Origin of the sequence: Streptomyces sp. NPDC058052, from assembly GCF_042885515.1 — a bacterium.
In the GTDB taxonomy this organism is placed as follows: Bacteria; Actinomycetota; Actinomycetes; order Streptomycetales; family Streptomycetaceae; genus Streptomyces.
Window position 1 is genome coordinate 1 of sequence record NZ_JBHVRX010000051.1, and the last position, 42,514, is coordinate 42,514.

At 72.9% G+C, this 42,514-nt stretch carries 49 protein-coding genes and 1 pseudogene; 23 read left to right on the forward strand and 27 right to left on the reverse strand.

Going from position 1 to position 42,514, the window contains the following annotated elements:
* Window positions 1–55 precede the first annotated feature (55 nt).
* Window positions 56–718 (forward strand): pyridoxal 5'-phosphate synthase, encoded by a 663-nt coding sequence (locus tag ACFVU3_RS37750; protein WP_390073352.1) that lies wholly within the window; start codon window positions 56–58, stop codon window positions 716–718.
* Window positions 719–750: 32 nt separating this feature from the next.
* A complete protein-coding gene (locus tag ACFVU3_RS37755; protein WP_390073309.1) occupies window positions 751–999 on the forward strand; it encodes an SCO4226 family nickel-binding protein in 249 nt (82 codons plus the stop codon).
* 35 nt (window positions 1,000–1,034) lie between these two features.
* Here ACFVU3_RS37755 and ACFVU3_RS37760 read toward each other — a convergent pair whose 3' ends face one another.
* From ACFVU3_RS37760 to ACFVU3_RS37780, 5 genes are all read right to left on the reverse strand, one after another.
* Window positions 1,035–2,885, reverse strand: coding sequence for an AMP-dependent synthetase/ligase (locus ACFVU3_RS37760; protein WP_390073310.1), 1,851 nt, complete (start codon window positions 2,883–2,885; stop codon window positions 1,035–1,037).
* 145 nt (window positions 2,886–3,030) lie between these two features.
* Window positions 3,031–3,621: a TetR/AcrR family transcriptional regulator gene (locus ACFVU3_RS37765; RefSeq protein ID WP_390073353.1), complete on the reverse strand. Its 591-nt coding sequence runs from the start codon at window positions 3,619–3,621 to the stop codon at window positions 3,031–3,033.
* Between the two features lie 168 nt (window positions 3,622–3,789).
* A complete protein-coding gene (locus tag ACFVU3_RS37770; RefSeq protein WP_390073311.1) occupies window positions 3,790–5,130 on the reverse strand; it encodes a dicarboxylate/amino acid:cation symporter in 1,341 nt (446 codons plus the stop codon).
* Window positions 5,131–5,550: 420 nt separating this feature from the next.
* Complete coding sequence (locus ACFVU3_RS37775) at window positions 5,551–6,315, reverse strand: GntR family transcriptional regulator (RefSeq protein ID WP_390073312.1); 765 nt, start codon at window positions 6,313–6,315, stop codon at window positions 5,551–5,553.
* A gap of 2 nt (window positions 6,316–6,317) precedes the next feature.
* Window positions 6,318–6,863, reverse strand: coding sequence for a GntR family transcriptional regulator (locus tag ACFVU3_RS37780; RefSeq protein WP_390073313.1), 546 nt, complete (start codon window positions 6,861–6,863; stop codon window positions 6,318–6,320).
* Here ACFVU3_RS37780 and ACFVU3_RS37785 point away from each other — a divergent pair.
* Entirely contained in the window at window positions 6,862–7,116 is a 255-nt protein-coding gene (locus ACFVU3_RS37785; RefSeq protein WP_390073314.1) for a hypothetical protein, read from the forward strand. The genes ACFVU3_RS37780 and ACFVU3_RS37785 overlap by 2 nt on opposite strands.
* Here the strand turns inward: ACFVU3_RS37785 and ACFVU3_RS37790 are convergent.
* Window positions 7,113–7,379 (reverse strand): DUF4229 domain-containing protein, encoded by a 267-nt coding sequence (locus tag ACFVU3_RS37790; RefSeq protein ID WP_390073315.1) that lies wholly within the window; start codon window positions 7,377–7,379, stop codon window positions 7,113–7,115. The two genes, ACFVU3_RS37785 and ACFVU3_RS37790, sit on opposite strands and share 4 nt — an antisense overlap.
* A gap of 180 nt (window positions 7,380–7,559) precedes the next feature.
* Here ACFVU3_RS37790 and ACFVU3_RS37795 point away from each other — a divergent pair, with 180 nt between their 5' ends.
* The gene (locus ACFVU3_RS37795; protein WP_390073316.1) at window positions 7,560–8,093 is read left to right on the forward strand and encodes a GNAT family N-acetyltransferase; all 534 of its coding nucleotides are present in this window, start codon (window positions 7,560–7,562) and stop codon (window positions 8,091–8,093) included.
* A gap of 137 nt (window positions 8,094–8,230) precedes the next feature.
* On the opposite strand, the gene mqnE is transcribed toward ACFVU3_RS37795, so the two are convergent.
* Together mqnE and ACFVU3_RS37805 are read right to left on the reverse strand one after the other, a co-directional pair.
* On the reverse strand, window positions 8,231–9,394 hold the full coding sequence (gene mqnE / locus ACFVU3_RS37800) for an aminofutalosine synthase MqnE (RefSeq protein ID WP_390073317.1): 1,164 nt from the start codon (window positions 9,392–9,394) through the stop codon (window positions 8,231–8,233).
* A gap of 52 nt (window positions 9,395–9,446) precedes the next feature.
* Window positions 9,447–9,902, reverse strand: a complete 456-nt coding sequence (locus ACFVU3_RS37805; RefSeq protein ID WP_030495192.1) for an Lrp/AsnC family transcriptional regulator — start codon at window positions 9,900–9,902, stop codon at window positions 9,447–9,449.
* A gap of 124 nt (window positions 9,903–10,026) precedes the next feature.
* Here ACFVU3_RS37805 and ACFVU3_RS37810 point away from each other — a divergent pair, with 124 nt between their 5' ends.
* The gene (locus ACFVU3_RS37810; protein WP_390073356.1) at window positions 10,027–10,152 is read left to right on the forward strand and encodes a hypothetical protein; all 126 of its coding nucleotides are present in this window, start codon (window positions 10,027–10,029) and stop codon (window positions 10,150–10,152) included.
* Here the strand turns inward: ACFVU3_RS37810 and ACFVU3_RS37815 are convergent.
* The 3 genes from ACFVU3_RS37815 to ACFVU3_RS37825 are packed head-to-tail and all read right to left on the reverse strand — an operon-like array spanning window position 10,149 to window position 13,193.
* Window positions 10,149–10,832, reverse strand: coding sequence for a UbiX family flavin prenyltransferase (locus tag ACFVU3_RS37815; protein ID WP_390073318.1), 684 nt, complete (start codon window positions 10,830–10,832; stop codon window positions 10,149–10,151). The genes ACFVU3_RS37810 and ACFVU3_RS37815 overlap by 4 nt on opposite strands.
* Before the next feature lie 10 nt (window positions 10,833–10,842).
* On the reverse strand, window positions 10,843–11,745 hold the full coding sequence (gene mqnP, locus ACFVU3_RS37820; protein WP_390073319.1) for a menaquinone biosynthesis prenyltransferase MqnP: 903 nt from the start codon (window positions 11,743–11,745) through the stop codon (window positions 10,843–10,845).
* Window positions 11,742–13,193: a menaquinone biosynthesis decarboxylase gene (locus ACFVU3_RS37825; protein WP_390073320.1), complete on the reverse strand. Its 1,452-nt coding sequence runs from the start codon at window positions 13,191–13,193 to the stop codon at window positions 11,742–11,744. Before ACFVU3_RS37825 ends, mqnP begins: the two co-directional genes overlap by 4 nt.
* A 90-nt stretch (window positions 13,194–13,283) precedes the next feature.
* Here ACFVU3_RS37825 and ACFVU3_RS37830 point away from each other — a divergent pair, with 90 nt between their 5' ends.
* Together ACFVU3_RS37830 and ACFVU3_RS37835 are read left to right on the forward strand one after the other, a co-directional pair.
* Window positions 13,284–13,667: a PLD nuclease N-terminal domain-containing protein gene (locus ACFVU3_RS37830; RefSeq protein WP_390073321.1), complete on the forward strand. Its 384-nt coding sequence runs from the start codon at window positions 13,284–13,286 to the stop codon at window positions 13,665–13,667.
* Window positions 13,668–13,707: 40 nt separating this feature from the next.
* On the forward strand, window positions 13,708–14,580 hold the full coding sequence (locus ACFVU3_RS37835; protein ID WP_390073322.1) for a LysR family transcriptional regulator: 873 nt from the start codon (window positions 13,708–13,710) through the stop codon (window positions 14,578–14,580).
* On the opposite strand, the gene ACFVU3_RS37840 is transcribed toward ACFVU3_RS37835, so the two are convergent.
* A complete protein-coding gene (locus ACFVU3_RS37840; RefSeq protein ID WP_390073323.1) occupies window positions 14,492–15,412 on the reverse strand; it encodes a DMT family transporter in 921 nt (306 codons plus the stop codon). The two genes, ACFVU3_RS37835 and ACFVU3_RS37840, sit on opposite strands and share 89 nt — an antisense overlap.
* 168 nt (window positions 15,413–15,580) lie before the next feature.
* On the opposite strand from ACFVU3_RS37840, the gene ACFVU3_RS37845 reads away from it, so the two are divergent.
* Window positions 15,581–16,201: a flavodoxin family protein gene (locus ACFVU3_RS37845; protein WP_390073324.1), complete on the forward strand. Its 621-nt coding sequence runs from the start codon at window positions 15,581–15,583 to the stop codon at window positions 16,199–16,201.
* A 29-nt stretch (window positions 16,202–16,230) separates the two neighbouring features.
* Here ACFVU3_RS37845 and ACFVU3_RS37850 read toward each other — a convergent pair whose 3' ends face one another.
* Window positions 16,231–16,584 (reverse strand): hypothetical protein, encoded by a 354-nt coding sequence (locus ACFVU3_RS37850; protein WP_390073325.1) that lies wholly within the window; start codon window positions 16,582–16,584, stop codon window positions 16,231–16,233.
* A complete protein-coding gene (locus tag ACFVU3_RS37855; RefSeq protein WP_390073326.1) occupies window positions 16,581–16,895 on the reverse strand; it encodes a hypothetical protein in 315 nt (104 codons plus the stop codon). Before ACFVU3_RS37855 ends, ACFVU3_RS37850 begins: the two co-directional genes overlap by 4 nt.
* 164 nt (window positions 16,896–17,059) lie before the next feature.
* Here ACFVU3_RS37855 and ACFVU3_RS37860 point away from each other — a divergent pair.
* The 6 genes and pseudogenes from ACFVU3_RS37860 to ACFVU3_RS37885 form a co-directional block, all read left to right on the forward strand.
* A pseudogene (locus ACFVU3_RS37860) lies at window positions 17,060–17,269 on the forward strand (GntR family transcriptional regulator); the annotation flags it as partial.
* Window positions 17,270–17,350: 81 nt separating this feature from the next.
* Window positions 17,351–17,803 carry a nucleoside deaminase gene (locus tag ACFVU3_RS37865; RefSeq protein ID WP_390073354.1) on the forward strand — a complete coding sequence of 151 codons (453 nt, stop codon included), beginning with the start codon at window positions 17,351–17,353 and terminating at the stop codon, window positions 17,801–17,803.
* Window positions 17,796–18,704: an isopenicillin N synthase family dioxygenase gene (locus tag ACFVU3_RS37870; protein WP_390073327.1), complete on the forward strand. Its 909-nt coding sequence runs from the start codon at window positions 17,796–17,798 to the stop codon at window positions 18,702–18,704. The genes ACFVU3_RS37865 and ACFVU3_RS37870 overlap by 8 nt, the downstream gene beginning before the upstream one ends.
* A gap of 86 nt (window positions 18,705–18,790) precedes the next feature.
* Window positions 18,791–20,851: a hypothetical protein gene (locus ACFVU3_RS37875; RefSeq protein WP_390073328.1), complete on the forward strand. Its 2,061-nt coding sequence runs from the start codon at window positions 18,791–18,793 to the stop codon at window positions 20,849–20,851.
* Window positions 20,852–20,855: 4 nt separating this feature from the next.
* The gene (locus ACFVU3_RS37880) at window positions 20,856–22,388 is read left to right on the forward strand and encodes an ABC transporter substrate-binding protein (protein WP_390073329.1); all 1,533 of its coding nucleotides are present in this window, start codon (window positions 20,856–20,858) and stop codon (window positions 22,386–22,388) included.
* Window positions 22,389–22,495: 107 nt separating this feature from the next.
* Window positions 22,496–23,722 (forward strand): aromatic acid exporter family protein, encoded by a 1,227-nt coding sequence (locus ACFVU3_RS37885; RefSeq protein WP_390073330.1) that lies wholly within the window; start codon window positions 22,496–22,498, stop codon window positions 23,720–23,722.
* A gap of 21 nt (window positions 23,723–23,743) precedes the next feature.
* On the opposite strand, the gene ACFVU3_RS37890 is transcribed toward ACFVU3_RS37885, so the two are convergent.
* The 8 genes from ACFVU3_RS37890 to hemL all read right to left on the reverse strand — a co-directional run bounded on the left by ACFVU3_RS37890 (window position 23,744) and on the right by hemL (window position 31,959).
* Window positions 23,744–24,271, reverse strand: a complete 528-nt coding sequence (locus ACFVU3_RS37890; protein WP_390073331.1) for an SRPBCC domain-containing protein — start codon at window positions 24,269–24,271, stop codon at window positions 23,744–23,746.
* A 37-nt stretch (window positions 24,272–24,308) separates the two neighbouring features.
* On the reverse strand, window positions 24,309–25,394 hold the full coding sequence (ccsB, locus tag ACFVU3_RS37895; RefSeq protein ID WP_390073332.1) for a c-type cytochrome biogenesis protein CcsB: 1,086 nt from the start codon (window positions 25,392–25,394) through the stop codon (window positions 24,309–24,311).
* Window positions 25,391–27,076, reverse strand: a complete 1,686-nt coding sequence (locus ACFVU3_RS37900) for a cytochrome c biogenesis protein ResB (protein WP_390073333.1) — start codon at window positions 27,074–27,076, stop codon at window positions 25,391–25,393. Before ACFVU3_RS37900 ends, ccsB begins: the two co-directional genes overlap by 4 nt.
* Window positions 27,076–27,813, reverse strand: coding sequence for a cytochrome c biogenesis CcdA family protein (locus tag ACFVU3_RS37905; RefSeq protein WP_390073334.1), 738 nt, complete (start codon window positions 27,811–27,813; stop codon window positions 27,076–27,078). The genes ACFVU3_RS37900 and ACFVU3_RS37905 overlap by 1 nt, the downstream gene beginning before the upstream one ends.
* A gap of 4 nt (window positions 27,814–27,817) precedes the next feature.
* The gene (locus ACFVU3_RS37910) at window positions 27,818–28,429 is read right to left on the reverse strand and encodes a TlpA family protein disulfide reductase (RefSeq protein WP_390073335.1); all 612 of its coding nucleotides are present in this window, start codon (window positions 28,427–28,429) and stop codon (window positions 27,818–27,820) included.
* A gap of 77 nt (window positions 28,430–28,506) precedes the next feature.
* Window positions 28,507–29,763, reverse strand: a complete 1,257-nt coding sequence (locus ACFVU3_RS37915; RefSeq protein ID WP_390073336.1) for a hypothetical protein — start codon at window positions 29,761–29,763, stop codon at window positions 28,507–28,509.
* A 196-nt stretch (window positions 29,764–29,959) separates the two neighbouring features.
* Window positions 29,960–30,655, reverse strand: coding sequence for a histidine phosphatase family protein (locus ACFVU3_RS37920; RefSeq protein ID WP_390073337.1), 696 nt, complete (start codon window positions 30,653–30,655; stop codon window positions 29,960–29,962).
* Window positions 30,652–31,959, reverse strand: a complete 1,308-nt coding sequence (gene hemL / locus ACFVU3_RS37925; protein WP_390073338.1) for a glutamate-1-semialdehyde 2,1-aminomutase — start codon at window positions 31,957–31,959, stop codon at window positions 30,652–30,654. The genes ACFVU3_RS37920 and hemL overlap by 4 nt, the downstream gene beginning before the upstream one ends.
* Window positions 31,960–32,226: 267 nt before the next feature.
* Between hemL and ACFVU3_RS37930 the strand changes: the two genes are divergently transcribed.
* Together ACFVU3_RS37930 and ACFVU3_RS37935 are read left to right on the forward strand one after the other, a co-directional pair.
* Window positions 32,227–32,826, forward strand: a complete 600-nt coding sequence (locus ACFVU3_RS37930) for a hypothetical protein (RefSeq protein WP_390073339.1) — start codon at window positions 32,227–32,229, stop codon at window positions 32,824–32,826.
* A gap of 183 nt (window positions 32,827–33,009) precedes the next feature.
* Window positions 33,010–33,435: a MerR family transcriptional regulator gene (locus ACFVU3_RS37935; RefSeq protein ID WP_390073355.1), complete on the forward strand. Its 426-nt coding sequence runs from the start codon at window positions 33,010–33,012 to the stop codon at window positions 33,433–33,435.
* A 15-nt stretch (window positions 33,436–33,450) separates the two neighbouring features.
* On the opposite strand, the gene ACFVU3_RS37940 is transcribed toward ACFVU3_RS37935, so the two are convergent.
* Window positions 33,451–34,305: an ABC transporter substrate-binding protein gene (locus tag ACFVU3_RS37940; protein WP_390073340.1), complete on the reverse strand. Its 855-nt coding sequence runs from the start codon at window positions 34,303–34,305 to the stop codon at window positions 33,451–33,453.
* Window positions 34,306–34,570: 265 nt separating this feature from the next.
* On the opposite strand from ACFVU3_RS37940, the gene ACFVU3_RS37945 reads away from it, so the two are divergent.
* On the forward strand, window positions 34,571–34,813 hold the full coding sequence (locus ACFVU3_RS37945; RefSeq protein ID WP_390073341.1) for a hypothetical protein: 243 nt from the start codon (window positions 34,571–34,573) through the stop codon (window positions 34,811–34,813).
* 106 nt (window positions 34,814–34,919) lie between these two features.
* Here ACFVU3_RS37945 and ACFVU3_RS37950 read toward each other — a convergent pair whose 3' ends face one another.
* Window positions 34,920–35,573 carry a TIGR03086 family metal-binding protein gene (locus ACFVU3_RS37950; protein ID WP_390073342.1) on the reverse strand — a complete coding sequence of 218 codons (654 nt, stop codon included), beginning with the start codon at window positions 35,571–35,573 and terminating at the stop codon, window positions 34,920–34,922.
* A 238-nt stretch (window positions 35,574–35,811) separates the two neighbouring features.
* On the opposite strand from ACFVU3_RS37950, the gene ACFVU3_RS37955 reads away from it, so the two are divergent.
* Window positions 35,812–36,681, forward strand: a complete 870-nt coding sequence (locus ACFVU3_RS37955; RefSeq protein ID WP_390073343.1) for a DUF6597 domain-containing transcriptional factor — start codon at window positions 35,812–35,814, stop codon at window positions 36,679–36,681.
* 14 nt (window positions 36,682–36,695) lie between these two features.
* The gene (locus tag ACFVU3_RS37960; protein WP_390073344.1) at window positions 36,696–37,253 is read left to right on the forward strand and encodes a GNAT family N-acetyltransferase; all 558 of its coding nucleotides are present in this window, start codon (window positions 36,696–36,698) and stop codon (window positions 37,251–37,253) included.
* Here the strand turns inward: ACFVU3_RS37960 and ACFVU3_RS37965 are convergent.
* Entirely contained in the window at window positions 37,237–37,677 is a 441-nt protein-coding gene (locus ACFVU3_RS37965) for a GNAT family N-acetyltransferase (protein ID WP_390073345.1), read from the reverse strand. The genes ACFVU3_RS37960 and ACFVU3_RS37965 overlap by 17 nt on opposite strands.
* 89 nt (window positions 37,678–37,766) lie before the next feature.
* Here ACFVU3_RS37965 and ACFVU3_RS37970 point away from each other — a divergent pair, with 89 nt between their 5' ends.
* The gene (locus ACFVU3_RS37970) at window positions 37,767–38,501 is read left to right on the forward strand and encodes a Mut7-C RNAse domain-containing protein (RefSeq protein WP_390073346.1); all 735 of its coding nucleotides are present in this window, start codon (window positions 37,767–37,769) and stop codon (window positions 38,499–38,501) included.
* Between the two features lie 15 nt (window positions 38,502–38,516).
* Here the strand turns inward: ACFVU3_RS37970 and ACFVU3_RS37975 are convergent, their stop codons facing one another.
* Complete coding sequence (locus ACFVU3_RS37975; protein ID WP_390073347.1) at window positions 38,517–39,077, reverse strand: TetR family transcriptional regulator; 561 nt, start codon at window positions 39,075–39,077, stop codon at window positions 38,517–38,519.
* Between the two features lie 101 nt (window positions 39,078–39,178).
* Here ACFVU3_RS37975 and ACFVU3_RS37980 point away from each other — a divergent pair, with 101 nt between their 5' ends.
* On the forward strand, window positions 39,179–40,630 hold the full coding sequence (locus ACFVU3_RS37980; protein WP_390073348.1) for an FAD-dependent oxidoreductase: 1,452 nt from the start codon (window positions 39,179–39,181) through the stop codon (window positions 40,628–40,630).
* Window positions 40,631–40,644: 14 nt separating this feature from the next.
* Here ACFVU3_RS37980 and ACFVU3_RS37985 read toward each other — a convergent pair whose 3' ends face one another.
* Window positions 40,645–41,148, reverse strand: coding sequence for a hypothetical protein (locus ACFVU3_RS37985; RefSeq protein ID WP_390073349.1), 504 nt, complete (start codon window positions 41,146–41,148; stop codon window positions 40,645–40,647).
* Between the two features lie 168 nt (window positions 41,149–41,316).
* Between ACFVU3_RS37985 and ACFVU3_RS37990 the strand changes: the two genes are divergently transcribed.
* On the forward strand, window positions 41,317–41,652 hold the full coding sequence (locus ACFVU3_RS37990) for a YnfA family protein (RefSeq protein WP_390073350.1): 336 nt from the start codon (window positions 41,317–41,319) through the stop codon (window positions 41,650–41,652).
* Window positions 41,653–41,708: 56 nt separating this feature from the next.
* Window positions 41,709–42,464, forward strand: a complete 756-nt coding sequence (locus tag ACFVU3_RS37995) for an SDR family NAD(P)-dependent oxidoreductase (RefSeq protein ID WP_390073351.1) — start codon at window positions 41,709–41,711, stop codon at window positions 42,462–42,464.
* Window positions 42,465–42,514 lie beyond the last annotated feature (50 nt).

Consider the following 42,514-nt stretch of genomic DNA (forward strand, 5'->3'; position numbering starts at 1 on the left):
GGCCCGCCCCGTCCGGGGCGCCCCGCGCCGGGCCCGGCCCGCCTACGCTCGCCGCATGAGCGACTTCCACCACGCCCTGCGGTCCCTGCGCGTCTGGGACACCGCACTGCCCTCCTTCGACCCGGCGACGGCGCCGCCCGAGCCGCTCGCGCTCTTCCACGCGTGGTTCCTCGCGGCGGTGGACGCCGGCCAGACGGAGCCGCACACGCTCTCGCTCGCGACGGCCGGCGAGGACGGGCGGCCGGACGTCCGGACCGTGATGCTGCACGACGCCGACGCGCGCGGCTGGCACTTCGCCTCGCACGCCACCAGCGCCAAGGGCCGCCAGCTCGCCGCCCGCCCGGAGGCCGCGCTCGGCTTCTACTGGCCGGTCCAGGGCCGCCAGGTCCGGGTCCGGGGCCATGTCACCACCGCGAGCCGCGAGGAGGCGTACGCGGACCTGCACGCCCGGACCACCGGCGCCCTCGCCGCCGCGCTCACCGGCCGCCAGAGCGAACCCCTCGCCTCCCCCGAGGCCCTCGTGGAGGCGAGCGACGCGGCCTGGCGCCGGGCCGAGGCCGAGCCGGACGCCGACGCCCCCACCTGGACGCTGTACGTGGTCGAGCCCGCCGAGGTCGAGTTCTTCCAGGGCGACGCCCGCCGCCGCCACCTCCGCCTCCGCTACCGCCGCGACCCCGGCGCCGCCTCCGGCTGGGCCAGGGAGCTGCTCTGGCCCTGAGGGCGCACCATGGAAAGGGAGGTGTGAGAACCATGGCCACCTACATGGACGTGCACCGCGGCATGGTCGGGATCACGGAGGAGCAGCTCCTGGAGGCCCACCGCGCCGACCTCGCCATCGAGAAGGAGGAAGGGGTCCACTTCCGGAAGGCGTGGGCGGACCCCGAGTCCGGCACCGTCTACTGCCTGTCGACGGGCCCCTCCGCCGACGCCGTGCAGCGGATCCACCAGCGGACCGGTCACGCGGCCGACGAGATCCACGAGGTGCCCCTCACGGTGTGAGCGCGGCCCGCGGGGGCGCCCCCCGGGGGGCGCCCCTACTCGTACTCCGTCCCGTACATCTCCTCGACCTCCCGCGCGAAGTCCCGCAGCACCGCGCGCCGTTTGAGCTTCAGCGACGGCGTGAGGTGCCCCGAGGTCTCGGAGAACTCGGTGGTCAGCACGCGGAAGGCGCGGATCGACTCGGCGCGCGAGACCAGCCGGTTGGCGTCGTCGACGGCCTTCTGCACCACCGCGAGCAGTTCCTCGTCGCGGGCCAGCTCCCACAGGGCCAGGTGGTCCTTCTGCCGCATCCGCCGCCAGTGGGTGAGCCCTTCGTGGTCGAGGGTGATCAGCGCGGAGACGTACGGCCGGTTGTCGCCGACCACCATGCACTGGGCGACCAGGGGGTGGGCCCGCAGCCAGTCCTCCAGGGGCGCGGGGGCCACGTTCTTGCCGGCGGAGGTGATGAGGAGGTCCTTCTTGCGGCCGGTGATCGTGAGGTAGCCGTCGTCGTCGAGGGAGCCGATGTCACCGGTGGGGAACCAGCCGTCGTCCGTGTACGGCACGGCGGTGCCGCGCTGCGCGTCCCAGTAGCCGGCGAAGACGTGCGGGCCGCGCAGCCACACCTCCCCGTCGTCCGCGATCCGCACCCCCGTGCCGGGCAGCGGCAGGCCCACGGTGCCGTTGCGGGGCGCGAGCGGCGGGGTGACGGTGGACGCGGCCGTGGTCTCCGTCAGGCCGTACCCCTCGAAGACCTCGACGCCCGCGCCCCGGAAGAACTCCGCGAGGCGCACCCCGAGGGGCGAGCCGCCGCAGACCACGTACCGCACCCGCCCGCCGAGCGCGGCCCGGATCCGCCGGTAGACCAGCGGGTCGTACAGGGCGCGGGCGGCCCGCACGGAGAGCGAGGGCGTCTCGGTCTGCCCGAAGCGGCGGGCGGCGCGGGCGGCCCGGTCGAAGGCGGCGCCCTTCCCTGCCCGTTCGGCGGTGGCCCGGGCCCGGTTGTAGACCTTCTCCATCACGTACGGGATGGCGAGGAGGAACGTCGGCCGGAAGGAGGCCAGGTCGTCGAGGAGGGCGTCGCCCTCGACGGAGGGGGCGTGCCCGACGCGTACCCGGGCCCGGACGCAGCCGACCGCGACCATCCGGCCGAAGACGTGCGAGAGCGGCAGGAAGAGCAGGGTGGACGGCGGCTCGCCGCCCTCGGGGGCGAAGACCGGGTGGAGGAGCTTGACCGCGTTGTCGACCTCGGCGAAGAAGTTGGCGTGGGTGAGGGCGCAGCCCTTCGGCCGGCCGGTGGTGCCGGAGGTGTAGACGAGGGTGGCGAGGGCGTCCGGGGTGAGCAGTCCGCGCCGGGCGGTCACCGTCTCGTCCGGCACCCGTTCCCCCGCCTTCCGCAGCTGGTCGACGGCCCCGGCGTCGAGGACCCACAGGTGGGCGAGGCCGGGCAGCTGGCGGCGTTCCGCGGAGACCGTCCGCCCCTGTCCGGCGTCCTCGACGACGCAGGCGACGGCGCCGGAGTCCTGGAGGATCCAGCGGGTCTGGAAGGCGGAGGAGGTCGGGTAGACGGGGACGGTGACGAGTCCGGCGGCCCAGGCGGCGAAGTCGAGGAGGGTCCACTCGTAGGTCGTCCGGGCCATCAGGGCGAGCCGGTCGCCGGGGCGCAGCCCGTGGGCGATGAGCCCCTTGGCGACGGCGTGCACCTCGGCGGCGAACCGGGCGGCGGTGACGTCCTGCCAGCCGCCCTCGGGGTCCCTGCGGGAGAAGACGGGGGCGTCGGGGTCCTGGCGGGCGTTGTCGTACGGGAGGTCGGCGAGCGAGCCGCGGTCCACCCGGGGCACGAGGGCGGGGGCGGAGACCTCCCGGACGCGGCCGTCGGCGCGGAGGAAGGCGAGGTCGGTCGACACGGGCGGCTCCTCGGTCTGCGCGATGAACGAAAGGTCGTGCGTCGTGGAGCAGAAGTGCGGCCGTGCGGTCGTGCGGTCGTGCGGTCGTGCGGTCGTGCGAAAGGCACAGATTTGACTAGCGGGTAACCTTACTGTGCGGTAAGGCTCAACGGGGAGACCAGCGCTCGTTTTTCATGAGGTTTCCGAGACCGGACCAGGCGAAGTTCATCAGCGTCGCGGCCGCCTCCCGCGCCGTCGCCCCGGGCGTCTCGTTGGCCCAGGTCGCCAGCGACTCCGCCGACCCGACCAGGGCCTGCGCCAGCGCCGCCGCGTCCCGCTCGCCGATGTCGACCGGCCCGTGCGCGGCCCGTGCCGCCTCCCCGATCAGTCCGGTCACGAACGCGGCGATCTCCTCCCGCATCCGCGCCGCCTCGGTCGCGAAGGGCTCCCCCTGGGTGCGCGCGTGCCGGCTGAGCACCGCCCAGGCGTCCGGATGGTCGGCGGCGTGGCCGAAGAACGCCAGCAGTCCCGCCCACAGCCGCTCGTCCGGCGGCACCGACACGTCGGTCACGACCTCGGCGACCGCGGCGAGCAGCGCCTCCGCCTCCCGCCGGATGCACGCGGTGAAGAGCTCCTCCTTGGAGTTCAGGTACAGGTAGACCAGCGGCTTCGACACCCCGGCCAGTTCGGCGATCTCGTCCATCGACGCCGCCTGGTACCCGTGCCGCGCGAAACACGCCACGGCGGCGTCCATCATCTGCCGCTCCCGCACGGCCCGCGGCAGCCTCTTGGTCCCCGCCACGCCTCTCTCCACCCTGCGTCCGCCTTGGTTTCCATGATCACCCGAACGCCCCGCAAAGCCTACGTGCCCCCCGCCCGGACGGGGGCGAGGGGCACGAAGGTGTACGGGGTGTGCGGGACGGGGTCAGGCCGCGGCGGCGACCGCCGTCTTCGGCTCGGCCTCGCGGGAGTCCTCGGGGCCGTCGATCGGGGACGCCGAGGCGTTCTCGTACGCGGTGAGGTCGAGGATCTTCTCGCGGGCGGAGACGATCACCGGGACGAGCGCCTGGCCGGCCACGTTGGTGGCGGTGCGGATCATGTCCAGGATCGGGTCGATCGCCATGAGCAGGCCGACGCCCTCCAGGGGGAGGCCCAGGGTGGAGAGGGTCAGGGTCAGCATGACCGTCGCGCCGGTCAGACCGGCGGTGGCCGCCGAGCCGATGACCGAGACGAAGGCGATGAGCAGGTACTCCTTGATGCCCAGCTGGACGTCGAAGATCTGCGCGATGAAGATCGCGGCGAGCGCCGGGTAGATCGCGGCGCAGCCGTCCATCTTGGTGGTGGCGCCGAACGGGACGGCGAAGGAGGCGTACTCCTTCGGGACGCCGAGGCGCTCGGTGACCTTCTGGGTGACCGGCATGGTGCCGACCGAGGAGCGGGAGACGAAGGCCAGCTGGATCGCGGGCCAGGCGCCCTTGAAGAACTGGAGCGGGTTCACCTTGGCGACGGTCGCGAGCAGCAGCGGGTAGACGCCGAAGAGGACCAGGGCGCAGCCGATGTAGACGTCGGCGGTGAAGGTCGCGTACTTGCCGAGGAGGTCCCAGCCGTAGTTGACGATCGCCTTGCCGATGAGGCCGGCGGTGCCGATCGGGGCGAGGCGGATGACCCACCACAGGGCCTTCTGGAGCAGTTCCAGGATCGACTCGGAGAGGGAGAGGATCGGCTGGGCCTTCTCGCCGAGCTGGAGGGCGGCGATGCCGGCGACGGCGGCCATGAAGACGATCTGGAGGACGTTCAGCTCGGTGAAGGGCGTGATGACGTCCGTCGGGATGATGCCGGTGAGGAAGTCGATCCAGCTGCCCTGGCCCTCGGGGGCCTTGCCGTCGGCCGGGGTGAGGCCGGTGCCGGCGCCGGGGTTGGTGAGCAGGCCGATCGTGATGCCGATGGCGACCGCGACGAGCGAGGTGATCATGAACCAGAGGAGGGTCTGCGCGGCGAGGCGGGCCGCGTTGTTGACCTTCCGGAGGTTGGTGATCGAGACGAGGATCGCGAAGAAGACGAGCGGGGCGACGGCCAGCTTCAGGAGCTGGACGAAGATGCCGCCGACCTGGATCAGGGTCTCCTTCAGCCAGGAGACGTCCTGGCTGCGGGCTATCCAGCCGAGCAGGACGCCGAGCACGAGACCGGCGACGATCTGGGCCCAGAAGGGGACCTTCGGTATCCGGGACGAGGGCTTGGCCTCGGTGGCGGACGCGGACGCGGACACGGACACACTCCACTGGGTTCGTATCGGGGGGAAACCCGAGGGACGGGGACGGGGGGTGCGGCACTCTCACGCGCTGTCGCGCGGGGGGCCGCTGCATGCTGCCGGGGAGGCGCGGGGCCTCAGGACTCGCGGCGACAACAGGCCGCGGACATACAGCGGCAGAGATCGACGTGCAGGCGCGCCACGAGCGGGATGCCCGGGGCGTCGAGGAGGCGCACTGCTGTCGTCATGGCCGATACGTTAACACTTGAACTTTGAGAACCTCAAAGCTGTTCTTTGAGATCGAGAACCGGACACGGGCGACCGAAACGCAGAACACCCCTGGTGGGAGCCGTGAAGCTCACACCAGGGGTGCGTGATCTGTGAGGAACCTTACGCGTTCCTTACGCAACTCCCCCACGCCCGAAGGCCGGAGGGGGACTACGTGACGGGCAGCCGGTAGCGCATCCGGTACCGGTGCGCCGCCTTCGTCATCAGCGTGGCTTCGATCGGCCGCCCGCCGTCCGTGTGGACCACCCGGAAGGCGACGAGGACCGGCATGTCCTTCGGGAGTTCCAGCGCCACGACTTCCTCCTCCGTCGGAATCTCGGACGACAGCTCGTCCACGAACTCACGCGGAGGGAAGCCCATCGCGGCGAGGAGCGCCGGCGTGCCGCCCCGGATCCGCCGCGCCTCCAGCACCGCCGTGCCCTCGACCAGGCTCAGCGGGTAGTACGACCGCACGAGTTCGGTCGGCTCCTCGTCCAGGAGCAGGAGCTGCCTGCGGAGCACGGCCCGCTCGCCACCCTCCATCCGCAGCGCCTCCGCCACTTCCACCGGCGGGACGACGACCTCGACACCGAGGAGCTGGACGCGCCCGGCCTGCCGCCGCTTCGCGGCCTCGGACAGCCACGGATACGTCTCGCCCGGCCCGGCCGGTCTCATGTAGGCGATCGGCTCGACGGAATCCTGCGCGTGCTGCCGCACATACACGCCCTTGCCGGGCAGCCCTTCGAGGAGCCCCTCGGCCTTCAGCATCTGGAGCGCCTTCTGGACGGTCGTGTTGGCCACACCGCCGTACTGCTCCATCAACTCGGCCGTCGAGCCGAGCTTGCTCCCTGGGGAAAGGTCGCCACGGGTGATCCTCCGCCGGAGCTCCGCCGCGATCTTCTGGTGCGGCGACCTGGGGTCCTTGAACTCCTTCACTCTCACACGCTCCGCTCTCCGAGCCGGTACGTGAGGTGCCTGCCGGCCGGCATGGTCATCAGGGCCGCCTCCACCGGGGTCCCGTCGGCGGTCTTCGTCAACCTGAGCAGCCGGAGCACAGCGCTCCCCTCGGCGAGCCCCAGGTGCCCGCACTCCTCCTCGCCGGCCAGGGCGGCGCTCACGTCCTCGACGACCTCGGCACCGGCGTACCCCAGCCCCTTGAGCAGGGTGACAGCCCCACCGGGCACCTTGCGGGGCTCCGCCAGGGGCGTGCCTCCGGCCACGGACAGGGGGAAGTAGGAATCGGCCAGCTCCACAGGCCGGTCGTCCAGCAGGATCAGCCGACGCCTGACCACCACCCGCTCACCGGCGGGCAGCCCCAGCGCCACACGGACGACCTCGGGAGCCTCCACCTCGCCTGCATGGAGCAGCCGCTGACCGCCGCGGCGCCCGCGACGGGCGGCCTCCTCGGTCCACGCGTCGCTCCGGCCGGGCTCACGCGGGGCCAGGTACGGCGCGGTCTCGCTGATCCACGCATCGCCCGACATGCTCTTCCCTCCGGCCGGCTCACTGTTGGAACCCCACCCGCTCCTCCAGCGGACGGTCCGCGACATCGCGAACGGCAGCGAAGGGGTACTGACGGCGGTCACGCGCGAGTGGCACGGGGGGCGACTTCTCCACATCGCCCACCTCCGGCCCGCCGCCGGCGCCACCTGGACCACAGTGGTCGGCAACATCCGCCCCACCCTGCGCCGCAACGCACCCGCCGCCGGGGCGCCGGGGCCTGACGGGACCGCTTAGAGCGCGTCCTCGCGGGTGCGGTTCTCGTGGAGGCGGCCCTTCGCGCGGTCGACCTTCTCGACGATGTCGGCGCTCAGGGTGTCGCGCTGCTTGCGCAGCAGGACGAAGCTCAGCGGGGCCGAGACGACGATCGAGAGGAGGAGGACCCAGAGGAGGTTGGAGTCGCCGAGGCCGCGCGGCAGCGCGCCGACGTAGACGAGACCCCACAGGGCGAGGAAACACCCGGCGAAGATGCCGAGCCGCATCAGCGAGTAGCGGAGCATGACCCACTCTTTCGTTCCGAGGTTCCGAACCTTCCCATTACGGGACGAGCGCCCCCCAGTGAAGCACGGCGCGGCGCGCCCACCGGAGGCGGGGTCGGGGCGGGCGCGGCGGGGGCGGTGCGGGGCAGGGGTGGCCGAAAGCCCTTGAGCCCCAGCCGAGGTAATAGTTACGATGCCATCATGACCCTTACCTTCGAGGCCGACCCGTCGGTCGACCAGGCCCTGACCGACGGCATCCTCGCCCTCTGGGCCGACGTCTCCAACGCGGGCGGGGCCGTCGGCTTCGTCCCGCCCGTCACCCCCGAGGAGATCCGACCCTCCCTCCTCCAGCACCTCGCCGGCATGGCCCAGGGCAGCCACCGGCTCGTCGTCGGCCGGGACGAGGACGGCGAGGTCGCCGCCACCGCGTTCTTCGGCTTCAACAGCCACCGGCTGATGACCCACTGGGTGTGGCTGTACACGGTGATGGTCCACCCGGAGCACCAGGGCAAGGGGTACGGCCGCGACCTGATGGCCGCCGTGGAACACACCGCCCGCACCGCCCCCGGCTTCGAGGCGATCGAGGCCATCCGGCTCGGCGTCCGCGGCGGCACCGGCGCCGACTCCTTCTACGCGAAGGCCGGCTACAAGGAGGTCGGGCGCGTCCCCGGCGCCATCCGCGTGGCCCCCGGCGACGACCGCGACGACATCACCATGCTGCTCCCCCTGACCTGACGCACCTGAAGGCCGGACGGACCGGACGGACCGGACGGACCGGACGGCGGGCACGGAAGAGGCCCGGCGGGGATCCCCCGCCGGGCCTCTTCGTCGTGCGGTGCTCGGACCCGCGCCGGACCCGCGCCGGACCCGCGTCAGACCCGCATCGCCTGCGGCGTCTCGCGCCGGTCCGCGTCCGGACCCGGGTACTCGCGGATGATCTCGTACCGGGTGTTCCGCTCGACCGGCCGGAAGCCGGCGTCGCGGATCAGCTCCAGCAGGTCCTCACGGGTGAGCTTGTTCGGCGTGCCGTAGTTGTCGGCGTCGTGCGTGATCTTGTACTCGACCACCGAGCCGTCCATGTCGTCGGCACCGTGCTGGAGCGCGAGCTGGGCGGTCTGCACGCCGTGCATGACCCAGAAGACCTTGACGTGCGGCACGTTGTCGAAGAGCAGCCGGGAGACCGCGAAGGTCTTCAGGGCCTCGGCGCCGGTCGCCATGGTGGTGCGGGCCTGGAGCTTGTTGCGGACCTTGCCGTCCTGCATGTCCACGAAGTCGTGCTGGTAGCGCAGCGGGATGAAGACCTGGAAACCGCCGGTCTCGTCCTGGAGCTCCCTCAGCCGCAGCACGTGGTCGACGCGGTGGCGCGGCTCCTCGATGTGCCCGTACAGCATCGTCGAGGGGGTCTTCAGGCCCTTCTCGTGGGCGAGGCGGTGGATCCGGGACCAGTCCTCCCAGTGGGTGCGGTGGTCCACGATGTGCTGCCGGACCTCCCAGTCGAAGATCTCGGCGCCGCCGCCGGTCAGCGACTCCAGGCCGGCCTCGATCAGCTCGTCGAGGATCTCGGAGGCCGACAGGCCGGAGATGGTCTCGAAGTGGTGGATCTCGGTGGCGGTGAACGCCTTGAGGGAGACGTTCGGCAGCGCCTTCTTCAGCTCGGAGAGCGAGCGCGGGTAGTACCGCCAGGGCAGGTTGGGGTGGAGCCCGTTGACGATGTGGAGCTCGGTGAGGTTCTCGTTCTCCATCGCCTTGGCGAGACGGACGGCCTCCTCGATGCGCATCGTGTACGCGTCCTTCTCGCCCGGCTTGCGCTGGAAGGAGCAGTAGGCGCAGGAGGCCGTGCAGACGTTGGTCATGTTCAGATGCCGGTTGACATTGAAGTGGACCACGTCGCCGTTCTTGCGGGTCCTGACCTCGTGGGCCAGCCCGCCGAGCCAGGCGAGGTCGTCGGAGTCGTAGAGGGCGATGCCGTCCTCGCGGCTCAGCCGCTCACCGGCGAGCACCTTCTGCTCCAGCTCCCGCTTGAGCCCAGCGTCCATCTCCGGCCGCCTCCCATGTATCCGACGAAATCAGGCTTCACCCACCGTACTCTCAGCCCTCTTCAGGCAGGTCCCCGACCCGGTTCTCCCACTTGGTGGAGAGGACGATCGTGGTGCGGGTGCGGGAGACGCCCTTGGTGCCGGAGAGGCGGCGGATCGTCTTCTCCAGGCCGTCGACGTCACTGGCGCGGACCTTGAGCATGAAGGAGTCGTCGCCGGCGATGAACCAGCAGTCCTCGATCTCGGCGAGGTCCTTCAGACGGCGGGCCACGTCCTCGTGGTCGGCGGCGTCGGAGAGCGAGATGCCGATGAGGGCGGTGACGCCCAGGCCGAGGGAGGCGGCGTCCACGGTGGCGCGGTAGCCGGTGATGACCCCGGCCGCCTCCAGGCGGTTGATGCGGTCGGTGACGGAGGGGCCGGAGAGCCCGACGAGCCGGCCCAGCTCGGCGTACGAGGCGCGGCCGTTCTCGCGCAGGGCCTGGATGAGCTGCCTGTCCACGGCGTCCATAGGTATACGACCTTCCATTGTCCAGCGATACCGCAAGTTTAGGTGTAGAATCTAAGGCATGCAGGGCCACCACCCTGCGAATCTTTCAGCAGATCAAAGACGATCTTTCAGGAGTGAGAACACCGTGTACACGATCGAGATGGCCTACGCCCGTATGCGCGAGCTGCAGGACCTGGCCAACCGCTCGCGTGCCCACCAGCCCACCGCCGCCTCGAAGCGGGCCTCGAAGAAGGCCGCGAAGAAGCGCTAACCGGCACGGGGAACCCCCGGAGCTCCTCCTCCGAGTTCCCCCCGCCACCGGCGGTACAGCTCGTGCGGCACCCCTGCCGCGTCGAGCACCCGCCCGGCGACGAAGTCCACCAGATCCTGGATGTGCGTCGCCCCCGCGTAGAACGCCGGAGAGGCGGGCAGCACCACGGCGCCCGCCTCGTCCAGCGCCACCATCTGCTTCAGCGTCTGCCCGCTCAGCGGGGTCTCCCGCACCGCGACCACCAGCGGACGCCGCTCCTTGAGCGTCACGCTCGCCACCCGCTGCAACAGGTCCTTCGACAGACCGAGCGCCACTCCCGCCACCGCGGCGGTCGAGGCCGGCACGATCAGCATCCCCTTCGCCGGGTACGACCCCGAGGACGGCCCCGCCGCCAGGTCGCCGGCCGCCCAGTACCGCACGTCGCTCACGTCCACGTCGCCGTACGCGTCCGGCTTCCCGTCCGCGCCCCGCGCCAGCCACGCCGCCAGGTCCTCGCGCCAGTGCGCGTCACGGAACGGGATCCCCGTCTCGTCGAGCAGCGTCAGCCGCGAGGCGCGCGACACCACCAGGTCGACGCTCTCCCCCGCGGCGAGCAGCCCCCTCAGCACGGACGCGGCGTACGGCGTCCCCGACGCCCCGGAAACCCCCACGACCCACGGGGTGCGCTTGCCGTCGTTCATGGCGCCGAGCCTAGAGGGTGAGCCCGCGGACCAGCAGGTCGAGCAGGGCGCAGACGAAGAGGGAGATCCCGATGAAGCCGTTGGTCGTGAAGAACGCCCTGTTCAGGCGCGACAGGTCGTGCGGCTTCACGATCGAGTGCTCGTAGCAGAAGGCCGCCGCCACGATCACCAGGCCGGCCCAGAAGAAGATCCCGGCGTCCGTCGCGAGCGCGTACCAGACCAGCAGCCCGGTGGTGACGACCGCCGAGGCGCGGGCTCCCCAGAGCGCCGCCGGGATGCCGAAGCGGGCCGGCACCGACATCACGCCGTGCGCCCGGTCCGCCTGCACGTCCTGGCAGGCGAAGATCAGGTCGAAGCCGCCGATCCAGATGCCGACCGCGAGGCCCAGGATCACCGCGTCCCAGGACCACTCACCGGTCACCGCGAGCCAGGCCCCGATGGGCCCTATGGCCTGGGCGAGGCCCAGGATCGCGTGGGGGAAGTTCGTGAACCGCTTGCCGTAGGGGTAGACGACCATCGGGATGACGGCCAGCGGCGCGAGCGCCAGGCAGAGCGGGTTCAGCAGCGCGGCGGCGCCGAGGAAGACGACGACCGCGATCCCGGCCCCGGTCCACGCGGACCGCACCGACACCGCGCCCGTGACCAGCTCCCGGCCGGCCGTGCGCGGATTACGCGCGTCGATCTCCCGGTCGATGATCCGGTTGCAGGCCATCGCGAAGGTCCGCAGGCCCACCATGCAGACGGTGACGAGGAAGAGCGTCCACCAGTGGATCCGCCGGTCCAGCTGGAACATCGCGGTGAGCGAGGCGATGTAGGCGAAGGGCAGCGCGAAGACCGAGTGCTCGATCATCACGAGTCTGAGGAACGCCTTCGTACGCCCCGGCTGGGCGCCCGGGACCGCGGCCGTGGTCACAGCCCGTACTCCTTCCAGCGGCGGTCCACCAGGGCCGCCGTCGCCGGGTCCGACTCCACCATGTCCGGCCAGCCGCCGTCCCGGGTGTAGCCCTCCTCCGGCAGCTTCTTCGTGGCGTCGATGCCCGCCTTGCCGCCCCAGAACTGCTGGTAGGAGGCGTGGTCGAGGTGGTCGACCGGGCCCTCGACGACCGTGAGGTCGCGGGCGTAGTCGGTGTTGCCGAGCGCGCGCCAGGACACCTCGTGCAGGTCGTGCACGTCGCAGTCCTTGTCGACCACGATGATCAGCTTGGTCAGCGACATCATGTGGGCGCCCCAGATGGCGTGCATGACCTTCTGCGCGTGCTTCGGGTACTTCTTGTCGATCGAGACGATCGCGCAGTTGTGGAAGCCGCCCGACTCCGGCAGGTGGTAGTCGACGATGTCCGGCACGATGATCTTGAGGAGCGGCAGGAAGAAACGCTCCGTCGCCCGGCCCAGCGGCCCGTCCTCGGTCGGCGGCCGGCCGACCACGATCGACTGGAGCAGCGGACGCTTGCGCATCGTCACGCAGTCGATCTTCAGCGCGGGGAACGGTTCCTGCGGCGTGTAGAAGCCGGTGTGGTCGCCGAAGGGGCCCTCGGGGAGCATCTCGCCCGGCTCCAGCCAGCCCTCGATCACGACCTCCGCGTTGGCGGGGACCTGGAGCGGCACGGTCTTGCAGTCGACCATCTCGATCCGCTTGCCCTGCACGAAGCCGGCGAAGAGGTACTCGTCGATGTCGCCGGGGAGCGGGGCGGTGGAGGCGTACGTGACGGCCGGCGGGCAGCCGAAGGCGATCGCGACCGGCAGCCGCTCGCCGCGCTCGGCGGCGACCGCGTAGTGGTTGCGGCTGTCCTTGTGGATCTGCCAGTGCATGCCGATGGTGCGCTTGTCGTGGCGCTGGAGCCGGTAGAGCCCCAGGTTCCGCACGCCGGTCTCGGGGTGCTTGGTGTGGGTGAGGCCCAGGTTGAAGAAGGAGCCGCCGTCCTTCGGCCAGGTGAAGAGCGCGGGGAGGAGGTCGAGGTCGACGTCGTCGCCGCTCAGGACCACCTCCTGCACGGGGGCGTCCTTCACCTTCTTCGGCGGCACGTGGACCATCGAGCCCAGCTTGCCGAACGCCTCCCGGACGCCGACGAAGCCGTGCGGCAGCTCGGGCTTGAGCAGCCCGCCGATCTTCTCGCTGATCTCCTCGTACGACTTCAGGCCGAGGGCCTTGAGGAGCCGGCGGTCGGTGCCGAACACGTTCATCGCGAGGGGCATGGAGGAGCCCTTCACGTTCTCGAAGAGAAGCGCGGGCCCTCCTGCCTTGTTCACCCGGTCGACGATCTCCCCGACCTCCAGGTACGGGTCGACTTCGGCCTTGATGCGCTTGAGGTCGCCTTCGCGCTCCAGGGCCCTGAGCAGCGAGCGGAGATCGTCGTAAGCCATACGGGCAAGTATCGGTCACCGGCTACGCTGGAGTTGTCACCGGGGCCGACTCGACGCGCCCCCGCCACCGCTTCCAGGGGGCCGTCCCACATGCTCAGGGCACTGATGATCATCCTGCCGCTGGCGCTGACGATCTATGCGTTCATCGACTGCCTGAACACGCCCGAGGACGAGGTCAAGCACCTGCCCAAGGTGGTCTGGGTCATCATCATCCTGCTGTTCTGGGTGGTCGGACCGATCGTGTGGCTCTTCGCCGGCAAGACCCGGCAGCCCACCGCCCGCGGCGCGCGCGGCGGCGGCGGCTGGGTGGCCCCGGACGACAACCCCGAGTTCCTGAAGTCGCTCTCCGACGAGAAGGCCGACGAGGACCGCCGCCGGGACGACGCGCTGTTCAAGGACTGGGAGGACGACCTGAAGCGCCGCGAGGACGAGCTGAAGCGGCGCGAGGACGGCGGCGAGGAGAAGGACGCCTGATGGAGCCGCGCCCTCCCCGCCCCTCCGCTCCGGACGCCTGATGGAGCTGCGGCTCCTCGCCACCTTCGAGAAGGTCGCCGAGGTCCTCTCCTTCACCCGCGCCGCCGCCGAGCTCGGCTACGCCCAGTCCAGCGTGACCTCCCAGGTCCGCGCCCTGGAGTCCTCCCTCGGCACCGAGCTCTTCGAGCGGCTCGGCGGCCGGATCCGCCTCACCGAGGCCGGCGAGCGGCTGCTGCCGTACGCGCGCCGCATGGCCGAACTGGCCGAGGAGGCACGGGCGGCGGTGGCCGCCGGGGAGCCCGCCGGGACCATCACCATCGGGACCATGGAGTCCCTCACCACCTACCGGCTCCCGCCGCTCCTGGAGTACGTCCACCACCGCCATCCGGCCGTCCGGCTCGCGCTGCGCCCCACGCTCGGCGACGCGACCCGGCAGGCGCTGCGCCAGGGCACGTACGACCTCGGCTTCCTCATGGAGGCCGGGACCGACCACGAGGGCCTGGAGTCCGAGGTGCTGGCGCCCGAGCCGCTGGCCCTGGTCGCCGCCCCCGGGCACCCGCTCGCGGGCCGCGCCGGGCTGACCGCCGCCGACCTCGCCTCCACCGGGCTGATCGGCACCGAGCCGGGCTGCGCCTACCGGGACCTCTTCGAGGCGGAGCTGGCCGGGTCCGGGGCGGAGTTCCTGGAGTTCGGCACCATCGAGGCGAGCAAGCGGGCGGTGGCGTCCGGGCTCGGGATCGCGCTGCTGCCCCGGATCACCGTCCAGGAGGAGCTGGCGTCCGGGGTGCTGGTGGCGCTGGACTGGGAGGCGCCGTTCGCGCTCTTCACGCAGCTCGCGTGGCGACGGGGGAAGCGGCTTCCGGCGCACGTGCGGTTGTTCGTGGAGCAGGCGCGGCGGCTCGCCCGAGAGTGACCTTGAGGCTGGCCAGGACGATCAGCGGGACGCCGAGGGCCTGGACGAGCCCGATGTGGTGCCCGTACACCGCCCAGTCGACGCCCATCGCGACCGCCGGGTAGGTGAAGGCGAGCACCGCGATCTTCGGGGTGGGCAGCTTGGCGTAGGCGGCGTACATGAGGACGTACATCAGCCCGGTGTGGATCAGCCCGAGCCCGGCCAGCCACACCCATCCGGTGCCGAGTCCGGAGACGGCGCCGAGGTCGGCGAAGGGCAGCAGCAGCGGCACGCCGGCGGCCACCTGCACCAGGGCGATCAGGTGCGGCCGTACGCCGGTGATCCGCTTGGTCACGAAGGTGGCGAGCGCGTAGAGGACGGCGGCGGCGAGGGCGTACCCCAGCCCCGCCAGGGAGGCGGCGTCGCCCGGCCGCACCCCGGAGACGAGGACCAGGCCCGCGAAGGCGACCCCGAGCCAGCCGAGCTTCCCGGCCGGGATCCTTTCCCGCAGGAGGAGCGCGCCGAGCAGCACCAGGAAGAACGGCTGCGTGTGATAGACGACGGTGGCCAGCGAGATCGACGTCGCCGCGTACGCCTCGAACAGGAAGACCCAGTTGAAGACGATGAAGACGCCGCCGAGGACGGCGAGTCCGAGCGTCCGCGCGGTGAAGCCGTGCCCGGTGAAGTAGCCGCGGGCCAGGCTGTACAGGCCGAGCGCGACCGCCCCGAAGAGGCACCGGAAGAACACGACCTCGAAGGGCGAGGCGCCGGACTCGACGACGAAGACGCCGAGGGTGCCGGACAGCACCATGGCGAGGGTCAGTTCGAGGGTTCCCCTGGTCTCGTTTCTCATGCCGGCGACGCTACGGACGGGGGCGCCGGCGGGTCCACGGGCCACTGGGGCGTCCTTCCGATGGGGCCCATCGGAAGAATCGATGCGCTGGAGCGGAATACCCGCGCGCGAAGGCTAGTTGGCAGGGGAACAGGCCCGCCCGCGCGTATCCACGAACCAGGAGCACCCATGCCCCTCGACACGACCCCCGGCCCGGACCGCTCGTTCCTCTTCGTCCTCGGCAGCTCCCGCGCCGACGGCAATTCGGAGCTGCTGGCCCGTGAGGCCGCCGCCCATCTGCCCGCCGGTGTCCGGCAGCGCTGGGTGGACCTCAACGGCCTGGCGCTGCCGGACTTCCAGGACGGCCGGCACGAGACCGCCGGCCACCGGGCCGGCGAGGTCGAGGAGGAGCTGCTTCGGGCCACCGTGGAGGCCACCGACGTCGTCATCGTCTCCCCGCTGTACTGGTACAGCCTCTCCGCGCAGACCAAGCGCTACCTCGACTACTGGTCGGGCTGGCTGAACGTGCCGGACTCGGACTTCAAGGAGCGCATGGCGGGCGGCACCCTGTGGGGCGTCACGGCCATGGCCGACGACGACCACGCGGTCGCCGACGGCCTGGTGACCGGCCTGAGCCTGTCGGCCGCCTATCTCCGGATGCGCTTCGGCGGCGTCCTGACCGGCACGGGCTCCCGCCCCGGCCGCGTCCGCGCCGACGAGCGCGCGATGACCGACGCCCGGACCTTCTTCGCCCGCGAGGCCCCCTTCGCCCGCTTCCCGTACGAGGAGGAGGTCGGCGCGGTCGCCTGACCCCGCGCCGACCCGCGTCCCTCGCCCCGCTAGGGCGAGCCCTGCGGCGGCAGCGCGTGGCAGGCGCACCCGCACACGAGGTAGCGGACCCCCGGTACGCCGCTGTCGCGGGGCGCGTGGTCGCGGCAGCGGTCGTGGCGGCCGACGATGCAGCGAGGTGAGCGGAACTCCGGATCGGGACCGGGCTCCGGCACCAGGGCGCGGGTCAGCAGCGACGCGCTCACCGCGTCGGCGATCTCCGGCGTCACCCACCAGCCGTCGCCCGCGCGGTCGCGGTGCAGGCCGTCGTGGCCGACGGCGAGCACGCACACGGATCCGCCCCACACCGGGCGGACCGCCTCGGCGACGGCGTACACGGACCGGCGGGCCCCGCAGCGGCTCATCGGGCGGCCCCCGCGTGGATGTTCCGGCGGTCGACGTCCACCCCGACCGTCGCCAGCCACAGGGTCCGCCTGCGGCGGCGCTGCACGGCCGTCACGTAGGGGCGCTCCAGGGGCGACCGGGAGCCGTCGAGCGGCGCCGCCTGCTCCCGGGCGTAGGGGGACCGCCGCCGGACGGGGGCGCGGTGGCGCGGCGCGGGGGCCGGGCGCGCAGGGCGCGCAGGGCGGGGCCGGTGCCTGCCGGTGGGCGGCAGGGTCAGCATGAGCAGCCAGAGCAGGAGGGGGATCAGGGCGCGCGCGATAGGGTTCCGCACGTCATCAACTCCGTTGGTAGTTGGTGGCCATGCCCCGGGGCCGTTCCAGCGGTCGCCGGGGTCTTCTGTGTGCCTCACAACGTAGCCCGCGCTACACCTTGCTACAGAGTCATACAGCTAGATCCATCCAAACGTGTCTTAGTATGACTATCTAGTGTTGACGTATGAGCCTTGACCCGCAGTCGGGACGACCGCTGTACAAGCAACTGGCCGACCTGATCGCAGCGAAGATCGCGAGCGGGGAGTACGCCCCCGACCGGATGGTCCCGGCACCCGCCCGCCTCGCCGAGGAGCACGGCATCGCCGTACTGACCGCCCGTCGTGCCATACGGGAGCTCGCCGACCACGGACTCGTCTACACCGTGCCCGGCAAGGGGTCCTACGTCACGCCGGTCGGGGGCACCGTCCCTCGCGCCACGGGTGATCCCGGCACCCCGGCGGGGAAGAGTCCCCGCATGGACCATGGACTGGCCCGCCAGTGGCTCGCCACCGCTCTGGACGAGGCTCGTGCCGGGCTCGGCGAGGGCGGCGTCCCGATCGGGGCCGCGCTCTACGGCGCGGACGGGACGCTGCTCGGGCGCGGGCACAACCGGCGCGTGCAGGACGGGGATCCGTCGGCGCACGCGGAGACCGACGCGTTCCGCGCGGCGGGGCGCCGGCGCTCGTACCGGGGGACGACGATGGTGACGACGCTCTCGCCCTGCTGGTACTGCTCCGGCCTGGTGCGGCAGTTCGGGATCTCGCGGGTGATCGTCGGGGAGGCGCGGACCTTCCACGGTGGGCACGACTGGCTGGCGGAGCACGGCGTCGAGGTCCTCGTGCTGGACGATCCCGCCTGCGCCGCGCTGATGCGGGAGTTCATCGACGCCCGCCCGGACCTGTGGAACGAGGACATCGGCGATGAGTGAAGCGAGCCTGCCCACGATCGACCTGGCCCGTGACCCGGGGCCGCAGCTGCCCGCCGTGGACCGGGCCCTGCGCGAGGCCGGGTTCCTGCTGGTCGCGGGGCACGGGGTCGACCCGGCGCTGCGGGCGGACATCCGCGAGACGGCCCGCGCCTTCTTCCTGCTGCCCGACGCCGTCAAGGAGCCCTACGCGGTGCGGGTCGGCGGGCGGGGCTGGCTCGGGCCCGGCGCGGAGGCCAACGGGTACGCGGAGGGCACGGCGACACCGCCGGACCTGAAGGAGTCGCTGTCCTTCGCGGCGGAGGAGCCGACCGGGGACCCGGCGGTGGACGCCGAATGGTTCCTGCCGAACACCTGGCCCGCCGAGGTGCCCCGGCTGAAGCCGCTGGTGGAGACGTATCTGGCGCAGATGAAGGCGCTGTCGGACCGGGTGCTCGACCTGCTCGGGGTGGCGCTCGGCGAGGAGCGGGACTTCTTCACCCGGCACACCGGCCACCCCACCTTCGGCTTCAACATCAACTGGTACCCGGGGCGGGAGCGGACGGGCGTCCCGGAGCCCGGCCAGTTCCGGATCGGCCCGCACACGGACTTCGGCACCGTCACCGTGCTGGACCGGCAGGCGGGCAAGGGCGGGCTCCAGGTCTTCTCGGACGCCGGCGGCTGGCAGGACGCGCCCCACGATCCCGCCGCCTTCACCGTCAACATCGGCGACCTGATGGCGGGCTGGACCGGCGGACGGTGGCGTTCGGGACGGCACCGGGTCCTGCCGCCGCCGGCCGACGCGCCCGGCGAGGAGCTGATGTCGCTGGTGTACTTCTACGAGTGCACGCCCGGGACGACGATCCACGGCATCGAGTCCCACCGGTACCTGCGGGGCCGCCTCGACAGCATCGCCACGGACTGACAACACCTCAGCAACAGACTCGAAAAGCCTCTCCAGTTCCCAACACGCCGTCGATATCCTTGAGTTGACTGCGACGGGGGTGGCGGGTGCACAGAGAGCTGTACGGCCGCGAGGCGGTTCTGGAGGCGCGCGGACTCGCCGCGCGGCTCATCGGGCTCGGACCGTACGGCCACGGGCGCGTGCCGTACGAGCACGGCGAGGACCCGCCGGTCACCGTCTTCACCGGCGGGCGCGGCATGGGCAAGACCGTGCTGCTCAAGGAGGTCCGCAACCGCTACCTCGGCTTCACGCCGCTCGCCCTCCTCGACTGCGCCGCCGTCGAGGAACCCGCCGACCACGGCGCCGGCTGGTCCCCCGTCACCGGCGCCCTCGCCGAGGTCGCCGTCCAGCTCGGCCGGCGCGGCGACGCCGTCAAGCCCGTGCCGTTCCCCCGCCTCTCGCTCGGTCTCGTCGCCGTCACCTCGGTGGGCTGGACCCGGGAGGACGACGAGCGGGCCCGCCGCGACCTGCTGCGGCTCGGACCGCTGCTCGCCACCGTCGACGCCGGCCGGGCCGCCGCGGCCGCCTGGGTCGGCCGGGTCCTCGCCAAGCTGGCCGGCACCGCCGCCGAGGCCGGCGCCCCCTTCGCCGGGCTGGTCGCCGAGGCGACCGTCGAGACCGTCGTCGAGGAGTTCTTCAGCCGTTTCCGGCAGGCCCCCGAGGACTGGTTCGGCGGCTACCGCAACGCCGGCGGACGCGGCCGCGCCGGACTCCAGCAGCTCGCCGTCGACTTCGGACAGGGCGGGCCGCGCCGCGAGGAGGCCGAGGCGTTCCTCGCCCTCACCCTCACCGAGGACCTGCTCCGCGCCTACACGGGACTGCGCCGCGGCAGCCGCGTCGGCCGGCCGCTGCTCCTCCTCGACAACGCCCACGAGCCGGTCGGCCGCGCCCTCGTCGAACCGATTCTGCGCGCCCGCGCCGACGGCCGCCGCGACCACACCGTCGTCGTCGCCGCCTCCCGGTTCCACGAGCACGAGACCCTCCGCCACGCCACCCGCGTCCGGCTGCCCGAGACCGCCCACCGCGCCCCCTGCCCCCGCACCAGCAGGGTCGGCTCCGGTCTCCTCGCCGTGGACCTCACCCCGCTCACCCCCACCCAGACCCGCGCCGCCTTCGACCGCCACGACCCCGCCGACCGCACCCCCGCCGACCTCTCCCGGGCCGTCCACCGGCTCACCGGCGGCCGCCCCCTCGGCGTCGACCTGCTCGCCCGCGCCGCCGGCGAGGCCCCGCCCGCCGTCCGCGCCGCCCTCACCCCCGGCGGCCTCCTCGACCTCACCGTGGAACTCCGCGAGGACGCCGCCCCGGTGCCGGTCGCCCCCGCCCTGCTCGCCGCCCTCCTCCCGGTCCCCAGGACCGGCCCCTACGTCGTCCTGGCCGCCGCCCACGACGAGGAGTCCGCCCGCCGCCTCGCCCAGGCCCGGCTGCCCGCCGAGTCCCTCGACGGCGACGTCGCCCTCCGGGTCCGCGACCGGCTCCGCGCCGAGCACTGGTCCGACCACCCCGGCCGCTTCGTCGGGGACCCGCTGCTGCGCGCCCTGCTGCTGCACCGGCTCCGCTTCGAGGACGACGACCACCCCGGCTACTCCTCCTGGCGGGCCGTCCACGAGACCCTGCGCCGCCACTACGGACCGCAGCCCGGCCCGTACCGGCTCCACCACGACCTCGCCCTCGGCGACACCGCCGAGGCCGTCGCCCACCTCCGGCTCACCTTCCCGGGCCCCGACATCCTCGGCTGGCTCGGCGTGCTGCGGTTCGTCGCCTCGGCGCCGTACCCGCGCGAGCGGGGCCGCACCGGACCCGACCCCCGCCGGGCCGTCGCGCTCGGCCAGGACCCCGACCCGGCGCTCCCCGACGGACTCGACCCCGACTCCGCCGAACTGCACCTCGCCCTGCGGCGGCTGCTGCACGCCGTATGGCTGCTCACCGATCCGCTCGCGCTGCCCGACGAGGAGGTCGCCGACCGGCTGGCGCACGAACTGCGCCGGCTCTCCGGCCGCCACCTCACCGGCAGCGGTCCACTGTGGGACGCGGCCGGCCACTGGCCGCGGGACATCCGCGCCTGGCGGGAGCTGTCGCTGCCGCCCGGGCGCGAGGACGGAGTCTGACGCCATGTTCGACCGGCTGCGCCGCCGCTTCTTCTGGACGCCCCGGCAGAAGTTCCTCAGCACCCTCGTCGCCGCCTCGCTCGTCCTCGGGCTCGGCGGCTGGGGTCTCTACGCGTACCTCGAACCGGAGGACCGTTCCTGCGCCGCCGGGGTCACCCGGCCCGCGGACAGCGCCGAGTGCATCGGCGTCGACGGGACCGGACACGACTTCCGCGTCCCCGCGCTCACCGCGATCACCGCCGCCATCGGCCGCGAGAACGCCACCCTCAAGGCCGGCGAGTACGCCACCGTCGCCCTCCTCCTCCCGATCAGCGCCACCGACTCCGGCACCTCGGAGAAGATCCTCCGCGAGCTCCAGGGCGCCTACGCCTACCAGTACCGGGCCAACCACGAGTCCAACAGCGAGACCCCCAAGATCCGCCTGGTCCTCGCCAACACCGGCAACAAGAACGCCCACTGGCGGACCGTCGTCGACCGGCTCACCGCCATGACCGGCGCCCCCGACCGGCTCCGCGCCGTCTCCGGCGTCGCCACCTCCTCCGCCGAGGTACGGGAGGCCGTCACCGCGCTCACCCGCGCCGGGATCGCCGTCGTCGGCACCACCATCACCGCCGACGACCTCGCCAACGGCCCCGGCCGCGACCGCTTCCCCGGCCTCGCCCGGGTCTCCCCCACCAACAGCGACGAGGCGAGCGCCCTCGCCCACTTCGGCGAGGTCGACGCCGCCCGCGCGATCCTCGTCCAGGACTCCCGCACCGGCGACCACTACATCGACACCCTGCGGTCCGCCTTCGCCGAGTCCCTCAAGGGCGCCCCCTACGAGCCGCAGCTCTACACCTCCCCGAAGGACAACACCGAGGAGGGCACCACCGCCAACACCTTCCGCCAGATCACCCACCTGATCTGCGACACCCGCGCCGAGACCGTCTTCTTCGCCGGCCGCCACACCCAGCTGCGCCAGTTCATCAACGCGCTCGGCGCCCGCGGCTGCGCCGACCGCGCCTTCACCGTCCTCACCGGCGACGAGGGCTCCTACCTCGGCGCCGACGAGAAACTGAACCGCGCGGCCCTCGGCAAGAAGCTGACCGTCCGCTACGCGGCGCTCGCCCACCCCGACGCCTGGAAGCCCGCACCGGGCAGGCCGGTCCCGACGACCGGCGGCTCCGTCGTCGCGTTCCAGACCTTCCTGACCGACATCGCCCGCGCCGACAAGAAGCCGGTGCCGCTCCGGGACGGACAGGCGATCATCGCCTACGACGCGATGGCGACGGCCGTCCACGCCATCCGCCAGGCCACCCCGGCCGACGCCCCCTACCCCGAGCTCACCGACGTCGGCACCCAGTGGCCGCAGGTCAAGGGCTCGCTGCGGGTCCAGGGCGCGAGCGGCTGGATCTGCCTGGACAACCACGGCAACCCCTACAACAAGGCGGTCCCCATCGTGGAACTCGCCCCGGACGGCACCCAGCGCTTCGTCCGGACCGCCTGGCCCGAGGGAGCACCCCCGACCACGGCGTGCCTCCCCCCGAAGCGGGGGTGATCCCGCGTCCGCCCGGACGTATCCGCGCATGAGTCCGCGGCCGTCCGGGCAGGCGGTCGTCCAGAGAGCCCTCCGGGGGCCGGCGAGGCGACGGGACGAGGTGGGACGTGGCGCGCGGCGGAGCGGAGCGGGACCGGGACGACGGGCTGCTCGCGCGCCTCCGCCGCGACCCGTTCGCCGTGCAGACCGTGCGGTCCACGGCGGCGGCCACCCTCAGCTATGTCGTCGCCCTCCGGCTCAGCAGCGAACCGGTCCCCCTCACCGCGCCCCTCACCGCCCTCCTGGTCGTCCAGGTCACGCTCTACTCCACCCTCACCACCAGCCTCCGGCGGGTGAACGCCGTCGTCGTCGGCGTCCTCATCGCCATCGCGTTCAGCGCCGTCGTCGGCCTCTCCTGGTGGAGCCTCGCCCTCGTGATCCTGGCCTCGCTGCTCGTCGGCCGGCTCGTCCGGGTCGAGGAGTTCGTCCCCGAGGTCGCCATCAGCGCCATGCTCGTCCTCGGCGTCACCCAGGTCTCCGACACCGCGTGGGACCGCGTCCTGGAGACCCTCATCGGCGCCGTCGTCGGCATGCTCTTCAACCTGCTCCTCGCCCCGCCCGTCTGGGTCGACACCGCCGGCGACTCCATCGAGGACCTCGCCCGGCGGATGCGCCGGCTGCTCCTCGACGTGGCGGACGAGTTCACCGGCGCGCCGCCCGTCGAGCGGGCCGCGGCCCGGCTCCACGAGGCCCGCCGCCTCGACGACGACGTCGCCGACGTCGACGCCGCCCTGCGCACCGCCGAGGACAGCCTGCGGCTCAACCCCCGCGTCAAGGAGGGCCTCCTCCACCGGGTGGCGCTCCGCACCGGCCTCGACACCCTGGAGATCAGCGCCGTCGTCCTGCGGGTCCTCGCCCGCACCCTCACCGACCTGGCGAAACACCGCGACGGGGACGCGCTCCTGCCGGACCGGGCCGCCCTCTCCGTCCGGGAGACCGCCCAGTACGCCGCCGACGCCCTCGTCAGCTTCGCCGTCCTCGTCACCGCCCCGGGCAGCGAGGCCGCCGGAGCGGCCGAGACCCGGCTGGCGGGCGAGCTGCGGGCGGCCAGGATCTGCCGGGACGACACGGCCGAGCGGCTCCTCGCCCTCGCCCTCGCCGACCCCGCCCGCTGGCAGCTGTACGGGGCGCTGCTCGCCGAGATCGACCGGATCCTCGACGAACTCGACCCCGAGCACCGGGGCCGGCGGCTGATGGAGGAGCTGGACCGGCAGACGCGCGAGCGCCGGGCACGCCGCGCACGCCTCACCCTCCGCGACCGCTGGAGCCCCCGCCGTTCCCGCGACGGCGGCTGACCGGACGCGCCGGGGACAGACCTAGGGGACCCATTTCGGCCAGGGCGCCGCGTCCTGCTCGTACAGCTCCCGCAGCTCGTTCCAGCGTCCGGTGGTCCACTGCCGCCAGTCCGTCGGCCGGCCGTCCAGCGCGTCCCGCAGCCGCTCGAAGTGGTCGTGCCAGCCGGCCAGGCAGTCGAGGAGCAGCTGCCGGTCGCCGCGCATCTCGTTGGTGAAACGCAGCACGGTCGACGCCCCGCCGTCGGCCTGTTCCAGATGGAACCGGATCCGTCCGTGCGGGGCGCCGACCGTGTACTCGGCCACGTGGTCCGGGTCCCAGGCGGTGACCCGCCCCGAGACCTCGGTGTCGCCGTTGAGCCAGCGGAGCGTGACCCGTCCGCCGAGCCTCGGCTCCAGCGGGTCCGCCGCGCACAGCCAGGACGGCAGTCCCTCCGGCGAGGCGACCATGGCCCACACCACCGCCTGCGGGTGCGGCAGCTCGATCGCGTACCGCAGCAGGTGCGTGTCGCCGTCGTGGGTCTCGCTCCTGCCCCGGGGTATGTCGCTCATACCTCCAGCGTGGCCCCCCGAGGGAGGCCGTGCCAGCTCAGACGCCGGCGTAGGAGTGCTTGCTGGTGACGAAGATGTTCACGCCGTAGTAGTTGAAGAGGAAGCAGCCGAAGGCGATGAGCGCGATGTACGCGGCCTTGCGGCCCTTCCAGCCGGCCGTGGCCCGGGCGTGCAGGTAGGCGGCGTACCCGACCCACGTGATGAAGGACCAGACCTCCTTGGCGTCCCAGCCCCAGTAGCGGCCCCAGGCGTCGCCGGCCCAGATGGCGCCCGCGATGATCGTGAAGGTCCACAGCGGGAAGACGGCGGCGTTGACGCGGTAGGAGAACTTGTCGAGGGAGGCCGCGGAGGGCAGCCGCTCCAGGACGGAGCGGGCGAAGGCCCCGGGCTCCCCGCCGTTCGCGAGCTTGTTCTCGTACGAGTCGCGGAAGAGGTACAGCAGGGTGGCGACGGCGCCGAGGTAGAAGACGGCGCCGCAGAAGATCGCGGTGGAGACGTGGATCCACAGCCAGTACGAGTCGAGGGCCGGGACCAGCTGGTCGCTCTCGGTGTACAGCCAGGTGGTGGCGAGGCCCAGGTCGAGCAGGACCGTGGTCACCAGCGGGAGGCCGATCCAGCGGACGTTCTTCTTGGCGACCAGGAAGCCGAGGTAGGTGCCGACCGCCACCGTGGAGAAGGTGGTGGAGAACTCGTACATGTTGCCCCAGGGGGCACGCTGCACGGCGATCGCCCGGGAGACCACGCCGGCCGCCTCCAGGGCGAAGGCGAGGACGGTGAGCGAGACGGCGATCCGGCCGTACAGGTCGCCCTTGACGGTGCCGCCGGCGGCGCCGGGGCCGTCGGGGACGTCACGGGTGCCGGCGGCGGAGCGGGTGACGACCTTCGGCCGGTCCAGGACGGTGGTGCCACCGGCCCCCTTGACCTGCACCGGCACGGCGGCGGACGCGGCCGCGCCCTTCGCCCCGGTGAGCGCGGCGGCGGTGCGGCCGACCTTGCTGCGACTGCCGAACACCCACTCGGCGATGTGGGCGAGGAACGCCAGGGTGTAGACGGCCATGGAGGCGTAGACGAGCTCGTTGCTGAGCGTCGCCAGGCCCTCGTTGGTCTCGGCGGCGAGGATCACTTCTCGACCCCTTCTGATGCTTCTGCGTCGGCAGGTTCGGGCGCCGGCGGCGCCGTGGCGGTGAGCGCGACCGCGAGGTCGGAGAGCTCCTCGGGCAGCTTGGCGGACTCGCTGCGGCCGAGGCCCGCCATCTCGACGACGGTCACGCCGTCCTCACCGCGGACGGCGCGGACCCAGATCCGGCGCCGCTGGATGAAGAGCGAGCCGGTGAGTCCGGCGATCGCGGCGACGGCGCCGGTGAGCGCGAGGCCGTTGCCCGGCTGCTGGGAGACCTGGAAGCTCGCCCATTCCTTGATCTCCTTCTCGAAGGTGATCGAGCCGGCGCCGTCGGGCAGCGTCATGGTCTGGCCGGGCGCCAGGCGCTTGGCGACTCCGGTGCCTCCGTCGACCTTGAACTGCTCCATGTCGGTCGTGTCCAGCTGGTACACGTTCTGCGGCAGGCCGGAGTCGACGCCCAGGCTGCCGTGGTAGCCGGTGAGGGCCATCACGGGGTCGGCGAGGCCCGGGAACTGGGAGAACATGTTGCCGTTGCCGGCGCCCGCGAAGGTGGGCACGAAGAACGCCTTGAAGCCGAGCTGCTGCTTGTCGCCGTTCTTGTCGCGGTAGCCGTCCATCACCTTGATCGCGCCGGTGGAGGTGATGTTGTTGTCGATCGGCAGCAGCGGGACGGCGCCCTTGAAGACGACCTTGCCGTCGCGGTCCTTGACGGTGACGACGGGCGCGTAGCCGTGGGCGATCAGGTAGACCTTGGAGTCGCCGATCTTCAGCGGCTCGTTGACCCGGACGATCGCCTTCTTGTCCTTGCCGCCGGCCTCGACGTAGGTGACGGCCGCCTCGAAGGTGCGGGGGGTGCCCAGCTGCGGGCCGCTCGTCTCGTACGTGCCGGTGAAGCTGTCCAGGGTGAAGCTGAACGGCTCCAGCTCGTCGATGCCGAACTGGGATCCGGACTTGAAGTCGTCGTACTGGGTGAGCGTGTTGGAGAAGCCGTCGCCCTCGACGACGAGCTTGCCGCCCTCGGACTTGAAGAGCTGGCCCCAGGCGAAGGCCACCAGCATCACGATCAGCGCGATGTGGAAGACCAGGTTGCCGGCCTCGCGGAGGTAGCCCTTCTCGGCGGCGACCGCGTCACCGGCCGTACGGACGCGGAAGCGACGGCCCTTGAGGACGGCGAGGGCCGCCTCGTGGACCTCCTCCGGGCCGGCCGCGGTGCGCCAGGTGGCGTACGCGGGAAGGCGGGTGAGCCGCTTGGGGGCGGCCGGCGGCAGGCCGCGGAGCTGGCCGACGAACTGCCAGGTGCGCGGGACGATGCAGCCGATGAGGGAGACGAAGAGCAGGATGTAGATCGCGGAGAACCACACCGAGCTGTAGACGTCGAAGAGCTGGAGCTTCTCGTAGAGCGGGGTGAGGGTCTCGTGCGCCGCCTTGAAGGCGGCGACCTTCATCTCGTCCGCGCTGGACTGCGGGATGAGGGAGCCGGGCACGGCGCCGAGGGAGAGCAGGAAGAGCAGGATCAGCGCCACCCGCATGGAGGTGAGCTGGCGCCAGAACCAGCGGATCCAGCCGACGACCCCGAGGGTGGGGCCGCCGAGGGTCTCCTCCCGGGGCGCGGTGGAGAGGTCCGCGCCCGCGGCCTCGTCGCCGCCCGCCGCGGGGTTCGTGTCCGTCGTGTCGGTCGTGCTCATCAGATTCCCACCGTGAAACCGCTGGACCAGCCCTGCATCGTGGAGACCATGCTGTCCCAGACCCCTGTGAGGAGGAGGACGCCGGTGAGGATCATCATGCCGCCGCCGACCCGCATGACCCACACGTAGTGCTTCTTGACCCAGGCGAACGCGCCGAGCGCCTTGCGGAAGGCGATGGCGGCGAGGACGAAGGGGACGCCGAGGCCGAGACAGTAGGCGAGGGCCAGTATGGCCCCGCGTCCGGCACTGGCCTGGTCGAGGGCGAGCGCGTTGACCGAGGCGAGCGTCGGGCCGATGCACGGGGTCCAGCCGATGCCGAAGAGGGCGCCGAGGACGGGTGCGCCGAGGAGGCCGGCGACGGGCTTGCGGTGGAAGCGGAACTCGCGCTGGGTGAACCAGGGCATCAGGCCGGCGAAGAAGAGCCCCATGAGGATCATGAAGACCCCGAGGAGGGTGCTCAGCGTGGAGCTGTACTCCTGGAGCGTGGCGCCGAAGAAGCCGAAGAGCGCGCCGCCGGAGACGAAGACGGCGGTGAAGCCGGCGACGAAGAGGAGGGCTCCGGCGGTCATCCGGCCGCGGCGGCTGTCGGCGAGGTCGGTGCCGGAGACGCCGGTGACGTAGCTGAGGTAGCCGGGGACGAGCGGGAGCACGCAGGGGGAGAAGAAGGAGACCAGGCCGGCCAGGAGGGCGACCGGGAAGGCGAGCAGGAGGGCTCCGCTGGTGACGGTCTCGTTCACCGGCTCACTTCTCCTTGAGGAGCGGGTCGATCATGGACCGCAGCTTGGTCTCGTCGATGGCCATGACCGCGCGGGCGGCGATCTTGCCCTCCTTGTCGAGGACGACGGTGGAGGGGATGCCCTGGGGGCTGAGGGTGCCCTTGGGGAAGCCGAAGAGGATCAGCTTGCCGTCCCGGTCGTAGAGGCTCGGGTAGGGGACCTTGTAGTCGGCCTCGAAGGCGAGCGCCTGCTGCTTGTTGGCGTCGCGGGTGTTGAGGCCGACGAAGGCCACGTCCTCGCCCTTGAGGTCGTTGGCGACCTTGGTGAAGTGGGGGGCCTCGGCACGGCAGGGGCCGCACCAGGAGCCCCAGACGTTGAGGACGACGACCTTGCCCTTGAGGTCGGCGACGTCGAGCTTCTCGCCCTCCAGCGTCTCGCCGGCGATCTGGTTGATGCCGGCGCGCTCGCCCTTGGGGGCGGTGGAGATGCCGCCCTTGCTGGTGACGAAGTTGGTGTCGCCGCCGCCGGTGACGCCGTTGTCGTCGCCGCAGGCGGAGAGCGCGAGGGCGGCGGACAGCACGCCGACGGCGACGAGGGCGCGTCGGGGGGCACGGTGGAGGCCACGGCTAAGGCTCATGTGAAAAGTTTCGCATGGGCGTTTGGGGGATCTTGGGCACCCCCCTACGTGCCCGGAACGCCCCTTGTCAAGATCGCCTAAGCGGGCGTGAGATAGGTGCGCCATCCGCCGGCCGGCTTCTGGCCGACGTCGAGGCCGCGCAGGCGGTCGAGGATACGGGGGTCCTGGACGTCCATCCAGTCGGTGAACTGGCGGAACGACACCAGCCGGACGTCCTTCTTCCCGGCCATCGCCTTCAGCGCGTCCTCGACGGCGTCCATGTAGATGCCGCCGTTCCACTGCTCGAAGTGGTTGCCGACGAAGAAGGGCGCGCGGTTCGACTCGTACGCGCGGGTGAAGCCGCCGACCAGCGCGTCGGTGGCCTGCTTGCGCCAGCCGGGATAGCGGGAGGGCATGCCCTTGGTCGAGTTCTTCGACTGGTTGGCGAGCATGTTGTAGTCCATGGAGAGGACTTCGAAGGAGTGCCCGGGGAAGGGCACGGCCTGGAGCGGGAAGTCCCAGATCCCCTTGCGCTTGACGGGCCAGGTCTGGCGGCCGCCGGGCGAGCTGGCGTCGTAGCGCCAGCCGAGGCGCTTGGCGGTGGGCAGCAGGTTGTCCTGGCCGAGGAGGCAGGGGGTGCGGCCGCCGACGAGCTCCTTGGAGTAGTCGAAGGGCAGCGGGTCGAGGTCGGTCCAGCCGCTGTTCGTCTTCCACTCGGTGACGAACTTCGTCGCCTGGTCGATCTCGCTCTGCCACTGCGCCGGGGTCCAGTTGCCGACGGAGCCGGAGCCGCCGCAGAAGTGCCCGTTGAAGTGGGTGCCGATCTCGTGCCCGTCGAGCCACGCCTGGCGGACGTGCTTGAGCGTGTCCTTGATGTGCTCGTCGGTGAGGTAGCCGATGTCGGAGGCGCCGACGCGGTTGTTCGGCGGGCGGTAGAGGTTCTTCTTCGACTCGGGGAGGAGGTAGATCCCGGAGAGGAAGAAGGTCATCGCCGCGTCGTGGTTCCTGGCGAGTTCGAGGAAGCGCGGGAAGAGGCCGTTGCCGACCTCGCCGGCGCCGTCCCAGGAGAAGACCACGAACTGCGGCGGGGTCTGGCCCGGTTCGAGCGGGACGGGGGTGTCGGGCTGGTGCGGCTGCTTGCCGGTGTCCGCGGTGGAGCCGTCGCCGATGAGGCGGACGGCGTCCTTGGTCGGGGCCGGGGTGGTGGGTTCCCCTCCGGTCGAGGGGGCACCCCCCTTGTCCGGTCCGGACTGGCCCGGGCCGCCCTGCCCCTTGTCGCTGCACCCGGCGATCCCCAGGGCCGCGGCGGCCCCGACTCCCGCCCCCAGAAGGCTCCTTCGACTGAACCCGCGCATGACATCCCCATTCACGCTCTGACGCAAAACATCATCCAAACCGACAATGAGTGAGATGCAGGGAGGAACGCGGAGGTTCCGGCAAATAGCACAAAAATTTCAGGGCGGTCGGAGAGAAACCTCTCTCCGACCGCCCTGACGATGTCCCGTCAAGCCTGCCCCTGTCCAGGGGGCGCGGGCCACCGAGGGTCCGGCGCTACGCCCCGAACGCCTTCTGCTTGCCCTTCACCGGCTTGGCGCCGGCCCGCAGGTGCACCGGCACCAGATCGATCGCCGGCTCGCTGTACCCGACCGAGACGATCTTGTCGCCCTGGTACGTGAACGAGGTGAGCGAGGCCAGCGTGCACTGCCGGCGCCGCGGGTCGTGCCACAGCCGCCGCCGCTCCACGAAGGACCGCACGATCCAGATCGGCAGCTGGTGGCTGACCAGCACCGCCTCGTGACCCCGCGCCGCGTCCTTCGCCGCGTCCAGCGCCCCCATCATCCGCACGACCTGCTCGATGTACGGCTCGCCCCAGGACGGCTGGAACGGGTTGGTGAGGTGCTTCCAGTTCGCCGGACGGCGCAGCGCCCCGTCGCCGACGCCGAAGGTCTTGCCCTCGAAGACGTTCGCCGCCTCGATCAGCCGCGCGTCGGTGGCCAGGTCCAGGCCGTGCGACTTGGCGATCGGCGCGGCCGTCTCCTGCGCCCGCTCCAGCGGCGAGGCGACGACGTGGGTGACGTCCCGCTCGGCCAGCGACTCCGCCACCCGGTCCGCCATCTTCCGGCCCAGCTCGGAGAGGTGGTAGCCGGCCCGGCGCCCGTACAGCACGCCGTCCGGGTTGTGGACCTCGCCGTGGCGCATCAGGTGGACGACGGTGATGTCCTCCGGGTCCCTCACGTCGTCGCTCATGCCGTCGCCTCCGCGGCGGCACGGGCGGCGGCCGGCAGCGCGGCGGCGATCCGCTCGACGGCGCGCTCGTCGTGCGCGGCCGAGACGAACCACGACTCGAAGGCGGACGGCGGCAGGTAGACCCCGTCGGCCAGCATCGAGTGGAAGAAGGCGTTGAAGCGGAAGGCTTCCTGCCGCTTCGCCTCGTCGTAGTTCCGCACCTCGTCGGCGGTGAAGAAGACCGAGAACATGTTGGACGCGGTCTGCAGCCGGTGCGCCACGCCCTCCTTGCCGAGCGCGTCCGTGACCAGGCCCTGGATCTCCTTCGAGACCGCGTTCACCTTCTCGTACGCGGCGTCGTCGAGCAGCCGCAGCTGCGCGAGGCCGGCGGCGGTGGCGATCGGATTGCCGGAGAGGGTGCCCGCCTGGTAGACGGGGCCCGCCGGGGCGAGGTGGCCCATGACGTCGGCACGGCCGCCGAAGGCCGCGGCCGGGAAGCCGCCGCCCATGACCTTGCCGAAGGTCAGCAGGTCGGGCCGGACGCCGTCCACGCCGTACCAGCCGGCGCGGCTCGTCCGGAAGCCGGTCATGACCTCGTCGGAGATGTACAGCGCGCCGTTCTCCCGGCACACGTCCGCGAGCCCCTGGTTGAAGCCGGGCAGCGGCGGGACGACGCCCATGTTGCCGGGCGACGCCTCGGTGATGACACAGGCGATCTCGCCCGGGTGCGCGGCGAACGCGGCCCGCACGGCCTCCAGGTCGTTGTACGGCAGCACGATCGTGTCGCCGGCCTGCGCGCCGGTCACGCCGGGCGTGTCGGGCAGCCCGAGGGTGGCGACGCCGGAGCCGGCGGCGGCGAGCAGCGCGTCCACGTGCCCGTGGTAGCAGCCGGCGAACTTGACGACCTTCGCGCGGCCGGTGAAACCGCGGGCGAGCCGGATCGCCGACATCGTCGCCTCGGTGCCGGAGGAGACCAGGCGCACCTGCTCGACCGGCTCCACGCGGGCCACGATCTCCTCGGCGAGCGCCACCTCGCCCTCACCGGGCGTGCCGAAGGAGGTACCGCGGGCCACCGCGGCCTGCACGGCGGCGGTCACCTCGGGGTGAGCGTGGCCGAGAATCATCGGTCCCCAGGAGCAGACGAGGTCGACATACTCGCGACCGTCCGCATCCGTGAGGTACGGACCGGTGCCGGACACCATGAACCGGGGCGTACCGCCCACAGCCCGGAAGGCCCGCACCGGTGAGTTCACGCCGCCGGGCGTCACAAGGGACGCGCGGTCGAAAAGCGTCTGTGAGACTGGGGCTTCGTATGAATACGACACAGTGATCCTGACCTGCGAGTACGACGTCTGGTACGGAGGGACGGTGTGGGCACCCTGTGCATCACGCCGGGGTGGCCTGCCTCCGCGTCTGCGAAACTGTGGCGGCAGGGACCTCATGGGGTTGGCTCACGCGTTCCATGGTGTCAGAGGCCGCGGCGATTCTTGCGGACAGGTGTTTCACCGCAGGAACGCGGGGGAGGTCACTGACACGATGATCGGGTTGCGCGGCGGGGTCGTGTTGCCGAGAAACAGCAGTCGGGTGGAGATATGCATCGCGGTGGCGGGCCGGGCGAGGGGACGGACGACCTGGGTCCGGAGCCTGTCCGGCGGGGGAGGCACCGGCGGCGGCGGGCCGAGGACCCGTCCGCGCCGGACAATCGCGCGTCCCCCGAGCAGCCGGCGGCGGACCCGCCCCTCGGAGGCCGCAGCTTGGCGGTGACGTACAAGTACTTCGGCGCGCCCGACGGCGCCACGGCGGCCCGCGTCCCGATCTCGATGCGCCCGGAGGAGCTCGGCGGCGACGAGCTGGGCATGGGCGGCATGTTCTCCAAGATCAAGCCCGAGACGATAGCGGCGATGGTCCTCACCGGCATCCAGGGCCTGCCGCTCCACAAGGTCCCCCCGCTGGAACTGGTCGTCCTGCATCCCGACTACGCCGTGGTGAAGCTCCCCACGACCGTGGTCGACCCCCTGCGCGCGATCGGCGAGGAGTCGGTCGGCGCCGCCGCCTTCATCTGGTCCACCGTCCCCGACCGCGGCGGCCCGCGCGACGCGTTCGACGTCTACCAGCTGCTCCACGAGTGGCAGGACTTCTCCGTCCGCCTCCACGAGGCCGGCCACCAGCCGTACTGCCTGGTCTGGCCCTGACGGCTGCTCTCTCCGCGTTTCCGACCGTCATAGCGCATGAAATTAGGACGAATCGGATGTAATGCGTGGAGGTTGGTTCACAGAGGCGCCGTACGAGGAGGACCTGACGTGACCGGAGTGACTGGAGCGACCGGCGTATCCGGAGCGACCGGACCGACGGGAGCACGGGCGTCCGCCGCCCGGATGCCCGGAGCCCGCGCCGCCACCGGCGAGCCCATGCAGATCTCCGAGGTCGCCGCCCGCACCGAACTCCCCCTGCGCACCATCCGGCAGTACGAGGACTGCGGACTCGTCGTCCCCTCGGCCGCCTCTCCGGGCGGCTTCCCGCTCTACACCGACGCCGACGTGGCCCGGCTGATGGTGATCCGCCGCATGCAGCCGCTGGGCTTCGGCCTCGACGAGACCCGCGAACTCCTCACCTCGGCCGACCGCCTCGCCGCCGACCTCCCCGGCACGGACGGCGAACTCGAACCGGCCGAACGCGAGGTCCTGGTGACCCGCGTCCGCCGCTACGAGGAGGCCGCCGCCGCGCGCGTCGCCGACCTCCGCGTCCAGCTCGCCCGCGCCGAGGAGTTCGCCGCCTCCCTCCGCTCCCGCCTCACGATCTGACCCGAAGGGCACGGCTCAGGCCGTGAGGGCCTCCGCCAGGGTGCGGAAGAAGCGGGCGTACGCGGCCGGGCTCGGCGGGATCTCCGGGTTCCACGGCACCAGCCGCGCGCCGGCCGGCAGCCGCTCCGGGCCGTCGGGCCGGGTGGCGTGGGCCCTGCTGTCGTAGAGGACCAGCGCGGGGGCGAGATCGAGGGCCCCCTCCCACCCCGTGGTCAGCCAGTTCGCGCCGGGCCCCGGCCCCGGGTCGATCAGCCGGACGCCCAGCCCGGCGAGCCGCGCCAGCTCCGGCCAGGCCCCCGGGCGCGCCAGGTAGACCTGCTCGGGACCGCCCCCGGAGAGCGCCAGCACCCCGGCCCCGGCCCCCGCCGCCACCGCGGCCGCCCGCACCGCCTCCTCCGCCTCCGCCAGTCCCCCGGCGCCCGGTCCGGCGTCCGGGGCGCCGAGCGCCGCCCCCAGCTCCCCGAAGCGGCCGATGATCGCCGGCAGGGTCAGGTCGTTGCCGACCGAGAGCGCCGCCAGCGGCACCCCCGCCCGCCCGGCGAGCTCCTCGTCCACGGCGTACGGGCTCTTCCCGTCGTACGTGACGTCCACCACCAGATCCGGCCGCAGCTCCCGCAGCCGCTCCTCGTCCAGCCCCCGCCCCGGCCCGAGGTACGGCACCCCGGCCGCCGCCAGCCCGCCGTCCTTCGCGGGGTCCGCCTCCGCCGCGTCGTGCCCGGAGCCGTACACCGCCACCGGCGTCACCCCCAGGTCGAGCAGGGCGGCCCCGGCCCGCACGTAGGCGACCACCCGCGCCGGCCTGTCCGGCGCCCCCACCTCCACCCCTCTGTCGTCCGTGAAACCCCATCCGTACGCACCCGTTCCGGACATGCGGCTGCTCCCTCCCGGCCGGACATATGCCTCCGCCGCCACCTTCGAACGGTTCCCCGTCCGGCACAAGAGGGCCTCCCCGAACGCGCCGCCCGCCCCTCGCCGTCCGGGACTTTGGTCCCGGACCCCCCTGCCGAAAGTCCCCCAGGGTGGTGTTAACTGAACAGGTCGGGAGGAAGCAGAAGGAATCGTCTGTGCCCCCGTGCCCGCACGCCGCCTGCCGGTGCGTGCGCCGCGCGGGCCCTTGCGCCCTGGAGTGAACGTCATGACCGTCCCCGGCCAGTTCTCCGACCCCCGTGTCCTCACCCTCTTCGCCGTGCTCGCGGTCGCCACGGGCGTGTGGCTGGCGACGGGCCTGCGCGCCCGCGCCCGCCGGATCCGCGCGCTGACGCCGATGGACCGCGTCTGGCACCCGCAGGAGTCGGTGGAGCTGACCCCCGCCGAGGAGCGCGCCTTCGGCCAGGTCGTCTCCCGCCTCTCCCTGACCTCCACCGGCCGCCTGCGCTGACGAGCACCCCCACCGGACGGTCCGGCGCCCGCCCGGGGACGTCAGCCCGCCGGCCCGCCTGCCCGCCGGCCCGCCTGCCTTCCTGCCCGCCGGCCCGCCCTTTCCGTCAGCCCGCCGGCCGGACGCGCGGGTCGCGGCCCGTCGTGGCGAGCAGCCGCTCGAAGACGCTCGCGCCGGCCGGCAGCTCGACGGCGTCCCCGAAGACGTTCATCTTCCGGGCCATCGGCGCCATCCGTTCCACCTCGTCCACCAGCCCGGCCACCACCTCCGGGGCGGGCTCGAACTCCCGCCCGGTCGCCCGCGCCAGGTCCCACGCGTGCACGGTGAGATCGAGCAGCACCATCGCCCCGACCGTCCGGGCCGGCAGCCCCATCGCCCCCGACGTCCCCTCCTCGGCCCCCGGCGCCGCCCACGCGTCGACCAGCTTCCCGGTCTCCGCCGCGAAGCACTCCCGCCATTCCGGCTCCGCGAGCCGGTCCGGGGTCGCGGAGAAGTCGGCCGCCTCCTTGGCCGCGAGCGCCTGGAAGTTCACGACCACCGAGAACAGGTGGTTCAGCAGGGCGCGGACGTCGTACTCGGCGCAGGGCGTGGGCGCGCCGAGCGAGGCGTCGTCCGTGCCCGCGACCAGGGGGACGGCCCGGTCGGAGGCGGCGCGGAGCAGGACGCCGAGGGAGGCTTCTGTCTTCTCGAAGGCAAGGTGCGACTCGTCGGTGCGAGCGGAGGTGCCGTCGGTGCCGTGGTGCGTGTCGTCGTACGTCATGGCCCCGACGCTAGGAGAACTCCCCGGCCCGGTCTTGAAGAAACGCGCCACGGCCCCCGACCCGCCCCGGATCCCGCCCCGTAGGGGCAGCTCGGGCCAGAGGTCGGCCCCCGCTCACGGCCTCCCCGGCAGTGCGGCACCCGTCCTCCCCGGCAGCGCGGCTCGCGGACTCCCCGGCAGCGCCCGGCGGCCCTCCCGGGGCCGTGCCACGCGCTCCGGACCGGCCTAGGATCGGGGCATGCCCGACCCCGCCCCGCGCCGGGACACCCGGGGCATCGTCGCCGCCGCCGAGCTGCTCTCCCGGGTCCGCTTCCGCCGGCACCTCCCGGCCCCGGAGCTGCGCCCGTACCTGGAGCACTACTGGCTGATCGACTGGGCGCTGCCGGAGCCGTACACCACCCACGTCGTCCCGCACCCGTCGGTGAACGTCGTCTTCCAGCGGTACGGCCCGCTCGGCGCCGGTGCCGCGGCCGCCCGCTCGGAGGCCGAGGTCTCCGGGATCGGGCCGGGGCTCTTCACCAAGCGGCTCGAAGGGGAGGGCCGGGTCTGCGGGGTGCAGTTCCGGCCCGGCGGCTTCCGCCCCTTCGCCCCGGCGCGGCCCGTCTCGGTCTGGACGGGCCGGCGGGTCCCGCTGCACGAGACGTTCCCGGACGTCCGGGAGCCCGGCGGCGGGACCACGGACGGGGCCGTGCTGTCCGCCGTCCTCTCGCCCGGCGACGACCACGCGCGCGTGGCGGCGCTCGACGCCTTCCTCCTCGCCCGCGGGCCCGCCCCGGACCCCGCCGCCGTCCGGGCGACGGAGCTGGTGGAACTGGTCCGGTCCGACCGCACGGTCCTGCGGGTGGGCCGGCTCGCCCGCATGTCGGGCCTGTCGGCCCGCTCCCTCCAGCGGCTCTTCGCCTCCCACGTCGGCGTCGGCCCGAAGTGGGTCATCCTGCGCTACCGCCTCCACGAGGCCCTGGAGCGCGCGGAGGAGGGCGCGGCGCCGGACTGGGCGGACCTCGCGGCCGAGCTCGGCTACAGCGACCAGGCCCACCTCGTCCGCGACTTCACCGCCACGGTCGGCCTCTCCCCGACCGCGTACGCCCGGGCGTTGTCGGCGCCGTGACATACGGTGCGCGCATGAACGAGCAGCCCGGCAGGACCCCTCCGACCGCCGCGACGTCCGTGCGCCTCGAAGCCTGGTCCGAGGAGGACGCCGGACTGCTGCGGGCGCTGAACGCGCCGGAGCTGATGGAGCACCTCGGCGGGCCGGAGACCGAGGAGCAGCTGGTCCACCGCCACCGGCGGTACGTGGACCTGAGCGCCGACACCACGGGCGCGGGCCGGATGTTCCGGATCGTGCTGCTGCCCGAGGAGCGCGTCGCGGGCAGCATCGGCTTCTGGACGAGCACCTGGCACGGCGAGGCGGTGTACGAGACGGGCTGGGCGGTCCTGCCGGGCTTCCAGGGCCGCGGCGTCGCGACCCTGGCCACGCGCGCGGTGGCGGAGCGGGCCCGGGCCGCGGGCCTCCACCGCCCTCTGCACGCCTTCCCCTCGGTGGAGAACGCCGCGTCGAACGCGGTGTGCCGCAAGGCGGGGTTCGAGCTGCTCGGCGAGCAGGACTTCGAGTACCCGCCGGGCCGCCCGATGCGGTGCAACGACTGGCGGCTCGACCTGGGGCCTACCGCGGGTCGGTGAGCGGCCGCACGAAGTGGAAGGCCACGATGTCGAAGCGCTCGCGCAGGTAGAAGCGGTGGGCGCCGGTGCGGTGGGTGCCGGAGTCGAGGTTCAGCTCGTGGCATCCGGCCGCGCGGGCGTGCTCCTCCAGGTGGGCGATGAGCGCGTGGCCGACGCCGGTGGAGCGGACGGCGGAGGCGGTCACCAGGTCGTCGACGTACAGCTGGCCGAGCGAGCTGGTGTTGAAGACGAGCCGCCAGCCGGCCGCGCCGACGCACCGGCCGTCGTCGCCGTAGGCGGCGGAGAAGCGCAGGCCCTGCGCGTGCCCGCGCGCGTACACGTCCTGGAAGAGGGCGGGGGTGAGGTGCGGGCGCAGCTCGACGAGGACCGGCAGGAGATCGCTCTCCAGACGGGGGTCTCCGGGCTCGAGGTCGATGATCTTCATGCCGGGACGGTAGCCCAGCCGCGCCCCGCACCGCGCCGGGGCCGGGAAATGCCTGGCCCGCTGTCAGGGGCCGGTGCGATCCTGTCCCCGTGAACGGACCGGAGATCCAGATCAGTTTCGCCCCCGGCCTGGCCGTCTTCGTCGCCGCCGAGCGGCGCTCGGGGCGCACGGCCGTGACGACCGACGGCGTCTCCTCGCTGGGCCATGTCGTCGAGTCCCTCGGCGTCCCGCTCACCGAGGCCGGCCGGCTCCTGGTCGACGGCCGCCCGGTGGCGCCCGCGCACGTGCCGGCGGCCGGCGAGAGCGTCGAGGTCGAGGACGTCGCCCGCCCGCAGCCGGTGCCCGGCGCGCCCCTCCGGTTCCTGCTCGACGTGCACCTGGGCACGCTGGCCCGGCGGCTGCGGCTGCTGGGCGTGGACGCCACGTACGAGAACGAGGACATCGGCGACCCGGCGCTCGCCGCGCTCTCCGCGCGGGAGCGGCGGGTCATGCTCTCCCGCGACCGGGGGCTGCTGCGCCGCCGCGAGCTGTGGGCGGGCGCGTACGTGTACAGCGACCGGCCCGACGACCAGCTCCGTGACGTCCTGGAGCGTTTCGCGCCCCGGCTGGCGCCCTGGACCCGCTGCACCGCCTGCAACGGCGTCCTGACGGACACCGGCAAGGACGAGGTGCGCGAGCGCCTGGAGCGGGGCACCGAGAAGACGTACGACGTCTTCGCGTCGTGCCAGGAGTGCGAGCGGGTCTACTGGCGGGGCGCGCACCACGCCCGCCTGGAGGCGATCGTCGACGAGGCGGTACGCGAGTTCGGCGCCGCCGCCTCGTGACGCCGTACCCCCGGCTCAGGGGGTCTCGGCGGTGAGGTAGCGCTGGACGGTCGGCGCGAGCCAGGCCACCAGCTCGTCCCGGCTCATCCCGGCGGCCGGCGGCAGGCGGAGCACGTAGCGGGCGAGCGCCATGCCGAGGATCTGGGAGGCGACGAGCGCGGCCCGTGCCGGGGCCTCCGCGGGCCTCGGGCAGACGCCGAGGGCGACGGGGCCCAGCTGCGCCTCGAAGATCGCCTGCATGCGGGCGGCGCCCGCGTCGTTGGTGACGCCGACCCTGAGCAGCCCGGTGAGCACGTCGTCCCGCTCCCAGCGGTCGAGGAAGTGGTTCACGAGCACGGCCCCGATGTGCCGGGAGGGCAGCGCGCCCAGGGCGGGCAGGGCCAGGTCGATCTCGGAGGCGGCGGCGAACAGCCCCTCCTTGTTGCCGTAGTAGCGCATGACCATCGAGGGGTCGATCCCGGCGTCGCGGGCGATGGCCCTGATCGTGGCGCGCTCGTACCCGTCGGCGGCGAAGCGCTCGCGGGCGGCCTCCAGGATCGCGGCCCGGGTGGCGTCGGAGCGGCGTGCGGTCGTCATGCCCACAACTGTAGGCCAACAGGTGTTGACACGCCACGCGAGGCGCCCTACCGTTGCCAACAAGCGTAGGCCAACAAGCGTTGACCGATCGGAGGCCAGCCATGAGCACCACCGACCACCGCACCACCGACGGCGCCACCCCCACCACCGACACCGACGTCATCGTCGTCGGCGCCGGACCCACCGGGCTCCTGCTCGCCGGCGACCTCGCCGCGGCCGGCCTCGACGTCACCCTCGTCGAGCGCCGCCCGGCCGGCCGCTCCAACCTCACCCGCGCCTTCGGCGTGCACGCCCGCACCCTCGAACTGCTCGACACCCGCGGCCTCGCCGACGCCCTGGAGACCACCGGCACCCCCCTCACCCGGATGCGGCTCTTCGGCAACCTCTCCCTCGACCTCCGCCGCCTCCCCTCCCGCTTCGACCACCTCCTCATCACCCCCCAGTACGAGGTGGAGCGCCTCCTCGAACAGCGCGCGATCGACGCCGGCGTCACCTTCCGCCACGACACCGTTCTGGGCTCCCTCCACCAGGACGCCGACGGCGTCACCGCCGAGCTCACCGGCCCCGACGGCACCCCTCTCGCCCTCCGCGCCCGCCACCTCGTCGGCACCGACGGCCACCGCAGCACCGTCCGCACCGCCCTCGGCCTCCCCTTCCCCGGCACCAGCGTCATCCGCTCGATCGTCCTCGCCGACGTCCGGCTCACCGACGAACCCGCCGGATCCCTCACCGTCAACGGCTCGGGAGGCGCCTTCGCCTTCATCGCCCCCTTCGGCGACGGCTGGTACCGCGTCATGGGCTGGGACCGCACCCGCCAGGTCCCCGACGACGAGCCCGTCGACCTCGACGAGGTCCGCTCCCTCGCCCGGCGCGCCCTCGGCACCGACCACGGCATGCACGACGCCCGCTGGATCTCCCGCTTCCACAGCGACGAGCGCCAGGTCCCCGCCTACCGCGTCGGCCGCGTCTTCCTCGCCGGCGACGCGGCCCACGTCCACTCCCCCGCCGGCGGCCAGGGCATGAACACCGGCCTCCAGGACGCCGCCAACCTCTCGTGGAAGCTTGTCGCCGTCCACCGCGGCGACGCCCCCGACCCCGAGGCCCTCCTCGACAGCTACCAGACCGAGCGCCACCCGGTCGGCGCCATGGTCCTGCGCAGCAGCGGCGCCCTCATCCGCCTCGCCATGGCCCACACCCCCGTCACCCGCGCCCTGCGAGCCCTGGCCACGACCGCCCTCAACACCCTCCGCCCGGCCTCCGCCAAGGCCCTCGGCATGATCAGCGGCCTCGGCATCGCCTACGCCCCCGTCCCGGGCGGCGGCCGCGCCTCCGGCCGCCGCGCGCCCGACGTACGGCTCCGCGAGGGCCGGCTGCACGCGCTGCTGCGCGCGGGCGAGTTCGTCCTCATCGCCCCCGAGGGCGCCGCACCGGCGCTGCCGCCCCTCTCCCCGACCACCGCCGCCCGTGTCGTCCGGGCCACCTGGACGGACCCCGCCCGCCGCACCACGGTCCTCGTCCGCCCCGACGGCTACGTGCTCCGGACCACCCGGTGACCGCTCCGGCCCGATCAGAAGACGTACAGGTCCCCCGTCGCGAGGACCAGCACCCGGTGCCGGTCGTTGACGGAGTTCCGGTCGGCCCCGCCGGCCCGCCAGGCCGTGCTCACGTCCACCGTCAGCTCCTGCGGCCGGCCCGCCGTCCGCAGATCCAGCGCCAGCTCGCCCGCCGCACCACCGTCCGGCAGCGCACCCGTCCGGCAGGACACCACCCGGGCACTGCTCCACAGGCAGCCCGGCGGCAGCTCCTGGCCGCCCGCCATGGGCACGGAGAAGGCCAGCCGGACGGTGGCCTCCGCGACGTCGGACGGACCGTGGTTCTCCGTCACCAGCCACACCCCGATCCGTCCGTCCCACAGGGACACATGGCCGTGGTGGGCGAGATCCGCCTCGGCCCCGACCGTCCCGCCACCCCCGCCGCCCACTCCGCCGGCCGCCCCGGCCGTCGTCCCGGCACCCAGCACCACGAGCGCCGCGAGCGCGGCCCCGAGCACACTCTTAGAGATCACACGCATACGCCAAAAATACCCAGATATCATCCGATCCTCTGACAATCCATCAGCCGCGCGTGTCCCCTGCCCCTCGTGGGCCGCGTCCCCCGCACCCACCGGGCACGCGGCCCACGAACCCCCGCACCCACCCGGCGCGCGGCACCCGACCCCCGGCCGTGCCACCCTGCCGCCATGCAGATCGCCCGCTCCGTCTCCCTCTTCGTCGTCGCCGCCCTCTTCGAGATCGGCGGGGCCTGGCTCGTCTGGCAGGGCGTCCGCGAGCACCGCGGCTGGATCTGGATCGGTGGCGGCGTCCTCGCCCTCGGCCTCTACGGCTTCGTCGCCACCCTCCAGCCCGACGCCGAGTTCGGCCGCGTCCTCGCCGCCTACGGAGGCGTCTTCGTCGCCGGCTCGCTCGCCTGGGGCATGGTCGCCGACGGCTACCGCCCCGACCGCTGGGACGTCGCCGGCGCCCTCGTCTGCCTCGCGGGCATGGCCGTGATCATGTACGCCCCCCGCGGCCGCTGACCGCCGCCTATCCTGGCCACCACACCGACCGACCACCTGTGCGAGGAGCCTCCGCCATGTCCGCCCCCATCGCCGTCATCACCGGAGCGAGCAGCGGCATCGGCGCCGCCACGGCCCGGCAGCTGGCCGCCGCCGGCTACCGCGTGGTCCTCACCGCCCGGCGCAAGGACCGCATCGAGGCCCTCGCCGCCGAGATCACCGAGGCCGGCCACCAGGCCACCGCGTACGCCCTCGACGTCACCGACCGCGCCGCCGTCGACGAGTTCGCCACCGCCTTCCGCTCCCTCGCCGTCCTCGTCAACAACGCCGGCGGCGCCCTCGGCCTCGACCCCGTCGCCACCGGCGACCCCGAGGACTGGCGCCGCATGTACGACGTCAACGTCCTCGGCACCCTCCACATGACGCAGGCCCTCCTGCCCGCGCTCACCGCGAGCGGCGACGGCACGGTCGTCGTCCTCTCCTCCACCGCGGGCCACAGCACCTACGAGGGCGGCGCCGGCTACGTCGCCGCCAAGAACGGCGCCCGCGTCCTCGCCGAGACCCTCCGCCTGGAGATCGTCGGCACCCCGGTCCGCGTCGTCGAGGTCGCCCCCGGCCTGGTCAAGACCGAGGAGTTCGCCACCACCCGCTTCCGCGGCGACACCGACCGCGCCGCCAAGGTCTACGCGGGCGTCGCCGAGCCCCTCACCGCCGACGACGTCGCCGACACCATCACCTGGGCCTGCACCCGCCCCCCGCACGTCAACATCGACCTCCTGGTCGTCCGCCCCCGCGCCCAGGCGTCCAACACCAAGCTCCACCGCGAGCCGTAGACCGGACGGACCGGGAACACCCGGAGCGGACACGGGGAGGGGGCCGGCGC

Coding starts and splice junctions, on each gene's coding strand:
- ACFVU3_RS37865 (WP_390073354.1), top strand. CDS start 17,351: ATGGACCATGGACTGGCCCGCCAGTGGCTCGCCACCGCTCTGGACGAG.
- ACFVU3_RS37780 (WP_390073313.1), bottom strand. CDS start 6,863: ATGTCGGGCGATGCGTGGATCAGCGAGACCGCGCCGTACCTGGCCCCG.
- ACFVU3_RS37880 (WP_390073329.1), top strand. CDS start 20,856: ATGTTCGACCGGCTGCGCCGCCGCTTCTTCTGGACGCCCCGGCAGAAG.
- ACFVU3_RS37980 (WP_390073348.1), top strand. CDS start 39,179: ATGAGCACCACCGACCACCGCACCACCGACGGCGCCACCCCCACCACC.
- ACFVU3_RS37825 (WP_390073320.1), bottom strand. CDS start 13,193: ATGGCTTACGACGATCTCCGCTCGCTGCTCAGGGCCCTGGAGCGCGAA.
- ACFVU3_RS37870 (WP_390073327.1), top strand. CDS start 17,796: ATGAGTGAAGCGAGCCTGCCCACGATCGACCTGGCCCGTGACCCGGGG.
- ACFVU3_RS37950 (WP_390073342.1), bottom strand. CDS start 35,573: ATGACGTACGACGACACGCACCACGGCACCGACGGCACCTCCGCTCGC.
- ACFVU3_RS37845 (WP_390073324.1), top strand. CDS start 15,581: ATGCCCCTCGACACGACCCCCGGCCCGGACCGCTCGTTCCTCTTCGTC.
- ACFVU3_RS37765 (WP_390073353.1), bottom strand. CDS start 3,621: ATGATGGACGCCGCCGTGGCGTGTTTCGCGCGGCACGGGTACCAGGCG.
- ACFVU3_RS37990 (WP_390073350.1), top strand. CDS start 41,317: ATGCAGATCGCCCGCTCCGTCTCCCTCTTCGTCGTCGCCGCCCTCTTC.
- ACFVU3_RS37835 (WP_390073322.1), top strand. CDS start 13,708: ATGGAGCTGCGGCTCCTCGCCACCTTCGAGAAGGTCGCCGAGGTCCTC.
- ACFVU3_RS37935 (WP_390073355.1), top strand. CDS start 33,010: ATGCCCGGAGCCCGCGCCGCCACCGGCGAGCCCATGCAGATCTCCGAG.
- ACFVU3_RS37850 (WP_390073325.1), bottom strand. CDS start 16,584: ATGAGCCGCTGCGGGGCCCGCCGGTCCGTGTACGCCGTCGCCGAGGCG.
- ACFVU3_RS37805 (WP_030495192.1), bottom strand. CDS start 9,902: ATGGACGCCGTGGACAGGCAGCTCATCCAGGCCCTGCGCGAGAACGGC.
- ACFVU3_RS37815 (WP_390073318.1), bottom strand. CDS start 10,832: ATGAACGACGGCAAGCGCACCCCGTGGGTCGTGGGGGTTTCCGGGGCG.
- ACFVU3_RS37920 (WP_390073337.1), bottom strand. CDS start 30,655: ATGAGCGACGACGTGAGGGACCCGGAGGACATCACCGTCGTCCACCTG.
- ACFVU3_RS37930 (WP_390073339.1), top strand. CDS start 32,227: ATGCATCGCGGTGGCGGGCCGGGCGAGGGGACGGACGACCTGGGTCCG.
- ACFVU3_RS37795 (WP_390073316.1), top strand. CDS start 7,560: ATGACCCTTACCTTCGAGGCCGACCCGTCGGTCGACCAGGCCCTGACC.
- ACFVU3_RS37900 (WP_390073333.1), bottom strand. CDS start 27,076: ATGAGCACGACCGACACGACGGACACGAACCCCGCGGCGGGCGGCGAC.
- ACFVU3_RS37955 (WP_390073343.1), top strand. CDS start 35,812: ATGCCCGACCCCGCCCCGCGCCGGGACACCCGGGGCATCGTCGCCGCC.
- ACFVU3_RS37890 (WP_390073331.1), bottom strand. CDS start 24,271: ATGAGCGACATACCCCGGGGCAGGAGCGAGACCCACGACGGCGACACG.
- mqnE (WP_390073317.1), bottom strand. CDS start 9,394: ATGGACGCTGGGCTCAAGCGGGAGCTGGAGCAGAAGGTGCTCGCCGGT.
- ACFVU3_RS37975 (WP_390073347.1), bottom strand. CDS start 39,077: ATGACGACCGCACGCCGCTCCGACGCCACCCGGGCCGCGATCCTGGAG.
- ACFVU3_RS37830 (WP_390073321.1), top strand. CDS start 13,284: ATGCTCAGGGCACTGATGATCATCCTGCCGCTGGCGCTGACGATCTAT.
- ACFVU3_RS37785 (WP_390073314.1), top strand. CDS start 6,862: ATGCTCTTCCCTCCGGCCGGCTCACTGTTGGAACCCCACCCGCTCCTC.
- ACFVU3_RS37965 (WP_390073345.1), bottom strand. CDS start 37,677: ATGAAGATCATCGACCTCGAGCCCGGAGACCCCCGTCTGGAGAGCGAT.
- ACFVU3_RS37945 (WP_390073341.1), top strand. CDS start 34,571: ATGACCGTCCCCGGCCAGTTCTCCGACCCCCGTGTCCTCACCCTCTTC.
- ACFVU3_RS37995 (WP_390073351.1), top strand. CDS start 41,709: ATGTCCGCCCCCATCGCCGTCATCACCGGAGCGAGCAGCGGCATCGGC.
- ACFVU3_RS37985 (WP_390073349.1), bottom strand. CDS start 41,148: ATGCGTGTGATCTCTAAGAGTGTGCTCGGGGCCGCGCTCGCGGCGCTC.
- ACFVU3_RS37790 (WP_390073315.1), bottom strand. CDS start 7,379: ATGCTCCGCTACTCGCTGATGCGGCTCGGCATCTTCGCCGGGTGTTTC.
- ACFVU3_RS37840 (WP_390073323.1), bottom strand. CDS start 15,412: ATGAGAAACGAGACCAGGGGAACCCTCGAACTGACCCTCGCCATGGTG.
- ACFVU3_RS37940 (WP_390073340.1), bottom strand. CDS start 34,305: ATGTCCGGAACGGGTGCGTACGGATGGGGTTTCACGGACGACAGAGGG.
- ACFVU3_RS37910 (WP_390073335.1), bottom strand. CDS start 28,429: ATGAGCCTTAGCCGTGGCCTCCACCGTGCCCCCCGACGCGCCCTCGTC.
- ACFVU3_RS37750 (WP_390073352.1), top strand. CDS start 56: ATGAGCGACTTCCACCACGCCCTGCGGTCCCTGCGCGTCTGGGACACC.
- ACFVU3_RS37960 (WP_390073344.1), top strand. CDS start 36,696: ATGAACGAGCAGCCCGGCAGGACCCCTCCGACCGCCGCGACGTCCGTG.
- ACFVU3_RS37755 (WP_390073309.1), top strand. CDS start 751: ATGGCCACCTACATGGACGTGCACCGCGGCATGGTCGGGATCACGGAG.
- ACFVU3_RS37915 (WP_390073336.1), bottom strand. CDS start 29,763: ATGCGCGGGTTCAGTCGAAGGAGCCTTCTGGGGGCGGGAGTCGGGGCC.